The 57671-nt window shown below is 39.5% G+C and carries 59 protein-coding genes (2 of these 59 cut by a window edge); 27 read left to right on the top strand and 32 right to left on the bottom strand.

The window, feature by feature from the left end:
* Positions 1–368: the end of an aminotransferase-like domain-containing protein gene (locus tag AC0JIQ_RS00230; RefSeq protein WP_474202287.1), read on the top strand. It extends 1060 nt beyond the left edge of the window; 368 of the gene's 1428 nt are visible here — the last part of the coding sequence; its start codon lies off the left edge, out of view; it ends in the stop codon at positions 366–368.
* Here AC0JIQ_RS00230 and ahr read toward each other — a convergent pair.
* From ahr to AC0JIQ_RS00265, 7 genes are all read right to left on the bottom strand, one after another.
* Positions 365–1390 carry an NADPH-dependent aldehyde reductase Ahr gene (ahr, locus tag AC0JIQ_RS00235; protein WP_336938499.1) on the bottom strand — a complete coding sequence of 342 codons (1026 nt, stop codon included), beginning with the start codon at positions 1388–1390 and terminating at the stop codon, positions 365–367. The two genes, AC0JIQ_RS00230 and ahr, sit on opposite strands and share 4 nt — an antisense overlap.
* Before the next feature lie 34 nt (positions 1391–1424).
* Positions 1425–1979: a DNA-3-methyladenine glycosylase I gene (locus AC0JIQ_RS00240; RefSeq protein ID WP_046739870.1), complete on the bottom strand. Its 555-nt coding sequence runs from the start codon at positions 1977–1979 to the stop codon at positions 1425–1427.
* 36 nt (positions 1980–2015) lie between these two features.
* Positions 2016–2261: a hypothetical protein gene (locus AC0JIQ_RS00245; protein ID WP_005219140.1), complete on the bottom strand. Its 246-nt coding sequence runs from the start codon at positions 2259–2261 to the stop codon at positions 2016–2018.
* Between the two features lie 9 nt (positions 2262–2270).
* A complete protein-coding gene (locus AC0JIQ_RS00250) occupies positions 2271–2807 on the bottom strand; it encodes a M23 family metallopeptidase (RefSeq protein ID WP_474202288.1) in 537 nt (178 codons plus the stop codon).
* Positions 2808–2838: 31 nt separating this feature from the next.
* Entirely contained in the window at positions 2839–3885 is a 1047-nt protein-coding gene (mutY, locus tag AC0JIQ_RS00255; protein ID WP_474202289.1) for an A/G-specific adenine glycosylase, read from the bottom strand.
* A 151-nt stretch (positions 3886–4036) separates the two neighbouring features.
* Positions 4037–4774, bottom strand: a complete 738-nt coding sequence (locus tag AC0JIQ_RS00260) for a dienelactone hydrolase family protein (protein WP_474202290.1) — start codon at positions 4772–4774, stop codon at positions 4037–4039.
* A gap of 167 nt (positions 4775–4941) precedes the next feature.
* Positions 4942–5100 (bottom strand): DUF1328 domain-containing protein, encoded by a 159-nt coding sequence (locus tag AC0JIQ_RS00265; protein ID WP_004659733.1) that lies wholly within the window; start codon positions 5098–5100, stop codon positions 4942–4944.
* A 189-nt stretch (positions 5101–5289) separates the two neighbouring features.
* On the opposite strand from AC0JIQ_RS00265, the gene AC0JIQ_RS00270 reads away from it, so the two are divergent.
* The 6 genes from AC0JIQ_RS00270 to AC0JIQ_RS00295 all read left to right on the top strand — a co-directional run bounded on the left by AC0JIQ_RS00270 (position 5290) and on the right by AC0JIQ_RS00295 (position 12550).
* The gene (locus AC0JIQ_RS00270) at positions 5290–5742 is read left to right on the top strand and encodes a YcgN family cysteine cluster protein (RefSeq protein WP_241307874.1); all 453 of its coding nucleotides are present in this window, start codon (positions 5290–5292) and stop codon (positions 5740–5742) included.
* Between the two features lie 154 nt (positions 5743–5896).
* Positions 5897–7063, top strand: coding sequence for a class C beta-lactamase (gene ampC, locus AC0JIQ_RS00275; RefSeq protein ID WP_474202291.1), 1167 nt, complete (start codon positions 5897–5899; stop codon positions 7061–7063).
* 82 nt (positions 7064–7145) lie between these two features.
* On the top strand, positions 7146–8420 hold the full coding sequence (locus AC0JIQ_RS00280) for a replication-associated recombination protein A (RefSeq protein WP_287692642.1): 1275 nt from the start codon (positions 7146–7148) through the stop codon (positions 8418–8420).
* A 105-nt stretch (positions 8421–8525) separates the two neighbouring features.
* Entirely contained in the window at positions 8526–9416 is an 891-nt protein-coding gene (gene yddG / locus AC0JIQ_RS00285; protein ID WP_346510133.1) for an aromatic amino acid DMT transporter YddG, read from the top strand.
* A gap of 125 nt (positions 9417–9541) precedes the next feature.
* The gene (locus tag AC0JIQ_RS00290; protein WP_474202292.1) at positions 9542–10660 is read left to right on the top strand and encodes an acyltransferase family protein; all 1119 of its coding nucleotides are present in this window, start codon (positions 9542–9544) and stop codon (positions 10658–10660) included.
* A gap of 147 nt (positions 10661–10807) precedes the next feature.
* Positions 10808–12550, top strand: coding sequence for an amidohydrolase (locus AC0JIQ_RS00295; RefSeq protein ID WP_474202293.1), 1743 nt, complete (start codon positions 10808–10810; stop codon positions 12548–12550).
* Between the two features lie 62 nt (positions 12551–12612).
* Here AC0JIQ_RS00295 and purC read toward each other — a convergent pair whose 3' ends face one another.
* From purC to dapA, 3 genes are read right to left on the bottom strand one after another with little or no spacing between them, the layout of a single operon-like run.
* Positions 12613–13332, bottom strand: coding sequence for a phosphoribosylaminoimidazolesuccinocarboxamide synthase (gene purC / locus AC0JIQ_RS00300; RefSeq protein WP_004659747.1), 720 nt, complete (start codon positions 13330–13332; stop codon positions 12613–12615).
* Positions 13333–13368: 36 nt separating this feature from the next.
* Complete coding sequence (locus tag AC0JIQ_RS00305) at positions 13369–13971, bottom strand: hypothetical protein (protein WP_005219165.1); 603 nt, start codon at positions 13969–13971, stop codon at positions 13369–13371.
* Positions 13972–13986: 15 nt separating this feature from the next.
* The gene (gene dapA / locus AC0JIQ_RS00310) at positions 13987–14880 is read right to left on the bottom strand and encodes a 4-hydroxy-tetrahydrodipicolinate synthase (protein WP_474202294.1); all 894 of its coding nucleotides are present in this window, start codon (positions 14878–14880) and stop codon (positions 13987–13989) included.
* 290 nt (positions 14881–15170) lie between these two features.
* On the opposite strand from dapA, the gene pncA reads away from it, so the two are divergent.
* The 3 genes from pncA (at position 15171) to AC0JIQ_RS00325 (ending at position 17212) form a co-directional block, all read left to right on the top strand.
* Positions 15171–15803 (top strand): bifunctional nicotinamidase/pyrazinamidase, encoded by a 633-nt coding sequence (gene pncA / locus AC0JIQ_RS00315; RefSeq protein ID WP_474202295.1) that lies wholly within the window; start codon positions 15171–15173, stop codon positions 15801–15803.
* Between the two features lie 91 nt (positions 15804–15894).
* Complete coding sequence (locus tag AC0JIQ_RS00320) at positions 15895–16359, top strand: Lrp/AsnC family transcriptional regulator (RefSeq protein WP_346510143.1); 465 nt, start codon at positions 15895–15897, stop codon at positions 16357–16359.
* Positions 16360–16573: 214 nt separating this feature from the next.
* Entirely contained in the window at positions 16574–17212 is a 639-nt protein-coding gene (locus tag AC0JIQ_RS00325) for a YitT family protein (protein WP_005219171.1), read from the top strand.
* A gap of 57 nt (positions 17213–17269) precedes the next feature.
* On the opposite strand, the gene glmS is transcribed toward AC0JIQ_RS00325, so the two are convergent.
* The 8 genes from glmS to AC0JIQ_RS00365 all read right to left on the bottom strand — a co-directional run bounded on the left by glmS (position 17270) and on the right by AC0JIQ_RS00365 (position 25502).
* The gene (gene glmS, locus AC0JIQ_RS00330) at positions 17270–19108 is read right to left on the bottom strand and encodes a glutamine--fructose-6-phosphate transaminase (isomerizing) (RefSeq protein ID WP_474202296.1); all 1839 of its coding nucleotides are present in this window, start codon (positions 19106–19108) and stop codon (positions 17270–17272) included.
* 12 nt (positions 19109–19120) lie between these two features.
* Positions 19121–20485 carry a bifunctional UDP-N-acetylglucosamine diphosphorylase/glucosamine-1-phosphate N-acetyltransferase GlmU gene (gene glmU / locus AC0JIQ_RS00335; protein ID WP_241307867.1) on the bottom strand — a complete coding sequence of 455 codons (1365 nt, stop codon included), beginning with the start codon at positions 20483–20485 and terminating at the stop codon, positions 19121–19123.
* 22 nt (positions 20486–20507) lie between these two features.
* Positions 20508–21029 carry a phosphatidylglycerophosphatase A family protein gene (locus tag AC0JIQ_RS00340; protein ID WP_004659761.1) on the bottom strand — a complete coding sequence of 174 codons (522 nt, stop codon included), beginning with the start codon at positions 21027–21029 and terminating at the stop codon, positions 20508–20510.
* Positions 21007–21924: a thiamine-phosphate kinase gene (thiL, locus tag AC0JIQ_RS00345; protein WP_474202297.1), complete on the bottom strand. Its 918-nt coding sequence runs from the start codon at positions 21922–21924 to the stop codon at positions 21007–21009. Before thiL ends, AC0JIQ_RS00340 begins: the two co-directional genes overlap by 23 nt.
* A gap of 15 nt (positions 21925–21939) precedes the next feature.
* Entirely contained in the window at positions 21940–22389 is a 450-nt protein-coding gene (gene nusB / locus AC0JIQ_RS00350; RefSeq protein ID WP_004659763.1) for a transcription antitermination factor NusB, read from the bottom strand.
* Between the two features lie 3 nt (positions 22390–22392).
* Positions 22393–22863 (bottom strand): 6,7-dimethyl-8-ribityllumazine synthase, encoded by a 471-nt coding sequence (gene ribH / locus AC0JIQ_RS00355; protein ID WP_004659764.1) that lies wholly within the window; start codon positions 22861–22863, stop codon positions 22393–22395.
* An 11-nt stretch (positions 22864–22874) separates the two neighbouring features.
* On the bottom strand, positions 22875–23996 hold the full coding sequence (gene ribBA, locus AC0JIQ_RS00360) for a bifunctional 3,4-dihydroxy-2-butanone-4-phosphate synthase/GTP cyclohydrolase II (protein WP_474202298.1): 1122 nt from the start codon (positions 23994–23996) through the stop codon (positions 22875–22877).
* Positions 23997–24206: 210 nt separating this feature from the next.
* On the bottom strand, positions 24207–25502 hold the full coding sequence (locus tag AC0JIQ_RS00365) for a hypothetical protein (protein ID WP_474202299.1): 1296 nt from the start codon (positions 25500–25502) through the stop codon (positions 24207–24209).
* A gap of 68 nt (positions 25503–25570) precedes the next feature.
* On the opposite strand from AC0JIQ_RS00365, the gene serB reads away from it, so the two are divergent.
* The 3 genes from serB to AC0JIQ_RS00380 all read left to right on the top strand — a co-directional run bounded on the left by serB (position 25571) and on the right by AC0JIQ_RS00380 (position 28160).
* Complete coding sequence (serB, locus tag AC0JIQ_RS00370) at positions 25571–26791, top strand: phosphoserine phosphatase SerB (RefSeq protein WP_004659767.1); 1221 nt, start codon at positions 25571–25573, stop codon at positions 26789–26791.
* 405 nt (positions 26792–27196) lie between these two features.
* A complete protein-coding gene (aciT, locus tag AC0JIQ_RS00375; protein ID WP_004659768.1) occupies positions 27197–27532 on the top strand; it encodes a ciprofloxacin tolerance protein AciT in 336 nt (111 codons plus the stop codon).
* Positions 27533–27680: 148 nt separating this feature from the next.
* Entirely contained in the window at positions 27681–28160 is a 480-nt protein-coding gene (locus tag AC0JIQ_RS00380) for a hypothetical protein (protein ID WP_004659770.1), read from the top strand.
* A 47-nt stretch (positions 28161–28207) separates the two neighbouring features.
* On the opposite strand, the gene dtd is transcribed toward AC0JIQ_RS00380, so the two are convergent.
* On the bottom strand, positions 28208–28648 hold the full coding sequence (gene dtd / locus AC0JIQ_RS00385; RefSeq protein WP_005157019.1) for a D-aminoacyl-tRNA deacylase: 441 nt from the start codon (positions 28646–28648) through the stop codon (positions 28208–28210).
* 151 nt (positions 28649–28799) lie between these two features.
* Between dtd and pncB the strand changes: the two genes are divergently transcribed.
* From pncB to asd, 3 genes are all read left to right on the top strand, one after another.
* On the top strand, positions 28800–30005 hold the full coding sequence (pncB, locus tag AC0JIQ_RS00390) for a nicotinate phosphoribosyltransferase (RefSeq protein WP_474202300.1): 1206 nt from the start codon (positions 28800–28802) through the stop codon (positions 30003–30005).
* Between the two features lie 101 nt (positions 30006–30106).
* Positions 30107–30955, top strand: coding sequence for a sulfurtransferase (locus tag AC0JIQ_RS00395; protein WP_474202301.1), 849 nt, complete (start codon positions 30107–30109; stop codon positions 30953–30955).
* Positions 30952–31803, top strand: a complete 852-nt coding sequence (gene asd, locus AC0JIQ_RS00400; RefSeq protein WP_474202302.1) for an archaetidylserine decarboxylase — start codon at positions 30952–30954, stop codon at positions 31801–31803. Before AC0JIQ_RS00395 ends, asd begins: the two co-directional genes overlap by 4 nt.
* 109 nt (positions 31804–31912) lie before the next feature.
* Here asd and AC0JIQ_RS00405 read toward each other — a convergent pair whose 3' ends face one another.
* Positions 31913–33046, bottom strand: coding sequence for a GTPase (locus tag AC0JIQ_RS00405; RefSeq protein ID WP_474202303.1), 1134 nt, complete (start codon positions 33044–33046; stop codon positions 31913–31915).
* A 203-nt stretch (positions 33047–33249) separates the two neighbouring features.
* Here AC0JIQ_RS00405 and AC0JIQ_RS00410 point away from each other — a divergent pair, with 203 nt between their 5' ends.
* The gene (locus tag AC0JIQ_RS00410; protein WP_126132631.1) at positions 33250–33474 is read left to right on the top strand and encodes a hypothetical protein; all 225 of its coding nucleotides are present in this window, start codon (positions 33250–33252) and stop codon (positions 33472–33474) included.
* A gap of 440 nt (positions 33475–33914) precedes the next feature.
* On the opposite strand, the gene AC0JIQ_RS00415 is transcribed toward AC0JIQ_RS00410, so the two are convergent.
* Positions 33915–34823: a LysR family transcriptional regulator gene (locus tag AC0JIQ_RS00415; protein ID WP_474202304.1), complete on the bottom strand. Its 909-nt coding sequence runs from the start codon at positions 34821–34823 to the stop codon at positions 33915–33917.
* 489 nt (positions 34824–35312) lie between these two features.
* Entirely contained in the window at positions 35313–36206 is an 894-nt protein-coding gene (locus AC0JIQ_RS00420; protein WP_474202305.1) for a LysR family transcriptional regulator, read from the bottom strand.
* A gap of 94 nt (positions 36207–36300) precedes the next feature.
* Between AC0JIQ_RS00420 and AC0JIQ_RS00425 the strand changes: the two genes are divergently transcribed.
* Complete coding sequence (locus tag AC0JIQ_RS00425) at positions 36301–36741, top strand: PACE efflux transporter (protein WP_346510168.1); 441 nt, start codon at positions 36301–36303, stop codon at positions 36739–36741.
* A gap of 137 nt (positions 36742–36878) precedes the next feature.
* Here AC0JIQ_RS00425 and AC0JIQ_RS00430 read toward each other — a convergent pair whose 3' ends face one another.
* The 4 genes from AC0JIQ_RS00430 to AC0JIQ_RS00445 all read right to left on the bottom strand — a co-directional run bounded on the left by AC0JIQ_RS00430 (position 36879) and on the right by AC0JIQ_RS00445 (position 40471).
* Positions 36879–37343: a DUF2147 domain-containing protein gene (locus tag AC0JIQ_RS00430; protein ID WP_474202306.1), complete on the bottom strand. Its 465-nt coding sequence runs from the start codon at positions 37341–37343 to the stop codon at positions 36879–36881.
* Positions 37344–37465: 122 nt separating this feature from the next.
* Complete coding sequence (gene phoR / locus AC0JIQ_RS00435; RefSeq protein ID WP_004659791.1) at positions 37466–38824, bottom strand: phosphate regulon sensor histidine kinase PhoR; 1359 nt, start codon at positions 38822–38824, stop codon at positions 37466–37468.
* An 8-nt stretch (positions 38825–38832) separates the two neighbouring features.
* Positions 38833–39543: a phosphate regulon transcriptional regulator PhoB gene (phoB, locus tag AC0JIQ_RS00440; protein ID WP_004659793.1), complete on the bottom strand. Its 711-nt coding sequence runs from the start codon at positions 39541–39543 to the stop codon at positions 38833–38835.
* A gap of 250 nt (positions 39544–39793) precedes the next feature.
* On the bottom strand, positions 39794–40471 hold the full coding sequence (locus AC0JIQ_RS00445) for a TetR/AcrR family transcriptional regulator (protein WP_004659796.1): 678 nt from the start codon (positions 40469–40471) through the stop codon (positions 39794–39796).
* A gap of 305 nt (positions 40472–40776) precedes the next feature.
* Between AC0JIQ_RS00445 and AC0JIQ_RS00450 the strand changes: the two genes are divergently transcribed.
* On the top strand, positions 40777–41604 hold the full coding sequence (locus tag AC0JIQ_RS00450) for an SDR family NAD(P)-dependent oxidoreductase (protein ID WP_004659799.1): 828 nt from the start codon (positions 40777–40779) through the stop codon (positions 41602–41604).
* A 63-nt stretch (positions 41605–41667) separates the two neighbouring features.
* On the opposite strand, the gene AC0JIQ_RS00455 is transcribed toward AC0JIQ_RS00450, so the two are convergent.
* Entirely contained in the window at positions 41668–43035 is a 1368-nt protein-coding gene (locus tag AC0JIQ_RS00455) for an MATE family efflux transporter (RefSeq protein WP_474202307.1), read from the bottom strand.
* Positions 43036–43134: 99 nt separating this feature from the next.
* Positions 43135–44289: a methionine aminotransferase gene (locus AC0JIQ_RS00460; protein WP_474202308.1), complete on the bottom strand. Its 1155-nt coding sequence runs from the start codon at positions 44287–44289 to the stop codon at positions 43135–43137.
* 317 nt (positions 44290–44606) lie between these two features.
* Here AC0JIQ_RS00460 and AC0JIQ_RS00465 point away from each other — a divergent pair, with 317 nt between their 5' ends.
* Complete coding sequence (locus AC0JIQ_RS00465; RefSeq protein WP_241307856.1) at positions 44607–45044, top strand: hypothetical protein; 438 nt, start codon at positions 44607–44609, stop codon at positions 45042–45044.
* A 130-nt stretch (positions 45045–45174) separates the two neighbouring features.
* Here AC0JIQ_RS00465 and AC0JIQ_RS00470 read toward each other — a convergent pair whose 3' ends face one another.
* From AC0JIQ_RS00470 to AC0JIQ_RS00480, 3 genes are read right to left on the bottom strand one after another with little or no spacing between them, the layout of a single operon-like run.
* Positions 45175–46482, bottom strand: a complete 1308-nt coding sequence (locus AC0JIQ_RS00470; protein ID WP_474202309.1) for a DUF445 domain-containing protein — start codon at positions 46480–46482, stop codon at positions 45175–45177.
* Positions 46483–46500: 18 nt separating this feature from the next.
* Positions 46501–47058: a CC0125/CC1285 family lipoprotein gene (locus AC0JIQ_RS00475; protein WP_004659808.1), complete on the bottom strand. Its 558-nt coding sequence runs from the start codon at positions 47056–47058 to the stop codon at positions 46501–46503.
* A gap of 40 nt (positions 47059–47098) precedes the next feature.
* Positions 47099–47638, bottom strand: a complete 540-nt coding sequence (locus AC0JIQ_RS00480) for a DUF924 family protein (RefSeq protein WP_004659809.1) — start codon at positions 47636–47638, stop codon at positions 47099–47101.
* 193 nt (positions 47639–47831) lie between these two features.
* Here AC0JIQ_RS00480 and gshA point away from each other — a divergent pair, with 193 nt between their 5' ends.
* Positions 47832–49409 (top strand): glutamate--cysteine ligase, encoded by a 1578-nt coding sequence (gene gshA, locus AC0JIQ_RS00485; protein WP_474202310.1) that lies wholly within the window; start codon positions 47832–47834, stop codon positions 49407–49409.
* Between the two features lie 18 nt (positions 49410–49427).
* Positions 49428–49931, top strand: coding sequence for a disulfide bond formation protein B (locus tag AC0JIQ_RS00490; protein ID WP_004659814.1), 504 nt, complete (start codon positions 49428–49430; stop codon positions 49929–49931).
* A 51-nt stretch (positions 49932–49982) separates the two neighbouring features.
* Here the strand turns inward: AC0JIQ_RS00490 and AC0JIQ_RS00495 are convergent, their stop codons facing one another.
* Positions 49983–51329, bottom strand: a complete 1347-nt coding sequence (locus tag AC0JIQ_RS00495; protein WP_250750766.1) for a GPI inositol-deacylase — start codon at positions 51327–51329, stop codon at positions 49983–49985.
* Between the two features lie 261 nt (positions 51330–51590).
* Here AC0JIQ_RS00495 and AC0JIQ_RS00500 point away from each other — a divergent pair, with 261 nt between their 5' ends.
* The 5 genes from AC0JIQ_RS00500 to urtB all read left to right on the top strand — a co-directional run.
* Positions 51591–52178, top strand: a complete 588-nt coding sequence (locus AC0JIQ_RS00500; RefSeq protein WP_474203206.1) for a YqiA/YcfP family alpha/beta fold hydrolase — start codon at positions 51591–51593, stop codon at positions 52176–52178.
* A gap of 17 nt (positions 52179–52195) precedes the next feature.
* Entirely contained in the window at positions 52196–54079 is a 1884-nt protein-coding gene (gene parE / locus AC0JIQ_RS00505) for a DNA topoisomerase IV subunit B (RefSeq protein ID WP_004659820.1), read from the top strand.
* Positions 54079–54648: a DUF6714 family protein gene (locus AC0JIQ_RS00510; RefSeq protein WP_474202311.1), complete on the top strand. Its 570-nt coding sequence runs from the start codon at positions 54079–54081 to the stop codon at positions 54646–54648. Before parE ends, AC0JIQ_RS00510 begins: the two co-directional genes overlap by 1 nt.
* Before the next feature lie 199 nt (positions 54649–54847).
* Positions 54848–56128: an urea ABC transporter substrate-binding protein gene (urtA, locus tag AC0JIQ_RS00515; RefSeq protein ID WP_474202313.1), complete on the top strand. Its 1281-nt coding sequence runs from the start codon at positions 54848–54850 to the stop codon at positions 56126–56128.
* Positions 56129–56219: 91 nt separating this feature from the next.
* Positions 56220–57671, top strand: partial view of an urea ABC transporter permease subunit UrtB gene (gene urtB, locus AC0JIQ_RS00520; RefSeq protein WP_474202314.1) — the 5' portion only. The gene runs 171 nt beyond the window's last position; only the first 1452 of its 1623 coding nucleotides appear in the window; its start codon is at positions 56220–56222; its stop codon lies beyond the right edge, outside the window.

The following is a 57671-nucleotide window of genomic DNA, read 5'->3' on the forward strand; positions in this document are numbered from 1 at the left end:
ATTTCATTTATAGTCGTGGTTATCGTGAGCATTTGGATGAGTTAAGACCGAAGTTGATGCAACAAGTCGAACAGTATCGTGCTTATATTTTGGAAGTATTTGCTGGGATTCCAATCGCCTTGAGTCAATCAGAAGGGGGTTATGCTTTATGGTTGCAAATGCCAGAAAATATTACGGGCTTAGAGTTATATTATTTAGCGCAGAGCCAAGGGATTAATATCGTACCTGGGGAAGTGTTTGGTGAAGATCAGCGTTATCAGCACTTCATCCGCTTAAATGCAGGGCATGCGTTGACCACCGAAATCCGCCAAGCAATTCAACAGTTGGCGGATTGGGTGAGAGAGCGTATGTCGACGATTTTAAATTAATCAAAGTCTGCTTTAAGTACGATACGATAACGTGCTTGACCTGAATGGAGTCGTTCAATGGCTTCATTGAGTTGAGACATTGGAAATAGCTCAATTTGTGGCGCAATATTTTTACGTGCGGCAAATTGTAGTAGTTGGCGCAGTGCTAAAGGTGACCCAGTTGGTGAAGCTGTAACAGATTTAGCACCACTCATGATAGTACCTACAGAAACTGGAATAGGCTCTAAGGTAATACCCAAGAAATGCATACTACCATTCGGTGCCAAGGTATTGAGATAGGCTTGCCAATTCAGGGTTACATTGACGGTGCTAAGCAATAGATCAAACTTGCCACGTTGCGCTTTGATCGCTTGAGCATCACGACTATTCACCACATGGTCAGCGCCCATGGCTTTGAGCTCTTCAGTTTTGTCTGGGTTTGAACTAAATGCGGTAATCTCGCAACCCCAAGCCTTAAGTAGTTTGATGGCCATATGCCCTAAACCACCAATCCCAATCACACCGACGTGATGTGTTGCTTGGATCTGATGTTTAAGTAAAGGATCAAACACGGTAATGCCGCCACAAAGCAATGGTCCTGCACTCTCAGGCTCCAAACCCTCTGGTAGAGGAATTACCCATTGCCAACCTGCGCGAACTTTTTCTGCAAAGCCACCCGCATGACCAACGATAGTCGCAACGCTGCCACCCGTGCATAAAACTTGATGACCACCAATACATGGATCACATGCTTGGCAACTTTCAGCCGTCCAGCCAATGCCAACACGTTGACCGAGTTTCAATCCTTTGGCTTCTGAACCGAGTGCGATAATTGTGCCAATAATTTCATGTCCAGCGACAGCAGGATAAACGGATGAATGCCATTCATTATTGATCACAGATAAATCTGAGTGACATAAACCGCAGTATTCAACTTTAACTTCAACCTGATGTGGCTTTAATTCACCTGCATCAAATTGATAAGGAACCAATTGCTCGCCTGCTTTCATTGCAGCATAAGCACGAATTTGGTTATTGCTCATTCGATAACTCCTTGGAAAGGAAAATGAATTCGTATTATTTAAAATGGCAGTGATTTTCGTGATCGTTGACCATTCCTACCGCTTGCATAAACGCATAACAAGTTGTGGGACCAACAAATTTAAAACCACGTTTTTTCAGTGTTTTTGAAAGTTTTTGACTGATTTCGGTTTGTGCAGGTGCATCACGATAATGAATGACATCGTTATTTGGAGTCTGATGGTCAACAAAGGCCCATAGCCAATGAGATACATCACCAACTTCATTTTTGAGTTGCTGCCATGCAATTGCATTGTCTCGAATCGCTTTAAGTTTACCTAGATGACGAATTAATCCGGCATCACTTAGTTTGTCTTCGAGTTGATCATCAGTAAACTCTGCAATCTTAGTAATTGGATAGTGAAAGAAGTGTGAACGGTAATTCTCGCGCTTTTTTAGTACCGTGATCCATGATAATCCAGCTTGTTGACCTTCGAGACAAAGCATCTCAAATAATCGATTTTCATCTTGTTCTACTTTGCCCCATTCTTCATCGTGGTAGCTAATATAGAGTGGATCATTGGAGCACCAGCCACAGCGTTGAATCGTCATATTTGATGCTCCTTATTTGTTATTCATATAAAATCATTAAAGTGTGAATGTCACCCATTCATTTGGGCGAGTATCCCAATAATACAGTTCAGCTGTATTTAAATCAGTAAATTTAAGCCAAAAGTCTTTACCAGATTTATCTGCAAATCCTGTGCTAATCAGCAGAGCATCTTCGGTAATTTCCATAATCCAGCCTTGATAGCTTGTACCATTGATGATGATTTTTTGCTGATTTCCAGACTCTGCAAATTTAACCAGTCGTTCAATCAATGCTTCTGACATTCTATGTTCCTAACGTAAATATGAGTATGGATTGACTGCTCCACGCCCTTTGCCATTTAAATAAATACCATAATGTAAATGTGGGGCAGTCGCACGGGCATTGCCTGTATTGCCTACATAACCAATGAGATCGCCTTTATGAACATAGTCTCCCACATTAAGACCACGTTTATGACCATCTAAATGGGCATAGTAGTGCCAAGAACCAGATGGTCCTAGAATCCAAATGATTTTGCCACCTAAATTATTATTACGTAAATCAGCGACTAACCCTTCGGTAGCACTATACACTTTCGTCCCACGCTCCGCCATGATATCAATCCCTTCGTGGTTGCGTCCTTGGCTACGTGCAGCTCCCCAAGTATCTCGTAATTCACTTCGATTGACACCTTTGACTGGAACGGGCAAACGGCTGTCTAAACGCAGATTTTTAAGTTTATTGATTTGAGTGGCTGGTAGGGGCGTAGGCTTACTAGGCGTTGTCGTACATGCAGAAATTAGAATAGCCAATAGGCTAATAACAATAAAGGGAATCGAAAGACGCACACAAACTCCTTGTGATTTCGATTTACAGCAATTAAGTAGAGGAGGTCTTTTGTTTTGCTGTAATCAATTTTTTCATGGCGGTTGGAATGCCTTTGGCAATCGCAGCTTCTGGACTTAGCCATACTCCATTTAGTTCGATACTGAGCTGCTCTTTTTGATCATGTTCCACGTGGAACAGTTGCTCATGCAGTATCCATGTAAAGTGAGTAAAACTATGACTAATCTGTAGTGATGATACTTGAGCTTGGAGCTTAAATTGTTGTTCAATCTGTTGTAATTCGGTTGCCTGTTCAATGATAGGCAGACAATACAAACCTCCCCATAGACCGTGGGCTTCACGTTGTTGCCAAAGCCATTCATGACCTGCTTGAATTAGGAGCACATTCGCCGTTTTAACAGGGACAGGTTTTTTTGCTTTTTTAAATGGGAGTTCTTGTTCTAAACCTTGCTGATAGGCCTGACAGTGTTGTTGCATTGGGCAGTATAAACACAAAGGCTTTTTCGGTGTGCAGACTGTCGCACCCAAATCCATGATTGCTTGGGTGTAATCATGATTACGTTCTTTAGGGCACAGCTGTTCCGCAATTTGCCATAAAGCGCGCTCATGCTGTGGCTTAGATAGATCATCTTCAATCGCAAAAAAACGTGCTAAAACCCGTTTCACATTGCCATCCATAATGACGCCATATTGTCGTAAGCCAAGAGACATTAATGCACCAGCAGTTGAACGACCAATGCCTGGTAATTCAATCCACTGTTCTAATGTTTCAGGAAACCTTCCTTTCTGCTTTACGATTACAGCGGCTTTGTGCAGATTACGTGCACGGGCATAGTAGCCTAAACCAGCCCAATAAGGGGCAACGTCATCCCAACTGGCCTGACCAAGATCGTCTATGGTTGGAAACCTTTCGATAAAGCGATCAAAATATTGCAGAACAGTTTTAACTTGAGTCTGTTGAAGCATGATTTCTGACACCCACACTTTGTAGGGATCATTAGCGACTTGCCATGGTAAATCGTGGCGGCCATGTTGGTCGAACCACGTGAGTAGTGCATCAGAAAATGAGAAATCAGACATGAATCAGAACTATCAAAAGCAGAGGCTTAGTATAATGAAAATATGATCGTGGACTCATTTAAATGATAAAAACATTTGTTCGTGTGTAGGAGACATAAATGCCACCTACACAGAATGAAGTCTTTGCGAAAGTTTATGCCAATATTTTGAATCAGGTTAAATGTTTATCCAATACTTCATACATGGCTTCTATTCCTTGATGTTCAGCTTCGGCGTTATAGCCTAAGTCAACATTATTTGCTTTAGCTCGCTCATCAGCGAGGGGGTTACTAAAGCCATGTTTGGCATCTTCAAAAATAATCACTTCATGATCGACTTCTGCATCGTGCATTTCCTGACGGAAGCTTGCGACATCATCTAAAGAAACCATGGTGTCAATCTCACCATGTAATACAAGAATTTCAGCCTGAATTTTTCCTTTTTGTGCAGGTGCTTTCGGGCTTAAATTCGCATGGAAAGTCACCACAGCTTTCAAATCGGCACCAGATCGCGCTAAATCCAGAACAACTTTACCACCATAGCAAAAACCAATTGCTGCCAATTTTTCAGTATTGACCTCTGGTTGTGCTTTTAAAGCATCTAAGCCTGCTTGAGCACGATCAACCACGGTGTCTACATGATCAAATGTTTGCATCATCCATACAGATGCTTGAGGAACATCAGAGGTAACTTTTTTGTCTCCATACATATCAATTGCGAGAGCGGCAAAACCGTGTTCTGCAAGTTCACGCGCACGTTGCTCGGTATATTCGGTACGTCCCCACCATTCTGGAGCAACAATAACTCCTGCAACTGGTACATCTCGGATAGGTGTCGCAAAATAGCCAATAAGGCGCTGACCATCTGGTGCAGTGTATTCAATTTCACGCGTTGTAATTGGAAAGCTCATTTTCTAATCCTGATCTATATTTTCAATGCTTTGATTAAAGCATAAAAAAGCAAAAGTTAATGATGTTAGCGGAAGGACAAATTTTTATTCGGCTGAAATGATGACAATAAAAAAGAAGAATACGGCGATTCTTCTTTTTTCTTTCTGAATTTTTATTTCTCTTTAAACTAAGCTTTACCGCGTGATAAGAAACCCACTACAGCAAGAATAGCCGCGATCACTAATAAAATGACGGCAAAGTCTTTGGATAAACCAGCAACACCACCAAAACCTAATAAACTGGCGATTAATGCAATCACTGCAAAGATAATAGCCCAACGGAACATATTGCTTCCTCCTAAATTTATCGTTATGGGATTACTATAGCGTGTGTTTTTTCAACCAAATGTGGTGTTTCTGTGGTTGAAATGTTCAATAACTTAAGTATTGTTAATCGCTTAAGTCGCTTGGAAAACAGCTTGATTGAGAATAAATGCTATAATCAGGGCAAATTTTAAAAGCCTAATACATTTGCCATGTCTACCGAATTGCGCCCTAACTTTTGGAAACTATATCCACTTGATCAGTTGAATAATACTGAGTGGGAGGCGTTGTGTGATGGTTGCGGTTTATGTTGTTTGGTTAAGCTTGAAGATGAAGAAACGGCAGAAGTCGCATACACCAAAGTTGCATGTAAATTATTAGACTGTAAAACTGCACGTTGTTCTGATTATCCGAATCGTCAACAGCATGTTGCAGATTGTATTCAATTGACACCTGAACGATTGCAAACAATTACATGGTTACCTCCTAGTTGTGCTTATCGTCGTTTGAATGAAGGTAAAAATTTACCGTCATGGCATTATTTAAATACGGGCTCACGTCAAAGTGTGATTAAAGCAAAGAAATCAGCAGCCGGTCGCTGTATTTCGGAACAAGATATAAATGAAGAAGATATAGAGGATTATGTCGTACGTTGGGTACGTTAGATCTTGATATATATTTCTTATACCTGCGTTTTTTATTAATAAAAAACAATACTTTTACAGTATTTTATCTATGCATTCTCATATGATGAACACTGAGAGATCGATGTAGTTTGAGATCCTCTTTGTTTAAATGAAATGAGTTTGGGAAATATACATGATCGCATCAAGAATGCTTTTTTTACTTGCAGGGCTTTTATCCTGTAATTCTTCGATTTGGGCAAAACCGCTTAGTGAGCAACAAGTTAAGGAAATTGTAGATCAACAATTTAAACCACTATTAGATCAATATAAGATTCCTGGATTAGCGGTCGGTGTCACATTAAATGGTCAACATTATTTTATCAATTATGGCTTGGCATCGAAATCAAATGAACAACCCGTAAGTAACAATACTTTATTTGAACTTGGCTCTGTCAGTAAGACATTTAATGCAACTTTGGCGGGCTATGCACAGGCGCAAGGGCAGTTATTATTGTCGGATCATCCCGCCAAGTATTTCCCTGAATTAAAAAATACCGCAGTGAATAAAGCTACGATTTTAAATTTAGGTACATATACCGCAGGTGGCTTTCAGCTGCAATTTCCAGATGAAGTTGTTACTCAGCAGGATATGGTTCAATATTTTCAAAACTGGAAAACAAAAACCAAAATCGGGGAGGCTCGTCAATACTCAAATCCGAGTATTGGTTTAATGGGTTATGTCACAGCTTTGGCAATGAAAAAGCCATATACAGAATTGATAGAGAAAACTTTACTTCCTCAATTAGGAATGACGCAGAGTTATATTCATGTCCCTGAACAAAAGATGTCACAATATGCTTGGGGCTATAAGAATAACCAAGCAATTCGTGTATCAGTGGGGATGTTTGATGCTGAAGCCTATGGTGTCAAAAGCAGTAGTTCGGATATGCTGAAATTTTTAGATGCGCAGATCAATTCAGCTCAATTAAATCGGTCAATTCGTCAAGCCATTGAAAATACCCATATCGGTTATTTTAAAGTCGGTGCAATGACGCAGGGCTTGGGATGGGAGCAATATGCTTATCCCGTTAAGCTTGAAACACTTTTACAAGGCAACTCAAGTAAAATGGCTTTAGAAAGCCATGCAGTAACGCTGATCAAACAACCCAAAATTGCCTCACAATCCACTTATTTTAATAAAACAGGATCTACCAATGGCTTTGGAGCTTATGCCGCATTTGTCCCTCAGCAGAAAGTTGGGATTGTGATGCTCGCTAATACTAATTTTCCGAATGAAGCTCGAATTACTGCAAGCTACCATGTCATGCAGCAGTTACTTCAAAAGAATACTGCGCAATAGAATGTCGCGTGGTTGCAGATTCAAATTGTAGATTTGAATCAGACGCAATAGACTAGGATAAAACAGTATAAAGTCCGTGATGATGTCAGATACGCATATTCCTTTACCTGAACGCTTACGCCCTCGTGATTTGTCAGAAATCATCGGGCAAGATCATTTGCTCGGTGAGCATGCACCGTTACGCCAAATGATTGATCAGGGGCATTTGCCTTCGATTATCTTTTGGGGGCCGCCTGGGGTAGGTAAGACCACAATTGCTTTGTTATTGGCACAGGCAGTTGATCGCCCTTTTATTAGTTTATCTGCATTGAATACTGGCGTAAAAGAGCTGCGTGAAGTGATTGCTGAAAGCGGCGATTTGCTAACGCCAGTAGTGTTTATTGACGAGATCCACCGCTTTAATAAGTCGCAGCAAGATGCCTTACTGAATGCAGTTGAAAAAGGAAAAATCACTTTGATTGGTGCAACCACAGAGAATCCATCTTTTGAAGTGAATAGTGCACTGCTTTCTCGTTGTCAGGTTTATACCTTAAATAGTTTGGATGCTGATGCGATTCAAACCCTGATCAATAAAGCGATTCAAAGTGATAAGTTTTTGAAAGAGCGTTTTATTCAGATTGAAGAATATGATGCGCTTATTCAATTTGCTGCGGGTGATGCACGTAAAGCACTTAATTTGATTGATTTAATCGCCAGTACTTTTGAGCCTGATATTGAAAATATCGTGACCAATGCAATTGTGGTTAAAGTCGCACAGCAGAATATTGCACGTTATGACAAATCAGGTGAGCAGCATTATGATTTGGTTTCGGCATTTATCAAATCGATTCGTGGTAGCGACGCGGATGCGACCCTATATTGGATGGCACGCATGCTCAAAGGTGGTGAAGACCCTGTTTTTATTGCACGTCGAATGTTGATTGCAGCATCGGAAGATATTGGCAATTCTAATCCAAATGCCTTGTTGTTGGCGGGTGAGTGTTTCCGTTCAGTACAAGCGGTCGGTATGCCTGAAGCACGAATTATCTTAGGTCAATGTGCTGTATATCTCGCAACCAGCCCGAAAAGTAATAGTACCTATCTCGCCATTAACCGAGCTTTGGAGCTTGCCGAAAAAACTGCGAATTTACCTGTGCCGTTACATCTACGTAATGCGCCAACAAAATTGATGAAGCAACAAGGTTATGGCGTTGATTATCTCTATCCGCATAATTACCCTGAGCATTTTGTTTTACAGGAATATTTGCCGCCTGAGTTGCGGGGTACGAAGCTGTATGAGCGAGCCTTAAATAAACGTGAAGTTGAAGCCGAACGTTTGCAGCAACGCCGTTGGCAGCAGGAACAACAGCAACAATAAAGATCTGTTTAAATAGATGAGTTGTATTTTCACATTTCACCTAGTCAAGTTCCCAAAACTGTAAATGGGAATTTTGCTGCGGTTTTATATTCGATTTATTTCAACATGAACTCAAAGAAAGCCACATTCATTGGATTACTTGCGATCTTCCTTTGGAGCTTGATTGTTGCATTGATCAAGGATGTCAGTTCGCATTTTGGTGCAGTCGGTGGCGCAGCATTAATTTATACGCTTGCCTCTATTTTCCTATTTTTTTCAGTAGGTTGGAGCAAGCTTAAAAGTTTTCCAAAAGCCTATTTAATTTGGGGCAGTATTTTATTTGTTAGCTATGAAGTATGTTTATCACTATCTATTGGCTATAGCAGTAATAATCGAGAAGCGATTGAAGTTGGGATGGTGAACTATTTATGGCCAACATTCACGATGGTTGCGGCTATTTTATTTAATCAACAAAAAGCCAATGTTCTTATTATTCCCGGTTTTATGATCTCTCTCTTGGGCATTTGCTGGGTATTAGGCGGTGAGCAAGGTCTTGATTTACCTAGTATGTGGGCAAATATACAACATAACCCACTGAGTTATGCACTGGCTTTCATCGGAACGCTCCTCTGGTCGGCTTATTGTACCCTCACTGCTAAGATAGCTAAGGGTAGTAATGGGATTACCTTATTTTTTATGTTGGTTTCGATGGTGCTTTGGATTAAATATGCATTGATGGGCGGCGGCGCATTTGATTTTGATTGGTCATCTTCCACGTCCTTACTTTTTGCCGCTGTCGCTATGGGCTTTGGTTATGCTGCATGGAATGTTGGGATTTTGCATGGCAATGTCACCTTGTTGGCAGGTGCTTCGTATTTCATTCCTGTATTTTCAGCTTTTTTCTCGGCAATTTTACTCAGTACGCCACTGACGATTTCTTTTTGGTATGGTGCTTTTATGGTGTGTATTGGGTCGATCTTATGTTGGTTTTCGACTCGAGTGAAATCATCAACTTAGTTTAAGTGTGTAGCGGAATTATTATTTAAGTGCTTTATAGTCACTATATTTTTGTAAGAGGCTACTAGACACTTCACATAAAAGATCGCATTATCGCGGCATATCACGGATGATAAAGCTCTGCCATGATCACAAACAAAATCAATGCTGCGGAAAGTATCCGAGGCTTAGCCTGCCTTGCAGTTGTATTGTCACATCTATCGCTGACTTTCTTTCCCCAAATGCATCATTTTGATTTAAGTGTCGTACCTCAATATCCCTTTTTCGATCAACTTTATCATTCCCCATTTGCATTCTTCTATTCAGGTACAGGCGCGGTTTTTGTCTTTTTTGTTTTAAGCGGTTATGTCCTGAGTTTATCGAGTTTAAAAAAGAAAAGTTCAGCTGAAAAACTAAAAAAATCATTAATTAAGCGTTATCCACGTTTGGCTATTCCTGCGTTTATCTCTTGTATTATTGCCTACCTCGTGTGTTTCCTTCCTGTTGATGTTTCGCATGTTTCTGAATGGGGGGCAGCTTTGGCAAATCCTCATCCAAAATTAAGTATAGCTTTGTATGAGGGCAGTATCGGAGCATTTTTATTTGGGGACTCAAGCTATAACTGGGTGTTGTGGACGATGCAGATTGAGCTGCTCGGTTCATTGGTAATTTATCTCGCCAGTTATTTTTATAGCAAACGACCGATGCTTGCAGGTCTGTTCTTGCTGTTGAGTATTGCGACAGCTTATACGATTTCACAAACAGTATTACTCGGTATCCTGAGTTTTATTTTAGGTATGGGTTTATTTCTATATGCATCAGAATTAGCTACAGGGCTATCTGTGTTGCTATTCACGCTGGGGCTATATTTATGTGGTGCGCATAATGAAAGTTTGAGTTATCGGATTTTTGCTCAATTTTTAGGTGAGCAAACCTACGATTACCTGAATTTTATTGGCGGTTTTTGTATCGTGTATGCGGTATTAAAAGGCAAATGGTTAGCACAATTTTTTGATACGCCATTTTTAGTTTTCTTAGGCAAGATCTCATTTTCTATTTATTTAATTCATCTTGCTGTGATTTATGCTTTAGCAATTCCTTGTTTTAATCTATTGCATATTCAATTGGGTTTTTCGTATTGGGTAGCGGGTCTGTGGGCGAGTTTGTTTACAGTGATGATAAGTATTGTTTTAGCGACTCCTTATAGTCGCTATGTGGATGATATTGCAATTAAAGTCTCTAATAGGCTTACAAAGATATTTTAATTTCACAGTATTCATTTCGTCTTGTGAATGTTGTGTCGCACAATAAATATTATTTTCGTATTACAAAAAGAATCCTTTTAACCTTTTTCAACAGAAAAAGAATAAGGTTTAATAATAAAGGCATAATAAAAACATGGAATTAGCTCTATGCATTTAAAATATTTTTATCCTGTTTCTCTCATCACTTTGTTTGCCGTTGCTGTATCTGGTTGTATGAGCATCAAGTCAGCTCAACAGCAGTCAACGGAGAAATTATTTTATGGTGGCTCTATTCTGACGATGGAAGGAATGCAGCCTAAATATGCTGAGGCGCTATTAGTAAAGGATGGGAAAATTGTATTTGTTGGCTCGAAGCAGCAAGCAGAGCGGTTGGCAAATACCCAAGTTCAATATATTAATCTAAACAACAAAACCTTGTTACCGAGCTTTATTGATGCGCATAGCCATGTAAACATGGTTGGTTTTCATCAAATGGTAGCGAATCTTTATCCGACGCCTGATGGTTCAGTTTCAGATATCAACTCACTTGTAAAGGTAATGAATACGTGGAAGACACAAAATCCAGCAGTGATTAAAATGATGGGCGGTTGGATTTTGGGAAATGGATATGATGATGCACAATTATCTGAACAACGTCATCCTACGGCAAGTGATTTAGATCGGGTGTCCAAAGATCAACCCGTGATGATTTTACATCAGTCTGGGCATTTAGCTTCTGTGAATCATAAAGCATTAGAACTACTGAATTTCAATCAAAATACACCAAATCCAGAAGGGGGTGTTATTCGTCGTGAAGCCAATTCAAATATTCCAAATGGGGTCTTAGAAGAATCGGCTTTATTTACGGCGATTGGTTCAATTTTTAAAGATGTGCCACCACAAGTGATGTTCCAAATTGCGCAAAAAGGTATTGATGCCTACGTCAAAAATGGTTTTACCACAGTACAAGAAGGGCGTGCAGATCAGGGCACAACGGAGATGTGGCATGCATTAGCCAAACAAAATCAATTGCCAATTGATGTGGTCTCTTATCCAGATATTACCACCAGTCAGGCGTATATGCTTAAGCAAGGCAGTAGTCGTCAGTATGATCAGCATTTCCGTATTGGTGGCGTGAAAATCAGTTTAGATGGCTCACCACAAGGTAAAACAGCTTGGTTGACACAACCTTACTTAATTCCACCTGAAGGTAAAGATAAAAACTATAAGGGCTATCCTGCGATTAAAGATAACCAACAGGTCAATCAATATATTAATTTAGCGTTTAAACAGGGTTGGCAAGTACTTGCACATGCCAATGGTGATGCGGCAATTGATCAATTTATTGGAGCTGTAAAAGATGCCACATTAAAACAAGGCAAAGCAGATCGCAGAAGCGTATTGATTCACTCTCAAACGATTCGCGATGATCAACTGGATCAACTGAAAGCCTTGGATATTATTCCATCTTTCTTCTCATTGCATACGTTCTATTGGGGGGATTGGCATCGTCAACAAACCTTAGGTGGGGCGAGAGCAGCACGCATTTCACCGACGGCAAGTGCTTTGAAGAAACAGCTTATTTTTACAGAGCATCATGATGCACCTGTTGTGCCGCCGAATAGTTTGATGATGTTAGATGCAACCGTCAATCGAGTGACACGAAGTAATTATGTATTAGGTGCAGATGAGCGCGTGAGTCCCTATATGGCTTTAAAATCGATGACTGATTGGGCAGCTTATCAATATTTTGAAGATCAGCATAAGGGCACGATAACTCAAGGGAAACTGGCTGATTTAGTGATCTTGGATCAAAATCCGTTGACTGTGCCAAGTCGGGAGATCAAAAATATTCAGGTATTGGCAACCTATAAAGAAGGGAATCTGATTTATCAGAAACTGGGAAATTAGATAAACCAATAAAAAACCAGCCTTATCAGGCTGGTTTTTTATTAAGAACGGCAGCTTAAGGCTTAGATATTATCTAAGTTAATGCCTAAACGTGCAGCAACTTCTTCATAAGCTTCAACCACACCACCTAAACCTTGGCGGAAACGGTCTTTGTCTAATTTTTTCTTGGTGTCTTTATCCCATAAACGGCAGCCGTCTGGAGAGAATTCATCACCCAATACGATACGATCGTGGAATACACCGAATTCAAGTTTGAAATCAACAAGAATCATATTACCTGCATCGAATAATGCTTTCAGTACATCATTCACTTGGTAAGTCAGTTCTTTCATTTTTTCAAGTTGAGGTGCTGTTGCCCAACCTAAAGCAATTGCTTGAGATTCATTTACCATTGGGTCGCCAAGCGCATCATCTTTGAAGAACAATTCAAATGTTGGAGGCGTTAATTCTTTACCTTCTTCAACACCTAAACGGCGGCATAATGAACCTGCTGCGTAGTTACGAATAACACATTCCACAGGGATCATTTGTAATTTCTTCACAAGCACTTCTGTTGGAGAAAGTAACTTTTCAAAATGAGTTTCGATACCCGCTTCAGCCAACTTTTCCATGATGAAGGCATTAAAACGGTTGTTCACCTTGCCTTTACGATCTAGTTGCTCAATTTTTTCGCCATTGAATGCTGATGCATCATCACGAAAGACTAAAATCAGGTGATCAGCATTATCTGTTTCATATACAGATTTTGCTTTACCAGTATAGAGCAAGGTTTGTTTTAACATGGGGGAACCTTTTGAAAAAGTATGCCTAGTAAACGACTAGGCTGGCCAATTTTGGTAAATCTGGGTTAACACTTCAGCTGCAACAGCAGGGTCTGCAAATGTTGTATCAAGTTTAAATAGCGCAACTGTATTGCTTGAGCCTACAGCCGATAATTTCAGTAGGTAATTTTGATCACCCACTTTAATCGTTGCTTCATAGCCATTTTCTGCTTGTGAAATAACTTTGTAGTTGAGGCTACTCAAGGTTGCAAAAGTATATTGCCATGCACCTGCTGTCGGGCCATCAACTTTGAGTAATGGGTTTTTATTCCCATCAGTGACGAGCTGTGGGCGACCCACTGTTGAAGCGGTTGCTGAAGTATTATCGGCTGAATTTTGCATCGCTTTTGGACGAGGCAATGCATAGCGGTTGCCACTTTCATTTTCAAGCTTTGGTGCATGCTCAATTGCAAGTGGATCAACCGTAGGCGCTGGATACAATGGCGTAAATGGTCTTGCCGTTATGCCCTCAGGAAATTTGAGTGGTTCAAGTGCTTGTGCTTTTTTATAATCTAAAGAATGATTATTGAGGGCAAAACGACCACAACCAGCCAAACTTAAAGCTGAAATGACTAGGACAACACCAAGACGTAATTGCATCATAAATTGCTCGTATTAAATAATTCCCGCAGCTTTTAAATCTGTGCGGAGCGGTTCACGATATTGTTGTGCTAGAGCGGTTAATGGTAGGCGAATACCTGTACCAATTGAGCCCATCTCATGCAATGCCCATTTCACAGGAATTGGGTTTGATTCGCAAAACAAAATATTGTGTAGATTTGCAATTTGTTGATTCAAGCTTTGTGCTTTTGCTTTATCTCCAGCTAACGCAGCTTCACAAATTTCGCTCATTTGCTTTGGTGCAACATTGGCTGTTACAGAGATATTACCTTTTGCACCCAGTAAAATGAGTTCCCAAGCAGTTTCGTCATCACCTGAATAAACAGCGATTTTATTATTTAAACCTTCGATGAGGGCTTGACCACGTGTTACATCGCCTGTTGCATCTTTAATACCAACAATGTTTTTAACATCAGCAAGACGAATAACGGTTTCGTTTTGCATATCGACACCAGTACGACCTGGTACATTATAAAGAATTTGTGGAATATCAACAGCTTCAGCAATCGCTTTGTAGTGTTGATATAAGCCTTCTTGCGTTGGTTTATTATAATATGGCGTAACGAGTAAGGCCGCATCAGCACCTAATTCTTTTGCAGCTTTAGTCAATTCAATCGCTTCACGCGTTGAATTTGCACCTGTACCTGCGATAATTGGAATACGTTTGTTGGCTACACGAATCACTTCTTTGATGACTTGTGTGTGTTCTTCCATGCTTAATGTAGACGCTTCGCCCGTCGTGCCGACCGCAACAATACTATGTGTACCTTGTTGGATATGCCACTCAACGAGCTTCTCAAGACTCTTCCAATCTACGCTGCCATCTTCAAACATAGGGGTGACGATTGCGACAATTGAGCCTTGAATATTCTGTGCTAGCTGAGTCATTTTAAAAAACTATCCTATTTTCCCATCCGAGATTGAATTAGTTGAAACGAAATATTGGATGGTTGCAGTATTTTGATTGGTCATCCAACAATTCGATCGGGTTGAATGACAATTACGCAAATTATGACTGATCGGAGACATAAGAACAATATGCTTTAGTCAAACTGTGGAAAACTTTAATTCATCTTTATCTTGAATCGTTTTCATCTTTTGTAAAAGTTAAAACATGAGTAGCCAGAACATAATCAGCAGGGTATTGTAAAAATACAAGTTTTAAATTGGAGCATGGTATGCAGATACAATCTCATCATGTCGCATTAATTGTTGTTGATGTCCAAAACGGATTTACTCCTGGGGGGAATTTGGCCGTTGCAAAAGCAGATCAAATTATTCCGATTATTAATCAACTCGCAAAAAAGTTTGAGCATATCGTGCTGACACAGGACTGGCATCCTGAGCAACATATTTCTTTTGCAGATAATCACGACAATAAAGTGCCGTTTGAAACCATTGAATTGCCTTATGGAACCCAAGTGTTATGGCCGAAACATTGTGTTCAAGGCACTCACGATGCGGAATTTCATCCTGATCTGGATGTTCCAACTGCACAACTGATTATTCGTAAAGGCTTTCATGCCGATATTGATAGTTATTCTGCTTTTATGGAAGCAGATCGTAAAACACCAACGGGTTTGAAGGGTTATTTAACAGAACATCAAATTGATACAGTATATATCGTAGGGATTGCCACAGACTTTTGCGTGGCGTGGACCGCCTTAGATGCTGCACAGATGGGCTTTAAAACTTATGTCATTGAAGATGCCTGTAAAGCGATTGATTTGGATGGTTCACTACAAAGTTCATGGCAAAGGATGTTAGAGCAGGGTATTGAGCGTATTCAATCGACTACAATTTTGTCATAAGCCTGAGCCGCTTGATCTAAAGGTGATAAACTTCTAAAACTGATAAATCAATATCAGTTAAACTCTAACTTCAGACAGAATTGAGCGTTTTATGTCAGTTGAACTTGATGATTTTGATCAGAAAATTATTCATTATTTACAAATGAATGGAAGATTAGCTAATCAAGAATTAGCAGAATTGGTGGGATTATCAACTTCTCAATGTTCACGTCGTCGTATTCAGCTTGAACAAAACAAAATTATAACGGGTTACTATGCGCAAATCGCATTAAGCGCAGATCCGACACCGATCATGGGTATTATTGAAGTGAAATTGCAAAACTACAATGATGCGACACACGATCTCTTTGTTGAGTTTCTTTTAAATGAACCTGCGGTGAAAGATATTCATAAACTCACAGGAAGTTATGATTTTGCACTGAAGGTTGCAGTCAAAAATTTAGATGAAATGGTCAAGTTGATTGGGATTTTGTCATCTAGTAACTTTGGCGTCAGTAATTTAAATACATCGATTGTGTTGGAAAAATTAAAAGAAAATGGGATCGCGATTAAGTAAAAAATTTTTCTCTTGGATCAATATCATTCAAACTGAAGCATTGGACTTTATTGCATAAAGATTATTCAAAAAAGGATATTTTGAGTATAAATTGCATTTATGATGAAAATATAAGAATAAATTGCGAAATTTGAATAAAAATGATCAAATATGCCATATCTTTCTTTGAAAGATCTTTCTCCCTGCTGTTGTTCTCCTATTGAGTTGTATCCTTATGAATACCGATCAGAATATATCTTTGGTCAGTCCAGTCATGCCCGTGATTGACCAACACTCTAAGATTGAAGATGGATTGGCCATGTTAATTGGTACATTCATTCTATCGTTTGCCATGACTTTATTGCAGCAAGCAGGGATTATGACAGGTGGTACAGCGGGCTTATCGTTGTTGATCCACTATATTACCGACCTGAAGTTTGGCATCTTATTTTTCCTGATCAATATTCCATTTTATTATTTTGCTTATAAAAAAATGGGCATGGCATTGGTCGTCAAGACATTCATTGCCGTTGGATTATTAGCTGGTTTTACCGAAATTATTCCTCATTTTTTTCATTTATCTAGTGTAAATCCAATTTATGCTGCGATTTTTGCGAATGTGTTGATGGGGGTAAGCTTTCTGATTTTATTTCGCCATCGCTCAAGCTTAGGAGGAATCAACCTCTTAGTTCTATATTTACAAGAACGCTTTAACATTCCAGCAGGTAAAGTGCAGATGGGAATTGATGTTACCATCTTATTAGTTTCATTGTTTTTCGTAGATTGGAAATTGATTCTAATTTCAATTTTAGGGGCTGTTATTTTAAATTCAATTATTCTTTTGAATCATAAAAGCAGTCGTTATGTGGCTTAAAAATGACCATCAATGGCAATAAAAAAGGAGGGTTAACCCTCCTTTTTTATTTTGTAATTATTCGACTGTTACGCTCTTAGCAAGGTTACGTGGTTGGTCAACGTCGGTACCACGTAATACAGCAACATGATACGAGAGCAATTGCACAGGAATACTGTACACAATTGGCGCTAACCATTCATTGACAGCTGGAACATGAACGACATGTTGGCGATCTTTACCATGAATACCACTGTTTTCATCAGCAAAAACAAATAGTTCTCCACCACGAGCTTGAACTTCTTCCATATTCGATTTTAACTTATCGAGCATTTCATCTTGTGGAGCCAAGATCACGACAGGCATTTCATTGTCTACTAAAGCCAATGGACCATGCTTCAATTCACCAGCCGCATATCCTTCAGCATGAATGTATGAAATTTCTTTCAGTTTCAATGCGCCTTCTAGTGCGATCGGGAAGTGTGTGCCACGTCCTAAGAACAAGCAGTGGTTCTTTTCAACGAACAGTGCTGATAGACGCAGAATCTCAGTATTGCCTTGTAATGTATCTAAAATTACTTTCGGGCAATGCCATAGCGCTTCTGTAATTTCATTCAATTCAGCATCTGCAAGACGTTGTTTAACTTGACCAATTTTTAAGATCAACAACATCAATGCTGCAAGTTGAGTGGTAAAGGCTTTGGTTGATGCAACGCCGATTTCAGGACCTGCAAGCGTGAGTAAATGATGATCTGTTTCGCGAACCATTGATGAAGTGGCAACGTTACAAATGGTCATGGTACTAATGTCGATGTTCTGAGCTTGAGCACGTTTTTGTGTTTCGCGTAATGCAGCCAAGGTATCCGCAGTTTCTCCAGACTGAGAAATACAGATATACAGTGTATGAGCAACAATGACAGGTGTGCGATAACGGAATTCACTTGCAATCTCAACTTGGCAAGGTACACCAATCAATTGCTCGAACCAGTATTTTGCAATCATACCCGCATGGTAGCTGGTGCCGCAGGCAATGATTTGTACTTGCTGAATTTTGTCAAAATCCGCACTGGCATGTTGAAGAAAATCTTCACGCAAATTATTGCCATTCAATGCTTGTGAAATCGTTTGTTGAATCGCTTCTGGTTGCTCATAAATTTCTTTGAGCATGAAATGCTTATATTCGCCTTTTGATGCATTGCTGACGGTTGCATCCAATTCTTTGATTGGACGTTCAACACGGGTTCCATTGACAAAAACTTCAATACTAGTACGTGTTAAGCGCGCAATATCACCTTCTTCGAGATAGACGAAGCGATTAGTAACAGGTAATAAAGCCAATTGGTCTGAACTAATAAAGTTCTCGCCAATACCTACACCGATTACCAATGGTGAACCTTCACGCACAGTGATCAGTTCATCAGGGTGTGCGGTATGCACAATACCAAGCGCAAAAGCGCCTTTTAGGCGAGGAATAACTTTTTGTACAGCTTCAAGTAAGCTATCAGTTTGCTTTAAAGCATCGTTGACAAGATGAGCAACAACTTCAGTGTCTGTTTGTGAGGTAAAGATATAACCTAGCGCTTGTAATTCATCTTTAAGCTCTTGGTAGTTTTCAATAATACCGTTATGTACAACAGCGACATCACCTGAAACATGTGGATGAGCATTATTTTCAGTCGGTTTACCATGGGTTGCCCAACGGGTATGGGCAATACCTACATTACCAGTCAAATGCTGCTCAGATACTGCTTCAGCTAAATTTGCAACTTTACCTACACGACGTTCGCGTAAGATTTGTTGATTATTCAATAACGCTAAACCCGCAGAGTCATAACCGCGATATTCAAGACGTTTTAATCCTTCAATCAGAATATCAGTTACACATCGTTCAGCAACGCCACCAACAATACCACACATAATTTTATCCTCTTATTTTTTCAGCTTTTGGGGGCGCTGATAATTTGCTTTTTCAAACTGTTTTGATCGTTCGACAGCTAAACTATGCTCTGCCACATCTCGAGTTAAAGTTGAGCCTGCACCTGTGGTTGCACCTTGAGCAATTTTAATTGGTGCAACCAATGAGTTATTGGTACCAATAAATACATTGTCTTCAATAACAGTACGATGTTTATTTGCGCCATCATAATTACAAGTGATTGTCCCTGCACCAATATTACAATCAGCACCTATATCTGCATCACCTAGATAAGTAAAGTGATTGGCTTTAGAACCGAGTCCAATATTTGAATTTTTGACTTCGACGAAGTTGCCAATATGCACATCATTCGCAAGATTTGCTCCTGGGCGAAGACGGGCGAAAGGACCGATTTGAGTGTTTTCTCCAACGATCGCATTTTCAAAAATGCTATAGGCTTGAACTTTAGTACCTGCCGCAATACGAGTATTTTTTAAAATACAGCCTGCGCCAAGTTGAACGTTGTCACCTAATTCGCAATCACCTTCAATAATGACATTGACATCAATTTGTACATCTTGACCACATTTCACAGTTCCACGTAGGTCAAAACGATTTGGATCAATTAAATGTACGCCTTGTTGCATCAATTCTTTTGCTTGTTGTTGCTGAAATTGACGTTCCAGAGTTGCAAGTTGTAGGCGGTCATTCACACCTTCAACTTCAAATTCAAGCTCAGGTTGAATTGAAGCAATTTCTAAACCATCCGCAACAGCCATTGCCACGATATCCGTAAGGTAATATTCACCTTGAACATTGTTATTAGACAGTTTTGGCAACCATTGATGTAATTTGGCATTACTTACACAATAAATGCCAGTATTAATTTCTTGTATTAGACGCTGTTCGTCATTGGCATCTTTATGCTCAACAATCGCTTGAATCTTATCTGCTTGACGAACGATACGACCATACCCTGTTGGATTCTCAACATTAAGCGTAATCATACCAATACCAGATTGGCTAGAGGCTTCAAGTAGCTGTTCAAGGGTACTTTGACGAACGAGTGGAACATCTCCATATAAAATCAAAGAAATACCATCTTGAGGTAATACAGGGAGAGTCATTTGAACAGCATGACCTGTTCCTAACTGTTCTGCTTGTTCAACCCACTCTATTTGTTCAGCAGCAAAGCTTTGTTTAACAAGATCACCACCATGCCCATAGATCGTAATAATATTTTGAGCATGTAATTTTTTTGCAGTTTGAATCACATGTCCTAAAAGTGGACGACCTGCCAATGGCTGGAGAACTTTGGGTAGTTTCGAACGCATCCGCGTTCCTTTCCCTGCTGCAAGAATAATAACAGTTGTTGACATAACTAACCCTAATATCAATGGTTTAAGTCAAAAAATAAAAATGAATCATAAAAATACAAAGCGCAGCCCAAAGACCTGCAATGATGTCATCAAGCATAATCCCTAGACCACCAGTAACTTTTTGGTCTGCCCAACTAATCGGAAATGGTTTCCAGATGTCAAATATACGGAAAAAAATAAAACCGACAATGACCCATAACCAATTTAATTGCTGTAGATAGAGCAAGGGTAGGAGCGTAATAGATTGCCCTGCAAATTCATCCCATACAATTCGACCATCATCGTGTACATGAATGACTTTAGCTGTTTGCCCACAGATATATATGCCTACCAAAGACATTATAAAAATTGCTAAAACACTCAAATTAAAACCGAGATATAACCATAATGGCGTAAATAACAATGCAAATGCAGAACCAAATGTTCCCGGTGCTTTAGGACTGAGACCAGAACCAAATCCAACCCCGCAGAAAACGATGCAGCGATCGAACCAAGTCATCTGTTTGAAGTGAATGGGAGGCTTATGCAAAATGTTGGTATCCATGAATTTGTAGTGGGCAATTTTCACCCATATACTCAAATAACAATCCAGTTTGTTGGGTAATTTTGCCGATTATTGTAAGCGGAATATCTAATTGTTGTCGCGACAGTTTTTCAAAATTTTGCGGTGATATTGTAAAACATAATTCATAATCATCACCGCCTGCGAGGGCGTAATGCCAAGCTTGTCGCAAATCTATATTTTTTAGTGACTGATCTATCGGAAGTTGCTCAAGCTGTAATGTTGCACCTACTTTTGAGGCGTTCAGAATATGTCCTAAATCTTGTGCGAGTCCATCTGAAACATCAATCATACTTGATGCTAAACCTTTCAGCTGTTGCCCTAAATGACAACGAGGTGTTGGATAATCTAAGCGTTGTTGCAGAGGATGTCCTAAGTGTTGTAATCCAAACGCGGCATCACCAATCTGTCCACTAATACAGACATAGTCGCCGACTTGTGCGCCTGCACGCGTGATGGCTTGACCTTGTTCAATCCAGCCTAAAGCGGTGACACTTATAGTAAGTTGGGTACTTTGAGTGGTATCGCCACCGATTAAGCTAACACCAAATTGATCACAACAATCAAAAAGACCCTGACTAAATCCAGCCAACCAGTCATGATCAATGGTAGGGAGGCTCAGTGCGAGTAAAATACTATGTGGTTTTGCACCCATGGCGGCGAGATCAGATAAATTGACCGCGACACTTTTCCAGCCAATAGCATGGGCTGTCGTATCTAAGGGAAAATGTCGACCAGCAACTAATGTATCTGCACAGATCACGAGTTGTTGTGAAGAAGGAGGGGTGACGATGGCTGAGTCATCACCGATGCCTAAACTGACATCAGATTTTGATGCACGTTTAAAGTACCGCTCAATAATTGAAAACTCAGCCATGCAACATCAAGCCTATTATTTTGCTTGTTGTTTTTCAGCTTCACGAAGCTTTGATGAAAGACGGTCTAATACACCATTGATGTATTTATGGCTGTCTGCACCACCAAAGTGTTTTGCTAGCTCAATTGCTTCATCAAGTACAACGCGGTATGGAACTTCGAGATGATCTCGTAATTCATAAGCACCAAGTCGTAAGGTTGCAAGTTCTACACCATCTAGTGCAGTTAACTCACGATCAAGTACAGGGATGAGTAACTCATCTAAAGCTTCATGTTGAGCAACCACTTGAGTGAGCAATTCATGGTAATAGTTAAGGTCAACTTTGTGCATAGCATTTTCTACACGTGTACGTGCTTCAATTTCATGGACAGGGTTATGACTCATTTGCCATTCATAAATCCCTTGTACAGCAAAACGACGTGCTTTGCGTTTCGCTGCATAAGCGGCCTGAAGTGTTTGCGACATGCTTTAAATTGCCTTTAATAAGTTAACCATTTCGATTGCAGTCAATGCAGCTTCGCTACCTTTGTTTCCTGCTTTCGTACCTGAACGTTCGATTGCTTGTTCAATGCTGTCTGTCGTTAAGACACCATTGATCACAGGCATTGTGCTTTCAAGTGCAACCACACCTAAACCTTTCGCACATTCACCTGCAACAAAATCAAAATGTGGTGTGCTACCACGGATCACTGCACCGAGTGCAATGATGGCATCAAATTTGTTTGAAGCCGCTAATTTTTTTGCAACGATAGGAAGTTCCCATGCACCTGGTGCGTGAATAACAGTAATCGCATCTTCTGAAACGCCATGACGTTTTAAAGTGTCGATCGCGCCTTCAAGTAAATGTTCAACCACGAAGCTGTTGAAACGTCCTACTAAGATCGCATAACGACCTTCGCTTGCGAGATGTAATAAACCTTCAATTCGGCGAATTGCCATAGCAACCTCGATTATTTTGCTGTGATTTGATCGGCAGTGATATATTCCACTACCTCTAAATGGAAACCAGATAAAGCATTGAAACGAAGCGGAGAACTCAGAAGCTTCATTTTTTCAACACCTAAATCTCGTAAAATCTGCGCGCCAACACCAATCGTCTGGTATTGATGCGAAAGTGCTGCATTAGACTTAAGCGGTTTTGGTTGGTTTAACTGCTCTAAGGCATGTCCTAGATCTTCTAAATGATCTTGACCAATCCATACCAATACACCGCGATCGCTTGCAGCAATTGTTTTCATTGCTAGATCTAAATTCCACGCTGCCGAACCATCGGCCTTATTTAATTTTAATAAGTCGCGAACAGGATTAAAACCATGCACACGAACCGTGGTTACGCCTTGTTTCGGTTCGCCTTTTACTAAAGCTAAATGGATATCAGGATTACCAATTTCACGGTATTTATACAGTTCAAAAGTACCGTATTCTGTATCAATGCTTTCTTGAGACAAACGTTCAACAGTTTGTTCATTGGTCATGCGGTAATGGATCAGATCCGCAATCGTACCGATTTTTAAGCCATGTTTCTCTGCGAACACTTCTAAATCAGGGCGACGAGCCATAGTGCCGTCATCATTAATAATTTCACAGATAACAGAGGCAGGCTCTAGACCTGCTAAACGGGTGAGGTCGCATCCTGCTTCCGTATGACCTGCACGGTGCAGTACGCCGCCCGGTTGAGCCATCAATGGGAAAATATGACCAGGTTGAACGATATCACTTGGTTTAGCATGTGCTGCAACTGCGGTGCGAATCGTATGCGCGCGTTCAGCAGCGGAGATGCCGGTACTGATCCCTTCTGCTGCTTCAATCGACAGCGTAAAGTTAGTGGCATGTTGTGCACCGTTTTGATCTACCATTAACGGTAAATTAAGCTGTTTACAGCGATCACGACTCAAAGTTAGGCAAACTAGGCCGCGTGCATGCGTAATCATGAAGTTAATATCTTCAGGGCGAACATGCGTTGCAGCGATGACTAAGTCACCTTCATTTTCACGATCTTCATCATCCATTAGGATGACCATTTTGCCTGCACGAATATCTGCGACAAGCTCTTCAACACGACTCAGCGGCATTCGCTTTCACCTTTTATGCTGCCTTTTAGGGCACTAGTATTCGATAAATCTGGTGTAGTTTACCGTATTTTAATAAATTTCGCCTGTGCTTCTTTATCAATTAAAAAAGTGAATCAAGCAAATAATAAAGCAACGCTTTATCCTAATGGGCATTTATAGCCCTGTAAGGGAGCGTTGCATTTTGAATTCGAACCGATACATTCGATCGACCTAAGATTCAGTCGAAACTTTTACTTTTTTACCCATCAAAATTTCAGTGCGCAGATTTTGTGCTACGGTAGCACATTGCTCATTCATCCCATTAATCATAAAGGCATGACGAGTCATAATGCTACTCGGATTTGGCATCACAACTAATTCATAACTGTTTTGAACCGTTTTGAGTTGCTCATGATTGAGGTGTAAAGCTGCTTCTTTGGCATGTAAGTGTTGAGTTAAGCGCTTGGCTGCTTCAATGGCATCTAATTGCATCGCGTCTACAGCACTAGCAACCGCACCGCGTGTTTGTAGTGCAAAACGTTTATCTTCACGATAACGCTTATATAAAACATCTGCCAATAACTGGAAAACAGCACCAATCATCATCAGGCATTCTAATGCATGAGGATGTTCTGATGTCGTCGACAAGGTTGCGCCTTCGGCATTAAATTCTTGAACGATGTTCATTTGTGCAGCATCGAGTTGGTAATGTTTCGCACAGAGATCAATGCTTTTATCCAAGAACAATTGACAGAGTTTAAAATAAGGCACAGAAACCGATTGATTGACACTGCTCAACAGTTGTTTTGGATCATAAAACTGGATATTTAATGCGACAGTTTGATGATCTAAATTGACTTGTTGATCTGTTGAAGCTTTTTCAATACGTGATTTTGGTTGTGCTTTTGCCTGTTGCTGTGCTTGTGCAACTAACGTGACTGTATTTTGCTTCTCAAGTGCGAGAGCCTGAGTTAAACGTTGAATTTCATGTTTAAGATGATTTTCTTGGTTAATACGAGCTAAATATTCACTACGTGTTGGACGTGCAATGGCACGATACGCCAACCAGATTAACCCATGAATAAATAAAGATGCCAAAATCGCCAGCCACTGCGTGCGTAAAATTTCACCAATACTTGGTTGGATAAGCGTAATTTCAACCGTTCCAACTTTCTTTTCATTTTGTAGTGCATCTCGAACAAAAACTTCACCTTGACGCGTCTTTGCCATACCACTGGTTGCAAGGACTTGTTTATTGGCATCTAAGATACGAATTGAAGCAATACTGGGGTTGGTAGCATAGCGATTGGCAACCAATGCTAATGAGACGGTATTGGCAGGTTCCAACTCTGAAAGACTATCCGCCACTAACTGACTGGTCATCAGTTGTCCTTGGCTGGCGCGATTTTCATTGAGTTGATGTGTCGTTGCAATCACCAATAAAAAGGTATGCAATGCAAAACTTACAATTAGTAGGCTAGCAAATAGCCCTTGGCGAGGCGCATTCAAGTTAAACTTCCAAGGCAAATAGATTTAGGTTGGGTTATGTTATGATTCTTACATACAATAGTTGTCACTCAAACACGAGTCAATTCATGCGTGAAATCATTCTTATATCCTTTTTAGGACCAGATCAACCGAATCAGTTTACTCGATTAATGCAGGTACTTTCCGTGCATTCTTTGCAAATACTCGATGTGGGTCAGGCTGTTATCCATAATCAACTCACTTTAGGAATTGTTGTTGCTTCGGATAATGAGACTGCAACAGCATTAGCAATGAAAGAGATTTTGATTTTAGCACATGATATTGGCTTAACTGTGCGATTTAAACCAATCTCCAACGCAGAATATGATCAATGGGTGAGTGAAGGTGGGCGTACACGTTATATCGTGACGGCACTTGCACCAGAGCTTACCGCTGCGCATTTGCAGGCAGTCACTAAAATTGTATCGAGTCAGGGCTTTAATATTGAAACAGTAACACGCTTATCTGGTCGTTTAGATCTCGATGCAGAAAGCCAATTTCCACGTCGTGCCTGTGTTCAGTTTGGCTTAAGTGGGCAAATGTTGGATGCACAAGCGATGCGAGCTGCATGTTTGAGTTTGTCAGGTGAGCTGAATATTGATGTGGCGGTACAAGAAGATAATGCTTACCGTCGTAATCGTCGTTTGGTTTGTTTCGATATGGACTCAACCCTGATTGAACAAGAAGTGATTGATGAATTGGCGCTAGAAGCAGGTGTCGGTGAACAGGTCGCTGAAATTACTGAGCGTGCCATGCAAGGTGAACTCGATTTCCAACAAAGTTTTCGTGCACGTGTTGCATTATTGAAAGGTTTAGATGCCTCTGTATTACCTAAAATTGCAGAACGTTTAACCGTGACGGAAGGGGCGGAACGTTTAATCTCGACTCTGAAAGCATTGGGATATAAAACGGCAATCTTATCGGGTGGTTTCCAGTATTTCGCTGAATATTTACAAGCAAAGCTGGGTATTGATGAGGTGCATGCCAATATTTTAGATGTACAAGACGGGTTGGTGACAGGTGAAGTCAAAGGCGCAATCGTGGATGGCGCACGTAAGGCTGAATTATTGCGTCAATTGGCAGATAAAATGGGAATCTCATTAGAGCAGGCGATGGCTGTTGGTGATGGTGCTAATGATCTACCAATGCTATCAATCGCAGGTTTAGGCGTGGCGTTCCGCGCTAAACCGCTCGTTCGTCAAAATGCGAATCAAGCAATTTCGAGTGTAGGTTTAGATGGTGTTTTGTACTTATTGGGTATGCATGATAAAGATTTAAATCGTGCTTAATACACAAGTTCTTAGACGTAAATAAAGCCGCCTTTGAAGCGGTTTTATTTATTCTACAAGCGTCATTAATTCGTCATATTTATGTCTAAATGTATAGAAAAACAACGATAAAAAAATTCTGAAAAAAGTTTCTGAATGATTAAAAAGAGCTATATTTTTTTGTAATGACACGCCGCAATTGATGCTATATAGCACTTTGAGACTTTTGTAATTTAAAAAAATGTAATGACAAAAGCATATTGCGACACCTTGTGTCGTATGGTTAATTTCAAGCTCTTTTTTTCTATAAAAAACCCTCCATAATGCATAAAGACGTTAATGCAACACCGAATACTGTTTAGAGATTACAGAACAAATATGAGGTTTGGACACGATCCAAACCACCTTTTAAAGACGGAGGTTTCTATGGAAGCAGCGAATTTCACCATGTGGGTTGGATTTGGCTTAATCGCTGTCGCAGTTATTGCTGTTTTCTTTTCTCCTTATCGTCGTTGGTTAGGCTTTATGCTAGCGGGTATGTTGAGTTGGGGACTATTAGAAGTGGTGCGCTTTGGTATGCAAACCATGTTCGAAATGTCGGTCGCCTATAGTTATTTGACAGCCTTAAGCCTTGCGATGGTAACGGTTACATTTATACTTTTACGTGAAGACAAACAAACACAAAAGCAATTGGCGAAACGTCAGTATATTGAACATACGCCAGTCTACAAGGATGACCAACAACAATGTTCTAGCCGATAATTTATAATAATTTGAACTACATCAAAGGCATGCTCAGCATGCCTTTTTTGTGCTAACTTTCTGCAACAAAGCTTTTACAGACATATGGACAATTGTGCTAGGATACGGTTGTCTTAATTTTCATCATTATACTGTAGGCATAAATGTCATGAAGCTTTCTTCTTTACCTGTGATTCAGTTACCGATCGTTGATGTAAGCACTGACCCACTTGATCTATTAGTGGCAGGTTTGGCGTTACGTATGAAGCAATTGGCACGTACGAGCCCGAAGTTTATTGAGTTGGTTCATGACCGTGAATTTCGTATTCAAATTGGTACAGATTTAGGTTTGGCACGTCAGATTATTGTTAATCGTGGCAAAATTGATACGGTTGCGGGTAGTCCTGAAAAAGCTGATTTTATTTTGCAATTTGCTTCAAGTGAGCAAGGCGTAAAAACTTTGGTGAAGGGTGATCCAACTGCATTCATGACAGGTATGCAAGATGGCAGCATTAAAATGGAAGGTGACTTCAGCTTGTTAGTTTGGTTTAACCAAGCAGCTAAATTGATTCCACCGAAAGTGCCAAAACCAGTAAAAGAAAAAATTCGCCAAGCACGTGCATTTATTAAAGAAAAAACAGGTAAATAAACCAACCTGAAAAAAACTCCCTAAAAGGGAGTTTTTTTATGTCTCATTTATTCAATTTCTAAATTAAAAGTCACAGGCCCATCATTGATTAAATGAACTTTCATATCAGCAGCAAAAATACCTGTTTGGACATGAGCAAATTGTTGACGCGCATACTCAACCAATTGCTCATACAAAGCTTTCGCTTCGGCTGGCGGCATGGCAGGTCCAAAGTCAGGACGTAAGCCTTTTTGTGTTTGTGCCATCAAAGTAAATTGTGAAACCAATAAGAGTCCACCCTGAGCTTGGCTTAGATTCCACCCCATTTTGCCTTGTTCATCATCAAATATTCGATATTTTAGAATCTTATCAATAAGCTTTTGTCCTTGCTCTAAAGTATCGCTTTTACCTAGACCTAAGAATACGAGTAAGCCATGCTGAATTTCGCCAGTGGTTTGACCCTCAACCACGACTTTAGCTTCTAGAACTCGTTGAATTAATGCGCGCATAAGATTAAAAAATAGGTGAAATAGAGTGAGGCAGTGTAACAGACACCGCATATAAAAATGAGTTGTGCAGCAAAAGTCTACTATTCAATACGAGTCAATTGATTGTATAACAATAGCTATTATGCAAAAGAATCGGTTATAACCATCTGCTATGTCTGCCATTATTCGATCTTTACTCGACACTGACTTATATAAGTTCACCATGCTACAAGTGGTGCTGCATCAATTTCCACAGACGCATAGCGTGTATTTATTTCGCTGTCGAAACTTAGAAGATACGGTTTATCCTTTGGTTGAGATTCTAGAAGATCTGAATCATCAGCTTGATTTACTCTGTGAATTGCGTTTTGCTGAAGATGAGTTGCAATATCTTCGTTCTTTACGTTTCATTAAAAGTGATTTTGTTGATTACCTTGAATTATTTCAGCTAAAAAGACGTTTTATCCAAGCCAGTATTGATGAATCGGGTCGGTTGGATATTCGGATTGAAGGGCCGATGGTTCAGGCCATGATGTTTGAGATTTTTGTATTGGCGATCGTCAATGAATTGTATTTCCGCCGTATCCGTAGCGATGAAGTATTGGCAGAAGGTGAACGTCGCTTACAACAGAAATTACTTCAGTTAGAACAATATGCTAAAGAACAAAAAGAGAGTGATCCACCATTTTTAGTTTCGGATTTTGGCACACGCCGTCGTTATAGTTTTGAATGGCAAAAACATGTGGTACAAGCCTTTCATGCGGTTGCACCAAAAGTGTTTCGTGGAACCAGTAATGTTTTACTTGCTAAAGAGCTGGGTATTAGCCCAATCGGGACGATGGCACATGAGTTTTTACAAGCGTTTCAAGCTTTAGATGTCCGATTACGTAATTTTCAAAAAGCGGCTCTAGAAGCATGGGTACAAGAATATCGTGGTGATTTAGGCATTGCTTTGACCGATGTGGTTGGAATGGATGCTTTTCTACGTGATTTTGATTTGTACTTTGCCAAACTCTTTGATGGCTTACGTCATGACAGTGGTGATCCCTATGAATGGGGGGATAAAGCGTATGCGCACTACCGCAAATTGAAGATTGATACCAAGACCAAGATGTTGACCTTTAGTGATGGTTTGAATTTAGAAAAAGCATGGTTATTGCATCAGTATTTTAAAGACCGTTTCCAAGTGAGTTTCGGGATTGGCACCAATTTGACCAATGATATGGGGCAGAAGCCGTTGAATATTGTATTGAAGTTAGTTGAGTGTAATGGTCAATCGGTGGCCAAAATTTCCGATAGTTCGGGCAAAACCATGACTGACAATGAAACTTTCCTTGCATATTTAAGACAGGTGTTTGAGATCGAAGAGGTCAGCTAATCTATAGCTGATTTTCTGCTAATTGAAAGCAAAAAATCAGACAAAGATAAAAAGTCGGCTATGTTAAAATTGATTCAATGCGGATAGAAAATAGCATAAAAATGACTGATGTAGATTTTAAACTGGGTTTACTGATTGAGCCTGAAGAACTTGTACCTTATTTAGGACATGAGCTGATTCGTGTTGTTGATTTAAGCCGAGCATCGGTTTATGAACAATTGCATATTCCTCATGCCATTCATTTACAGCCTAAATTCTTGGTTGCACAGCATGAACAGGCGAATGGGGTATTACCTGATCTAGCAGGTTTACAAGCTCTCGTCGAAAAGTTAAATATTTCATCTCAACATCATATTGTCGTTTATGACGATGAAGGTGGTGCGTGGGCAGGGCGTTTAATTTGGAATTTACATTGTCTTGGTTTTAACCGCACCAGTTTGATTAATGGAGGGATTCATGCTTGGTTGGGGGCAGGCTTACCCACTACAGCAGATATAGATAAAGTTATCCCTGTGAATGAGCTTGTGCAAGTTAATTTGAATAGCTTGCAACTGTATCGAGTTGAATACAATGAATTGCTTCAGCAGGTTCAACAACAGAATATTCAGCTCTGGGATTGTCGCACTAATGAAGAATATACTGGACTACGTTTAGCTGCGCGACGCGGTGGTCACATCCCAAATGCATTGCATTTTGAATGGAGTACTGCCCTAAACCGTGAAAATCATCTAAAATTACACCCGCTTGAACGCACTCAACAACGTTTAGAACAATTAGGCTTTAATTTACAACAACCTGTGGTGGTGTATTGTCAGTCACATCATCGTTCGGGTTTGGCGTATATATTGGCAAGATTGCTCAATTGGCAAGTCAGAGCCTACGATGGTGCGTGGAGTGAATGGGGCAATCGCCTCGATAGTCCTATTATTTCAGGGGAGTCACCGTCTTGAGTTTTTCAGCAGATTTAAAAAAACAACTTTTTATCAAAGCACAAAATTTAGTACCGCAACATCAACTGAGTCGTGTTATTGGCAAAGTTGCCGCAAGTGAAAACGTTTTGGTGAAAACTGCTGTGATTCAAGCATTCAAAGCAAAATATGGCATTGATATGAGCATTGCTGAACAAACGAATCCGAATCAATATAAATCATTTAATGAATTTTTCACTCGTGCATTAAAACAAGGTGTACGTGGTGTAGATGAACAAGCGGATAGTATTGTTTGCCCTGCGGATGGTGCGATTTCACAGTTGGGTAAAATTGAAGCAGGTGATATTTTTCAGGCCAAAGGTCAAAGCTTTTCTGTTGAGAAATTAATTGGCGATCCGCAACTGGCAAAACCATTTATTGATGGTCAGTTTGCAACGGTTTATTTGTCACCGAAAGATTATCATCGTGTACATATGCCATTGGCTGGCACGTTGACTGAAACGTTATATATTCCAGGTGAGTTGTTCTCAGTCAACCAAACTACAGCTGAAAATGTACCAGGTTTGTTTGCGCGTAATGAGCGTATGGTATGTTTGTTTGACACTGAACTTGGTCGTATGGCGGTGGTCTTAGTCGGTGCAATGATTGTGGCAGGCATTGAAACTGTTGCAACGGGTAAAGTAAAACCTACAGGTCGTGTTGAATTACAACATCACCAAATGCAGTTAGAAAAAGGGGCTGAGTTAGGTCGTTTCTATTTAGGTTCTACTGCTGTGGTTTTATTTGAAAAAGATAAAATGGTGTGGGAAGCGCAGTTTAAAGCGAACTCGAGTGTGGTGATGGGTGAGCGTTTAGGTCATTCGATTTAATTTAGAGTTGAGTTTAAAAAGCCCTTTACAATTTTCAAGGGCTTTTTTATTGTTACGTATTTCGCATAAGGCGTGTTATGTTAATTTTAGAGGAATTTAAAAAATCATACTATTTTACGAATTTTTCAATTAATTTTTTAATAGCATCAATATCCCTATTTTTAATAATATTAAAAATTTCTTGAGGTCCAATGTCTTTTAGTACTTTATAGATACTATTAAACTTATCTTTTAGCTCAGTTTTATCATCAAGATTATAGCCATTCTCATAAACCCAATTTACTGTAGTTAACATAGCTAAAGTTACAACAGTTGCTATACCTGCTGCAGCTACGTCTAGAACACCTGTTGGAGGTAGAACGGATTTAGCCCAAAGGAAAATATTTGTTCCCGCACTTTGACTAGCAAATAATGGCAAGGCTGCAAGGGCAGACTTCTTATTTAAAACTTCACCGGTATAAATATAATGTATAGACATAATTGCAGTGGCTTGAGTCGCAGAAATATAAACAGCACTACCGGGAATAAATGCCTCACCAGCTACCGCAGCCAATGCTGTATAAATTACTCTTCTTGCTAATACAGATTTTCTTTCAATTTCTCTGGCTAAAATTAAATCTTTACCATATTCCCGAAGAAAATCCAGTATTGCATCCCTTAACTCATCAACTCCTCGGATATCTAATTCGTAATCGGTATCATAGTCAGGATCATATCCATCCACACAAGTTTGGAAAATTTGCTCATCTGGAGACAAACCTAAGGCGTCTCTCCATTGATCTACAACAGCCTTTAAAGCAGCTCTTTTCTTGTCATAAAGATCAATTTTATTTAATACGACAAATACTTGCTTACAATGCTGTTTAAGCTCGTCATAGTGTTTCTTCTGTGTGATATCCGCAGAATCTGAAACAACCAAAATACCAACATCGATATCTAACATAGCTTGTCGAGTTATTGCACTATTTTCATCAATAACATCACCAAGACCTGGGGAATCTAGGATTTCAACTTTTTCACCTAATTTAAAGCGTTTAACTTTTGTAGTAACCCCAGAAGTAGCGCCAACTTCAGCTAATTTATCGTCTTTATTTTTACGAAATAAGGCATTTAATAAGGAACTTTTTCCAGCACTTACTTTTCCGATAATAGCAACAGTAACTTTCTCATGAAAACTAGCCTCAACTTCATCTAGTTTTTGTTGTGCTACCTCTTCAAAATCTACATCTACAGAGCTATTCATAGCCAATCCTCAGTTGCTTTTTATTAAAAAATATTTGATGTTCAGATTAATTATATGGAATAAATAAATCAATAATTTACATTCTTATTGCGACAGAATATGTCGTTATTATAGAGACTTTTTACAAGCAAACTATCTAAAATATTAAGCAGAAATATTCAATAATTTTCATAACAGTCGTATCTTAACTTAGGTGATATTCTATGGCATTTATTCATAGTTCAAATGTAGTGCAATGTCCAACTTGTAAAAATACAAAGGTAACCGCATCTCATCGAGATATTATTAGCCCCTTAGATATTCCTACTTGTGCAAAGTGTAAAGAAAAAATGAATTTTCTAAAAAAAGCTGAACTAATAGATTGGTTAACGCACCCAAAAGACCTTTTAAATAACCCTAGAGATTTTTTAAAATATTTTCAGAAATAAAAATTTCACTACAAACGAATACCATTACTTTTTTCCCATTCATCGCTCCATTTAACATAATGGGTGTTATTCGAACTAAATCTTAATTATTTTAATTAAATAAATTGCTTATAAATTTAGCATAACCTAAAAAGCACCCAAAAGTCGATTCAGAAATAAGTCGGCTGCTTTTTAAGCATGTTTGATATTTCTTACCAAGCATAAAACTAACCCTGTAAGCCATTTCCTACACCGATTAACGTCAATGTCCCATTTTCAGCCTAAGTTAAATTCCCTAATATCAACTCATCAGGAACAGGAAGTTCCAAAACATAAAACAAAAATGATAAGTTTGAGCATCAGGACGTGAGGTAGGACAGGAGTTATACCTAAAGTGCGAAATACGAAAAAGCCCGACAGGATGTCGGGTTTTTTCATTTGATCTGAAACTCAGTACGTTTCTAAAAGTTCATCTGCTTAGCATTGTAATAAGCATGAATAGCATCTGCACAACTGTTAATGATTTGGTCTTCATCCTTTTTCCAGATTAATCTGACTTCACTCAATGCGTTTTCATCATGAATAGGAATCAGTCTGACATTATTTGGAAGAATCACTTTAAATTCCTCAGGTACCATACAAATGCCAAAACCATTCGCGACTAACTCCAGTTGAGACCTCTTTCTCGAATAGATTTTGGTTCTTTTGGGAGTAAAACCATTAACCAAACATAAATTAGCTGCCAGATAGCTTAACCCACCACGTCCTTTATGAGGCACAGAAACAAAATTAAGTTGTGCTAACTCTCGAATCGTCACACTTTCTTTTTCATAGAAAAAGGAGTCTGAGCTATGAGCAGCAACGTATAAAGGGGCAGTGTATAAACTGATCGAATTTACATCATTTAGATTGTGATAAATCGGCGGGCGAATAAAGCCCAAGTCAATGCTGCCATTTAATAAATACTCGAGCTGTAGTTCAGATGATAAAGTATTCATTTCAATATCAATCAAATGTGTATCACACAACTGCTCAAAGATTTCGAGCTTATTTTGATCAAGCACAATACTACTAGAATGTGCGATTTTAATAATTCGCCCTTCACCACGACTAATACTTTGAGCACTCACAATCGAGCTTTTTAAATGATCAAGGTTGGTCTTTAAACTTTTATATAGTGCTTCACCTGCAGGGGTGAGCCTTATTTTTTTCTCTGAGCGATCAAAAATTTCAAAGCCCAGTTCTTCTTCTAAATTTTTAATTTGCCTGCTGAGAGCTGATTGGGCAATAAAAAGCTTTTCTGACGCTGCAATAAAGCCACCAGTTTCAACAATCGTGATTAGATAATTGAATTGTTTTAATGTCCACATATCTCAAAATTAGATCATTGCTTGTTTTTTCTATATTAGATTAGATGGTAAAAATCTTATACCTTTTTCATAGATTCTTTATTTGAGTAACTGAAGATGACCATGACAAAGAAAATATTAATATTGATCGCTTTTGTTATCATTTGTCTACTCGCTCAAAGCTATGATGCTTATATGGGAATGACGAGTTCAATAGATCATATGAATTTATTGGGTGATTAACAGCATTCATTTAAGTTCAAGCTTAGATTTAATCTATTTGATAAATTGATCTAAGATTTAATCATGTACGCTTTTTCTTACATTGATTAAGGTGAATATCCCATTTGCAGCTTTAATTGAATTGTCTAATATCAATTCATCAGGAACAGGAAGTTCCAAAACATAAAACAAGAATGATAAGTTTGTGCATCAGGATGTGAGGTATGACAGGAGTTGTACCTAGTGAAAGGAATATGAAAAAAGCTCGACAGGATGTCGGGCTTTTTTTTATTCGATTTGAATTTGTTTTGCCCAAAACTCAATAAGAAATTGCAGAGATTGGCTGAGCGGTTTGTAGCTTGGCCAAATCGCATGAATTGGCATATCTAACCCATTGGTCGTATCACTAAATGCTAAACGAGCTAAACTTTGCTGGTTAAAATGCGCTTTCACAACAGAAAGGGGAAAATTTCCCCAACCTAATCCTTGCTCGACCATCTGAATTGCCATCGACAAATTATCAGTCGTCCAATAGGTTTCAGAAACTAGAATGCGTGGATCGGGTAAAGCATAATGTTTACTCGCCACAATAATTTGTCTTAATTCAGAGAGCGTGGTGAGTTCATTACGCTGCTGTTCTTTCAATTTCTGTGCATTGTAGGGTGAAATGGCTGCTACAAACTTTTCCATCGCTAATAATCGAAAACGTTGGTTTGTATCAATATTTGAAGAACTATAAGCAACATATAAGTCAATTTCATTTTTTTCTAGGCGCACTTTTAATTCTTGTTGAGGCGCTGAAACCATTTCAATATTGAGTAGTGGATAACGTTGAATCAGTTGTTCAATTCCCGCCAATAAAAACTTTTGGTTGACGTCTGCAGCAACCCCAATCGAAATATCAGTTTCGAGTCCCATCGAAAGCTCGCTTAAATGCATTTCAAGTTGGCGCATTTTGGTGACAATCAACCGTGCATGAGGTTCAATTGAAAGAGCGACTTCGGTAGGGGCGAGATGATTTTTACTGCGCTCAAATAATTTTAAATTCAATTCAGCTTCGAGATTCGCAATCGTCATGCTGACAGCCGAGGGCACTCGATTCAAGGCACGTGCTGCTGCGGAAAAATTACCACGATCAATGATTTCAAGAATCAACTCTAACTGATCACTGCTGAGTTTCATGACAATTTCCTTGTCAGTAAATCTGATGACGATTAACTTTTTTTATCAAATTTAAAGGGTAAAATCCACTCATTATTGATTTTAAGGTGTGGTCATGCAAGGAACCAAGAGAAGAGTCACCTACGTATTTTTCTATGAAGTTTTTAGCTTTTTCATCTGTGCGATGGTGCTGGCTGTACTTTCGGATACAAGCATAAGTCATACAGGACCTTTGTCGATCTTGATTGCTGTGATCGCAGTGACGATAAATTACTTTTATAACCATGTATTTGAGATGTGGGAAAAAAAGCAGATCTCCAAAAAACGCACAGTAATGAGACGGGTGGTACATGCCATCGGCTTTCAAATTGTTTTAGTGATGATTTTGATTCCACTCATTGCATGGTGGATGCAGATCAGTTTAATAAAAGCATTTTTGTTAGATTTCAGCCTGATGGTTCTAATACCTTGTTATACCTTTGTTTATAATTATCTTTTCGACCATATCTTTGGTTTACCCAGTCATTTGGTGGAGTCGAAACCTGTATCTGTTTAAGTCATTCCTTCATTTGAAATGTATTTTTATCTATTTGTTATTTATCTCAAAATCACAGAATTATTTGAAAAAGAGCGTATTTATATACGCTCTTTTTGATGGATTTTTAATCTAATTTTGAAAGGGAGATTTCTAATTTAGAGACGAATCCACGTCATATTTCTAAACGTATTATTATTCGGGTTTTTAGCTTTTATCGTGAGCATTTTACCTGTTTTGCTTAAACGCGCATTCAAACTATATTTATATCCATCATAAGGATTGATCCATACACCTTGTCCAAATTCTTCATTTAGATTCAGCATTTTAAGATTACTTAGTACTTCCATACCAATAATCGGCTGATTTTTTAAAGCACCAGTACAAGGGGTGCATAGTGTCGGAATCGCCTCTTTGCCTTGAGGGTACATTTTTACAATGACAGCACTGTATTGTTCAGTTTTAGAATTACGTCTGATCACAATATCAGATAGATAAGAACCACTCCGTTCATCTACCACTTTCCAAGTGCCGATCAATGGATCAGTGGGCATTGCGATCGCTGAAAATGAACTACTTAAGCCTAGGAGAAAGGCGAAACTACGAAAGAAATGAGAATTCATAAAATATATTACGTCTAAAGAGGAATGTGTGAGCAGTGAAATTAATCAAAATATTATTATATTATTATTGTAATTAAATTGTAATATCAAATATTTAGGGAGCAATTTTAGCTCCCTCTATTTTAACCTATACGATACAAACGTTCTTTGGGAAAGACAGCGGTAAAGGTTGAGCCTTCGTTTTCTTTGGAGCTAATTTCTAAATGGGCGCCATGTTGCATTAAAACATGTTTGACAATTGCTAAGCCTAAACCGGTTCCCCCTGTCTGACGGCTACGTGCGCTGTCAACACGATAAAAACGCTCAGTTAAACGGGGTAGATGTTTTGGATTAATGCCAATCCCATTGTCTTGTACGGTAAAGTAAGCGTGATCACCATCTTCATGCCAGCCAATCGTAATAATGCCGCCTTTCGGCGTGTATTTAATTGCATTGGTGATTAAATTACTAAACGCACTGGCAATTTCCATATCAGAGCCGATTAAATCACAATGACTGTCGATATCTAAATTTAAAGTATGACCATAATCGAGATTATAAGCACGCGCATCATCAAATAATTGATTCATCAAATTTGCCATGTCAATAATTTGATTTTTAGCAACTTTTTTATTGTTTTCTAAATTGGATAAAAGCAATAAATCATTCACCAATGCATTCATACGTTTGGTTTGTGATTGCATTTGAGTGAAAGCGCGTTTCCAGCGAGGAGTAATGTCATCTTGATCGATAAATGTTTCGATATAACCACTCAATACGGTGAGCGGTGTACGTAATTCATGAGAAATGTTGTCCACGAAGTCTTTACGCATTTGTTCAAGATTATGTACGCGAGTGGTGTCATACGCCACCAATAAGCGGCTTTCACCACCAAAACGAGTTAACTTCACTTGCACATATCGGTCTTCGTCCATTTGAGCCTGTAAACGGATACCATCAGGTGCTTGATCGATATGATTAAAATATTCAATAAAACTGGGTTGACGCAAAATAGCCAGTAAATTACGTCCGCGATCCAAAGGATTGATGCCCAATAACTTCTCGGCAGCAGGATTCCACCATTCAATCTGATGTTGGTCATCAATCAAAACGACAGCTTCAGCCAATGCAACCAGCGATGATTGAGCACGATCAATCAAACCTACCATTTCAGCTTGAACGATACGTTCTTGTCGCTGCGCTCGATAGACATTAAATAATAATGCACCCCAAATACCGCTTAGATTTGGGGGAACATCATAGGGGCGATTTGAGATCCACTCATTGACCAAATACAGTGAGCGGAGTTGGAGTATAAAAAAAACGACGAACGCGACAAAAATACAGCTCCAAAAGTATCCAACCCCGAATCCAATTAAGCTCGCAATCAATAAGAAAAAAAGTAGCAGTCTTAGATCTTGTTTTGCAAACGTCCATAAATTGCTGTGACGGAAACGTTGATGTTCACGTGCCAGTTCAGGGACGGGATAAGGTTCATACATAAAGGATTTTAACCTGCTGCCAAATCAGCTCGTGTAGAAAAACGATAGCCTGTGCCACGTACTGTTTGTACAAAACGATCTACGCCGAAAGGTTCTAAGACTTTGCGTAAACGTCGGATATGCACGTCAATGGTACGATCTTCGATATAAACATTACCGCCCCAAACTTGATCCAGTAATTGTGCACGTGTATACGCACGTTCAGGGTGTGTCATAAAGAAAGCCAATAAACGATATTCGGTTGGACCCATATCGAGAATACTGTTACCAAAGCTCACACGCTGGCTGACTGGATCGAGCATTAAGCCATTAGCATCAATGACTTTTTCGCCACTGAGCGCATTTGCACGACGTAATACCGCTTTGATACGAGAAACCAATTCACGCGTAGAGAATGGTTTGGTCATATAATCATCTGCACCCGCATCTAACCCTTGCACTTTATGGTCTTCTTCACCACGTGCTGTCAGCATGATGACAGGAATCTCAGCTAAGTTTTCATCACGTTTGAGACGACGGCATAGATCTACACCACTGACACCACCCGGTAGCATCCAATCCAGCAAAATAAGAGCAGGACGCTGATCGACGATAATCTGATGCGCTTGTTTGGCATCCTCAGCTTGTAAACATTGGAAGCCTGCCATATCCAAAGAGGTATGGATCATTTCGCGGATCGGTAGCTCATCATCGACAATTAAAATATAGTCATCTTTCACTGCGCAATACCCTTAAAATCTGTAACGGTGAACCGTTTTGTTGTTATGACAGGCTTATTACAAAGATTAATTATGACAATATCATTGCAAAAGAGTTAATAAAGTCGAATTTAGCAATAAATTGTGACAATTCTAGGGCAGAGTAGTGACCAAATGATGACAAGTTGTTTGCAAATAAAACAAATGAATTCATTTGGTTAATACCATTGAAACCTTTCTATTGTGTTCGTCACAAAACTGTAAAAGGATTTTAATTTTTTTGTGAGGTGGTTTCAATAAATGATAAAAACACAGCACAACAAGCAGATAACACATCTTCTAAGGGTTGTTTAAAACCTTCGGAAACCCAACGAATAATAATATGCGTGACGTAACCATTTAAACCTGTTGCCATTAATGAAACTTCTTCACCGCTTTGAGGTGCATTCGGCATGGTAATCATCACGAAAGCTTGGATAATTCGGTCGAATTGAGTCAAGGTTTCTTGAATCGTCGCCTGATTATGTAAATCTTGCACCAACATGGCATCGATATAAATAATTCGTGCCATACGAGGGTCATCTTTAATCGCACTCAATAATGCAGATAAACCTGCCGTAACCATATTCTTAGGTTCAGGTGCAGCCATGAGCACAGCTTGGGTCAAACAATTTTGCATTTTGCCAATCATTTTTAAGAATACCGTTTGGAAAAGCTCCTCACTTTTCTTAAATGATTCGTAAAAATAACGCTCAGTCAGCTTCGCCTCATTACAGACATCTTTGACAGTGACCGAAAAAAAACCCTGTGTACCATAGGTTGCAATGCCTGCTTCAATCAACTTTTCGCGGCGAGCTTCTTTGCGTTCAGTTAAAGAGAGACCTTTAAACTGACGCTCTTTCGCTTCGGTATTATTTTTCTTGCGTGTCGCTAGATCTTCAGTTGCCATGGAAAAACCGTTCCCTAAAAAGTCTTTAAATCGTATGTCTAAGATTTATTTGCATTTTAAACAGGTCTTGCGAATTTAGAATAACTAAATTTCGTAAAACTTATTTCATCGTGTCTAAACATCTTACGTCATGAAATGTAAATAGACCTAATATGACAAGCAATATGTTGGTTATTGCCATTTGTCTTAAAGCTGTAGTGTACTATATTGACAACCCGTATTGTCAAAATTATATTGGTTATAGCTTAAACTGCACATGATCAAGACAAATGTGTGCATATCATTCGCAATACAAAGGATAGGCAATGAAAAATTTTAAAAATAAAGTCGCAGCGATCACAGGTGCAGGTTCTGGGATTGGACAACAATTGGCAATTTTATTGGCTAAACAAGGTTGCCATTTGTCATTGAGTGATATCAATGAGAAAGGATTAGCGCAAACTGTTGAGTTGGTAAAACAAAACCCAATCACAGTAACGACCAAAGTTCTTGATGTTTCAAACCGTGAAGCGGTGAAGCAATGGGCGCAAGAAACTGTTCAAGATCATGGCTCAGTGAATATGATTTTCAATAACGCAGGTGTGGCACTTGGCTCAACTGTTGAAGGCGCAAGTTATGAAGATTTGGAGTGGATTGTAGGCATTAACTTCTGGGGTGTTGTTTACGGCACCAAAGAATTCTTACCATTCATTAAGCAAACCAAAGATGGTCATATCATCAATATCTCAAGTATTTTTGGTTTAACTTCGCAACCAACACAATCTGCATACAATGCAACAAAATTTGCGGTACGTGGTTTTACTGAATCATTACGTCAAGAACTTGATATTGAAAAGAGTGGCGTAAGTTCTCTTTGTGTACACCCAGGTGGTATCCGTACCAATATCGCAAAAGCTGCCAAAATGAATGACAGCTTAAAGAGCTTGGGCATGGATCCAAATAAATCGATCAAGCAGTTTGATAAATTCTTACGTACACCACCAGAAGAAGCTGCACGTCAGATTTTAAACGCCGTGTTGAAAGATAAACGCCGTTTGTTAATTGGAACAGATGCACGTATTGTGGATTCTTTCCAACGTCTATTCCCGACGGGTTATCAACGTATTGCTGCACTTGCAACGAAAATGATGTAAGTTGCAAGCATAAAAAAGCCATTCTTAGAGAATGGCTTTTTTATTTGAGGATCAAAGAAATTTTTAAATAAGGACTTTGATCTTGGTCTTCTTCCAAACAAACTGATAATAAGAGGCTTGTAATACACATAAGCACACAAAAGAAAGTGCATAAGCAGTCCAAATGCCCGTTAAGCCCCATAACGAACTAAACCAATAGGCACAAGGAACTTCAATTAGAATAATAGTGAGAATATTGATCATCATTGGAACATTGACGGTTCCACTAGCTCGCATGATTGAAGCAAAAATAGCGCTTGCGCCAAAGAATAAAATTGACCATAAAACAATAAATAAGAGCTGCTGCCCAAGTTCAATGACGCTATGATCGGTAATAAATAGAGCCATTAAATATTTGGAAAATAAGTAAGCCAAAGTGATCAAACTGCCAGTAAATATGACATTCATTCCTAAAGCCGTTCGTGTGACTTTGGCTAATAACTCGGGTTTGCCTGCACCAATCGCTTGAGCGGCAAAAATAGAAGCCGCAATTGAAATAGAGAGGGCTGGAAATTGAATATAGTTGAGTACTTGGTTCACTGCACCATATGCTGCGGTCGCATGTGCACCGTAATGATTAACCAAACCAATAATGACTAAGCCTGCCAATGAAGTTGTCACCATTTGGATGCCTGTTGGGATACCAAGTTTTAGGATCAGTTTACTTAATCTTGCATCATGGCGAATGCTTTGCAAAAGTCGCGCATCTATTTTGAGAGGATGATTCTTATAATTGAGGTAGAAGCTTAGAAAGATCAGTACAGCAGCATATCCCATGATCGTTGCAACAGCAGGGGCGACAATACCTAGAGCAGGGAATCCAAAATAGCCTTTGAGCAAAACAGGCGTTACTGCCAGACCAATCAGGCTGGTTAGGCTCAATGCAATTAGAGGGGTAACACTATCACCGACACCGCGTAAAATCGAAGTATAAATAATATAGACAAACAATAATGGACTACCCACTAGCATCCAGCGAACATAAGGTAAAGAAAGATGCATGACTTTAGGATCTGTACCTAATAATTGCAAAATATGCTCGGCAAAGCTCCAACCTAAAACAGCAATAATGCTGCCCCCAATTAAAGTCATAAATAGAGTCGAACCAATCACACTTCTGACTTTTTCAAGATTTTGCGCACCCCATGCCTGTCCAATCAGTACAGTCGTTCCTGCGGAGATTCCGATCACAAATGCCAATAAAAAGAAAAGAATTGGGAAGAATACAGAAACCGCAGCAATCGCATCAACTCCCATCATTTGACCTACAAAGATGGTATTAATCGTTCCCGACAAGTTCTGTAAAATGTTGGTAGCAATCAACGGAACAAGAAAAACAAAAAAAGTTTTCCATAGATTGGGTTGCATGACCAAAGGTTGGCGTGGTGTCATTCAGTTTCCTTCACGCTTCATCCTGAAACGGCTATATTTTTTCCAACATAACATTATCGTTACTGTTGGAGGCATGATTGTTCAGTTTATTTTTGTAGATCAACATTGTACGAGGATTTGACTCGCACGCTCTAAAGTCTGGTCTGTTTTGGCAAAACAAAAACGAATCAGGCGTAGTGATTCAGGTGCTTGTTGATAAAAAACGGAAATAGGAATCGCGACAATTTTGTGTTGTTCTGCGAGGAATTGGCACATTTCCACATCATTCAAATCAGGGCGAATCGCACTGTAATCTAAATTTTGGAAGTAGGTACCTTGTGATGGAATAAACTTGAAACGTGAACTTTGAATTTGAGTATTAAAAAGATCTCGTTTTGCTTGATAAAAGTTCGGGAGTTCCTGAATGTGCTCAGGATGTTGCTGCATATAGTTCGCTAATGCTATTTGGCAAGGTGTGGTTCCGCAAAAATTGGCAAATTGATAAATTTGACGAAACAAACGCATTAAATGTGGTGCTGCAATGCAATAACCCGTTTTCCAACCTGTAACATGATAACTTTTTCCAAAAGAACCGATTACATAACTGCGGTCACGTAATTCGGGGAATTGCAGTGCACTAAAATGTTTTTGTCCATCAAAAACAAGATGTTCATAGACCTCGTCAGAGAGCACAACGATATTTTTATCTTGAATGAGTTCAATAAGTTGATGCCAGTCTTGTTCTGACCAAATCGCACCAGTCGGATTATGCGGTGTATTGACGATAATCATGCGAGTTTTTGCATTGATACAATCTTTAACTTTTTGCCAATTCACCTGAAATGTTGGTGCTTCTAAATGAATATGAACGGATTTCCCCCCTGCCAGTTGTACTGCAGGGGCATAGCTGTCATAGCTCGGGTCAAAAATAATGACTTCATCATCTGCATGGATACAGGCTTGAATGGCACAAAAAATCGCAATGGTTGCGCCAGGGGTAATTGTAATTTCGGTGACAGGATCGAGTTGCAGTTGATCTCGCTGTAAAAACTGTTTGGCCAGTTGTTCTCTGAGTACTAAAACACCATCTCCCGCAGGGTATTGGTTATAACCTGAAAGCGTGGCTTGGCTCAGCGCTTCAAGCAATGCAGGTGGAGCAGGGAAATCGGGGAAGCCTTGAGACAGATTCAGTGCATTCAGTCGTTGTGCGAGTTCAGTCATCACGCTAAAAATAGTAACACCTTGGCTTGGGAGTTTTGACTGAAGCTGCAACATTGTTTTTAACCTGATTGATGTTTTATTTAGGACTGATTGTATCGAGAAAGAGCGGCCTTTTCCAAATTATCGATCTCTAAATAAAAAGAGATATGTCTCTTGTTGGTTTGAAACATGTGTTTCACATCAAGAGAAATATTGGAATTGTGTCTTAATAAAAACAATACTGACAGAATTGGTCAATTTTGATTTAAAATTGTAAATTTAATTGTTAATTTTCAAATATATATGTTGTTTAAATTTTATTTTTTAAGCGATATAATTTACAGATAGTGATTAAAATAAATACTATTTTTTGTCAAATAGGGCATTCAGTAATGGACAGTTTCGATCTAAAAATACGCTACCCACATCATATTGATTTAAAAGATGTAGAGCAGCTTGAGGCACTGAATACCATTGGGGTATTAACTCGTTTTGATAAAATGGGCTGGAAAAAACAATTAAGCCGTTGGCTGCAGCTGAATGGCGCTAGCCCAACGTTTACCATTACCGATGAAAAGACAGAACAAACGATCGAAATCGTATTAAATACCTATGGATCATTTCAAGAACTTAATTTTATTGTCAAGACAGATATTCCTGCTGTTGTTGCTAAAAAACAAATGTTTGGATTAGTTACACGACAGGCGAAAGAAAAAGTTCATTTTAAACAACTTTCATTGGTACAAGTAAAAGCCTATCTCACTGCATTTTTAAAACAAGATACAGATACTTTGATTCGTTATTATCAAGAAAGTAAATACATGGTTTGATCTACGAAAAGGAAGTGAAATAACACATCTCTAAATTTGATTATATTCACATTGGAGCTTATTTTATTTCAATGAAGAAATAAAAAAAGACGACAAAACAGCACTGTTTTACCGTCCTTAATCATATCATTTACAAAACATTTTCAACAATGGCGCGAATGATACCGAGTGCTAAACCAATAAAAGCACCGACAATCACACCGTTGACGCGGATCATATGCAGATCACCACCCACCTCACTCTCGATTTTGGCGATCATTTCGCGTGAATCCCATTCGTGAATACGCTCGCTGATATAGCGGATAATCTTATCGCTGTATTGTTCACTGAAATTAGTCGCTAAGCCGACCATTTTCTCATTTAACACTTGGCGTACTTTTTCATTCTGAATCAAGCTTTCACCAAGCTGTTGTATCGCAGCCTGTAAATTCGTTGCAATACCAGAATCTTCCTGCATTAAATCCGTTTTAATGGCATCACATAAAATTGCCACAGCACCACTAATAAAGTTCAGAACTTGAGGGCTATCAAGAAGGGCATCTTTACCACTATTCAAACATTGACTGGCTTCACTCTCCGTATCAGCGAGTTGTAACATGAGTGAATGTGTGGTTGTTTCAATGTCTTGTCGCCATGGATGTTCAGGGTTAGCCAACATCGATTCAACTTTTTCAATCAGTGAGTCAATTGTCCGTTGTTGCACATCAATCCCAATCCAGCTTGCACCTTTGGCAAGTTTCCAAACACCTAATTCTTGGAAAAGTTTACGTGATAGATCTCGTGCCTCTTCAGGATGAGAGACCATCCACTCATGCGCCAGATCAAGACCACGTTGTAATACGTCTTGATGGAAATCATTTTCTAAAACAGCACGTAACATTTCACTGGCTAATTTATTGATTTTAGTACTGCGGACCCATTGCACACTATTGTTTTGCACAAAGTGGGCAATTTGATCTTGGCTCACAAATTCAAAAATTTTCGGTACAGTATGTTGAATCATCTGTACGACTTGCTGGTTATTTTGAGGGTTTGCTAGCCATTGACCGACGGCCAAACTGAGGTCGGCATTTTTTAAACTACGTTCAACGATTTGAGGAGATAAAAAGTTTTCTTGTACAAAGCGGCCCATTGATTCTGCAATACGCGCTTTATTCCGTGGAATGATTTCGGTATGGTCACGCAATAGTTTGGGTAAAGGCATTTTTCCAAAAGGATTGCGGAAAAGTACAGTGACAGCGTACCAATCAGCCAGCCCACCAACTACACCTGCTTCCGCACCTAACATAAAAATATGAATAACCCATTTATATTCAGGTAAAAAATGCGCCGCGACCATTAAGCCAATCCATGCTACAACCGCAATGATCAATGCCATAGTGGCGAAGTACTTACTTCTTTGCAGGCTCGGTACGTGAATTTCTTCGACTGAATTCATTGAGTCATCCTTATCAATTTACTTTTTGTTTTGAGGTGGCGCAGGGGGCTGCAACACGTCTCCTGTTGGACTCAATCCGTATTTTTGCCCTAATGATTGCAAAATGAGTTGCGCATCAAAAGCATCAGGTGATTGCTGCTGAGTCTGAAAACACTCGATAGTATACGACACTTGGATTGGATCAAGATTGACCACTTGAGGCATATCATAGAATGGATCAGGCCAAAAGGCAGGATGGCGGCGGTAATAACCATATGGGTAATAAGAGGGTGTCGGATAAATCACAGCTTGGCGTTGCGTCTTGTGACGTGCATTACTTGGATCATCAACAACGGTAAAATAACGGAAACCGTTTTTGACTGTAGTTTGTGCAGCTTTGAGTAAAGTAATTTCTTCTGCCGTACCATAACTCAAATTATTATCTGCCTGAAAACCGACACGGAACGTTTTATTGTTTAGTGGATAGGCTGTGAATTGCCCGAGTTGATCGAAAGTTTTAGGTTTTGATGGAACAGTTGCACATCCTGCCAGTGTTAATGTAACAAGGAGAGGGGCACATATGAATAAAGATTTCATTTTGCAATTCCTATGTTCAATGTCTCAGGAGACGAGAGACTTAAAAGCTGCTATTCGGTTCTGTTAAAAAGGTCAGTTCTTCAGGTGTCGAGCTTCGACCTAAGATGGCATTACGATGTGGATAACGGCCAAAACGGTCAATAATCACTTTATGCTTTTTTTCAAAGCTCAAATTAATTTCGTTTCCTAAACGCTGGAACAGTTTTAAAGCAAACTCATGCATTAATTTAGATTCACTATGCATAAATGGCATATATAAAAATGAGCGTTGTTCGGGATTAAGTTGAGCATCGAGTTGTAAACTAATTGCTTCTTGAGCAAGCATCAATGCCATACTGTCATAGGCAAAAGCTTGCGCTTGATCACGATATAAGTTGCGAGAAAATTGATCCAACACAATAATTTCGGCTAAACGACCTTCTGGTGTGTGTCGCCAAGACCAAAGCTCTGCTTGGATCGCTTGATGGTGAATTATTTGAAATTGGTCGCGAATTTTTGCATCAAATTCATCACTTTTGGCAAACCAAAGTGAACGGTGTTCAGGATTAAACCAAAAATTAAGAATGTCCTGTGCTTGCATAGTTCAGTGCTCATGGGAAGATTTATTTTTTAATAAAATCACAATTTCAGCATGTCTTATATAACAAGATTGTGATAAAAATTGCCAAACTAAATCAGATGACTAGATCACAATTGTCGTTATAATTGGCAGAATAACCAAGTCGCGACCATTTATGTGGTTGGCTGATCTTAAATAAGCGAGCATATAAATTATGAATCAACCCAGCATACATTCTTCCTCTGTGATACCGACTTGGGTAGATGCTTCGCTATTAAAGGGGATGCTACGCGGCATTGAACGCGAAAGTTTACGTATGCAAAGCAATGGATTTTTATCACAAAAAAATCATCCAGAAGCTTTAGGTTCTGCACTGACACATCCGCATATCACGACAGATTATTCAGAAGCATTGATGGAGTTTATTACTACGCCGAAAACAACCATCGTGGCTGCATTAGATGAATTAAGAGATATTCATAGCGTGGTACATCAGCAGCTAGAAGAAGGCGAAAGATTATGGCCACTGTCCATGCCGTGTATGTTGGATGATAATGAAGAAAATATCCGATTAGCACAGTACGGCACTTCTAATATTGGCCGCTTTAAAACCTTATACCGTCATGGTTTAGGTGTACGTTATGGTCGCCGTATGCAAACCATTTCGGGCGTGCATTACAACTTATCTTTCCCGGATCAATTGTTTGCAGTATTGCAACAACATGAAACCAAGCAAGAATTAAAACAACTCAGTTTGCAGGATTATCGTAGCCATCGTTATTTTGGTTTGATTCGAAACTTTATTCGTTTGATCCCATTAGTGATGTATATGTTGGGTGCTAGCCCATCGGTTTGTCGTTGCTTTTTAACAGGGCGCGAGCATCATTTACAGCCTTTAGTTAAAGGGACTTTATACTTACCAGAAGCGACCGCTTTGCGTATGGGACGTTTGGGCTATCAAAACTCAGCGCAAAAAGAATTAGGTATTCATTACAACGATCTACACGATTATCTTGACGGATTACAAAAAGCGGTACATACCCCTTATCCTGAATTTACCGATTTAGGTTTAAATGATGAACAAGGTGAGCCGATTCAAATCAATGATCACGTGCTCCAAATCGAAAATGAATACTACAGTCTAGTTCGTCCGAAACAAGTACCACAAGCAGGTGAAACCCCATCACAAGCATTGAAGAATCGTGGTGTTGGATATGTAGAATTACGTGCCGTAGATGTGAACCCTTATAGTGCGATTGGAATTGATGAAATTTCAGCGGGTTTTCTTGAAAGTTTAGCGTTGTATTGTTTATTAAATGACAGTCCTGATTTGTTTGCAGAAGAGCAAGAGCAAATTGATCATAATCAAACTGAAGTGGTCAATCGTGGACGTGCAGTAGATGCTAAAATTATAGAAGGTGAAACAATAGTTTCACTGCATGATTGGGCACAACGTCATTTAAATGCGATTCAAGACTGCGCTACTTTGTTAGATCAAATGGATGGTTCACAGTTATATTCTGAGGCAATCCAAGTGATGCAGCAGCGTTTAAATCATGTTGACAATACGCTTTCCGCGCATGTGATTAAAGATACTTTGGATAATGGTGGGACATGGAGCTTTGGGAGTGTTATGGCTCAACAACATGTCAATCGTTATGAGCAACATCAGCTGAGTGCAGAAAGAGAACAATATTTTGCAGAATTAGCGCAAACATCGTTGCAAAAACAGGCGCAACTTGAACAAGATAACGACATCAGCTTCGAACAATATCTTGCACAATACCGTTAAAATTTTAGAGGACTTCCCATGCGATGGACTTATCGCTTAGTTAGTGCATTACTGGTACTAACGAGTATTATTGGTATCTCGTTTGCGTTGTATTTAGAACATGTGCAAGGTTTAGAGCCTTGTCCACTGTGTATTTTCCAACGTATTGGCTTAATTGGAATGGGATTGATTGCGTTAGTCGCATTTATTCATAATCCGATTTCAAATGGTTTTAAACGTTTTTATGCACTATTAGCAACTTTATCCATCGGTTGGTCTGTGGGCGTGGCATCTCGTCATGTTTGGCTACAACATTTACCACCTGATAAGGTGCCAAGTTGTGGTCCAGGCTTGGACTATTTAGTTGATGCATTGCCAATGAAAGCGGTATTTCAGGAAGTGCTTTCAGGTTCAGGCGAATGTGCAGCAATTGATTGGACTTTTTTAGGACAATCACTACCAGTGTGGTCGTTGCTATATTTTAGTTTGATCTTATTGGTATGTTTGTGGCAGTTGTTTAGACATTATAGTGCTGCTAAATAATAAAAAAGCCAACGATACGTTGGCTTTTTTATTGGATCAAGAAGACTGGTATCAGGTTTCTACGATGCCATCTAAATCATCAAAAGTATAATTATTCGGAACATTAATTAAATGTGTTTGGATACCTTCCTCAACGACTTCGTCAACATCAGGATATAACCAACGCGTAATCTGTTCAGCAACACTCGAATGGTACTGAATTTCAAAATGGTTTAAACCATAGAATACGGCTTTATGGGTTTCTGGTAATTTAAGTTGGAAGCGTGGATTTTGATGTTCACCTAGCGCACTTTTTACGCTGACCAAATAATCGCCAATGACAGAGAGTGCTTTATTACGCAATTTCTCAAATTCTAAAGTACCTGCAATTAAGAAGGTATTGATATGTGAGGGTAATGGAGCAGGTTTACGATTATCATCAGCAAAGCCAATACGTGCATCATTATGTTCCCAATCATCATCTCGAACACTGCCATGACGCAAATCTAAAATACCATTACTACGAATGTTGACCAGTTGACCAATTAAGCTAATAAAAGGGAACGCGCCCAATTTATCTTGCAAAATAAAACCAAAGCGTTCTAGCACTGCACCATGATGTGGCGAACCAATGCAAACTAAATTCTCAACCATATGCACCCATTGGTAGAGATTTTGTTTGCCATAAAATAGGGCACTCCGTGAAACCAAGCCACCCATACTATGTCCGATTAAATCAATGCTAGTGATTCTTGGATTTCGTTGCACTAAATCTTCAAGTACATTTGCAAAGCTTCGACCATTTGCAGAAATACGACGCCCTGTATTGTAGTTCAGATATAACATGGTGTTGTTGTCCCGTTGCGCAAGCAGACGTTCACCAATTCCACCATAACGGCTATTTGACCAGCTGAGATGATTCATACACAGACCATGTGTAAGAATGACAATACGACCAGTTAATTCACCTTGTTGTAATGATCCATAATGATCATAAAGCACCATAGGTAAAGCCATTGGGTTGTGTTGTTTTAAGAAAAAGTCTCCAAAAATCCCATTTAATGCACCCACCACGAAATGCAGTGTTGGTGTCAGGGGTTTATCATGCAGCACAGGGAATTTTTCAATAATATGACGTAAACTTGGTGCAAGAAAACTGCTACCGTACTTCTGTAATGTGTCATAAGAAAATTGATAAAATTTTTGCAACTGTGGAAGTTTCTGTAAATTTTTAGCTTTTTGTGCGCTTAAACCAAGTGTTGTCCGTAACACTTCTGTTTGCACTAATTGCACCAATTCGTGAACACCACTTAAGCTCGTGCTCACAACTTGCGCCAAACCTTCCAAAACATCTGCCTGACTAGGGGGTGTACTGTCCCATTTGCAGTAGGTTTCATGCAGAGGCGTTAAACTTGGCATATTGATTTCCCCATCCTTGATATATACCGAAGGTTTGAAGTAATTGACTTAATATTCTTTAGATAAACTACAACAAACGCTTACATCTTATGTGTTTCATAAGTAATTTTTTTAGAATACTGATGAACGGAGTGCACTATCGTTTTTTGTGTCAGACAATATCAAGCTTAAATGTAATTTATATTGTTATTTGTTTATCTATTAACCTAAATAATGTGATTTATTTGGCAATAAGTCAAGCTGTTGTCTATTATGGTGCGTATGCAAATTATTTATTTACATGGCTTTCAAAGCAGTCCCATGTCAAAAAAGGGGCAACAATTAGAACAATATTGCACAAATGTTGAGCATGCTGATGTGCATTTACCTGATTTGAATAAACCGCCTGAACACGTTTTAAGAGATGTTTCTAAGCTGATTGAAAGTTTACCACTCGATCAAGTTACATTGGTTGGAAGTAGCTTAGGGGGATTCTATGCGACATATTTTGTCGCAAAATATGGATGCCCTGCTGTACTGATTAATCCTGCTATGCAACCATGGCAGTTATTCGAAGATTTATTCGGGATTGAACAAATCCCGCTCAAAGTCACTGATTCATGGACACTCGATGCCGACCAATTGCAGCAATTACAATCAATTGCTGACACGAAGTTAAAGCATGCTGATAAAATTCTTGTACTGTTGCAACGAGGTGACGAAGTCTTGGATTATCGTCAAGCACAACGTTATTATAATGCAGCACAGCCATCTGCATTGATTTTAACCGACGCTGATGGTAATCATGCAATGGATGATTTTGAAGAAAAATTACCTTTCGTACTCCGATTTTTATCGACAGCCCTCTAATAAGGAAGTCAGACCCAGTGACACAATACACGGCACAATCCCTTGAAGTTCTTTCTGGTTTAGATCCTGTTCGTCGTCGTCCCGGTATGTATACCGATACCTCACGTCCAAACCATTTGGCACAAGAGGTGATTGATAATGCGGTGGACGAAGCACTTGCAGGACATGCCAATCAAATTTGTGTCACCGTATATGAAGATGGTTCATTGTCAGTCGAAGATAATGGACGAGGTATGCCAGTCGATATTCATCCTGAATATGGACAAAGTGGTATCGAAATTATTTTGACCAAATTACATGCAGGCGGAAAATTTAGTACCGATAATTACCAATTTTCTGGTGGTTTACATGGTGTTGGTATTTCTGTCGTGAATGCTTTATCAACACGCGTTGAGGTTGCGGTACAACGCCAAGGTAACTTGTATCAAATGGCATTTGAACAAGGTGAACCTGTTGCACCATTATCGGTGTTAGAAGGTAAAGTTGCAAAACGTGCGACAGGGACAACCGTCCGTTTCTGGCCAGAAGCAAAATATTTTGATAGTCCAAAATTTGCACTAAAAGCATTGAAGCATAATTTGAAAGCTAAAGCCGTTTTAGCGGCAGGTTTAAAAATTATTTATGACGATAAAATTAATAACGAAAAAATTGAATGGCAGTTTGAAAATGGTCTAGTCGACTATTTAATGGATGAACTTGAGGATCGAGAGATTCTACCTGATCCTGCATTTGTCAGTAGTGGACAAGCAGAGCGAGCAGCTTGTGAATTTGCGATCTGTTGGAATGTTGAGGGTGGTGAACAAATACAAGAAAGTTACGTCAATTTGATTCCAACCGCACAAGGGGGAACCCATGTCAATGGATTGCGTTCAGGGGTCACGGAGGCGTTACGAGAGTTCTGTGAGTTACGTAATTTATTACCACGTAATATGAAACTCTCTGCGGAAGATGTTTGGGATGGGGTCAATTTCATTCTATCGCTGAAATTCCAAGAACCTCAATTTTCAGGGCAAACCAAAGAACGTTTATCCAGTCGTGAAGCCTCTAATATTGTGTTGAATATTGCCAAAGATGCATTTGCTTTATGGTTAAACCAACATGCTGAGATTGCAACGCAGTTAGCTGAAATGGCAATTGCTAAAGCTGGACGTCGCTTAAAAGCAGCGAAAAAAGTGGAGCGTAAAAAGATCGTCTCTGGTCCTGCATTACCCGGAAAACTGGCTGATTGTGTGGGTTTAACGCGTGAAGACAGCGAATTATTTATTGTCGAAGGAGATTCTGCGGGTGGAAGTGCTAAACAAGCGCGTGACAAGAATTTCCAAGCGATTATGCCGATTCGTGGAAAAATTCTAAATACATGGGAAGTATCTTCGGATGAGGTGCTCGCTTCTCAAGAGGTACATGATATTGCGATTGCCATAGGAGTTGATCCGGGCAGCGATGACCTATCTGAATTACGTTATGGCAAAATCTGTATCCTTGCCGACGCAGACTCGGATGGTCTACATATCGCGACATTACTCTGTGCGTTGTTTGTGAAACATTTCCCGACTTTAGTTGAAGACGGTCATTTGTTTGTCGCAATGCCACCACTGTATCGTATTGATATTGGTAAAGATGTTTATTATGCGTTAGATGATAGTGAACTCGAAAGCATTTTGAAAAAAGTGAAAGGTAATAAAAATCCGCAAATCACTCGATTTAAAGGATTGGGTGAGATGAATGCGAGTCAATTGCGTGAAACTACGATGGATCCCAATACCCGCCGTTTAGTCCAACTCGATTTGGATGATGCGCATTTTACCGCAGGATTATTAGATAAATTGCTTGCAAAAAAACGTTCGAGTGATCGTAAGCATTGGTTAGAGCAGAAAGGTAATTTAGCGGATATTGTGGTCTGATGAAACAATATCCTTCACCTGATGATATTCAGGAAATGCGTCGCAGAGGCTATGATCCCCGTACAATTGCAGAAGCTGAAGAGTTATTACCGCGCTGGCAGCAGTTGGATCAGCTTAGACAAAAGATTGAGAGTGCTTTTGCTGGGGTCACTTTGCAAGAGGGTATTGGTTTATATGAAGCGCAAGGAATAGATGATTATGCAAGTCAGGCACAATGTCTGGCTTATCGTGCCAAAGATGAAAAATTAGACTGGCATAATATCTCAATCAATGACTTGAATCGTTGTAACAGCAGTCCAACTTTCTTTGATGCTCAGGGTATGCTGTTTCATTTACCCGCATTTTTATTGGCAAGTTTAAATGGTGATTATTTACATGGGCTCACTTTTACATTGATACATCTAGGTGATCATACAGAAAGAAAATTTTGCTTGTTTAATGCCGAACAGCGTGCAGTTGTTGCAGACTATTTACAATTTTTGTTAGATGAACCTGATTACATATACGATCATGAGGAAATTAAGAGTGCCCTAATTACAGGTTATTGGTCTAATACAAACGAATATTAATGTGTTAGCAAATCAATTAAAAAATCTGCATCATTTTAGTTCACCTCGTTCTTTTTGTATGCAATGTTGTATACAAGATTGAATTCTTATTTATTTGATCTGATAAATATTAAAATAAAACAATAACTTAAATTATTGGCATAGAAATTGAATAACTCCACTCAGTAAAAATCACAATATCAACCTGTGGAGAACAAAGATGCAAAATAAATTGATGTCGATGTCTGTACTTATGGCAGCGATGATGGGGGTAGGACTGGTCGGTTGTTCAAAACCAGCAGAAAAAACAGAACAAACAAAAACTGAAACTAAAGCGGCACCTGCAGCAAGTGGCGATACGATTAAGGTAGGGATTTTACATTCACTCTCAGGCACGATGGCAATTTCTGAGACATCTCTGAAAGATACTGCATTGATGACAATTAATGAAATCAATGCCAATGGCGGGGTGATGGGTAAAAAACTCGAACCTGTCATTGTTGACCCAGCATCAGATTGGCCGCTATTTGCTGAAAAAGCACGTCAGTTAATTACTCAGGACAAAGTTGCTGTTATTTTCGGTTGCTGGACGTCAGTATCACGTAAATCGGTGCTTCCTGTGGTGGAAGAGCTGAATGGTCTGTTGTTCTATCCAGTGCAGTATGAGGGTCAGGAACAGTCTAAAAATATTTTCTATACAGGTGCGGCACCGAACCAGCAAGCGATTCCTGCGGTGGAATATTTAATGGGCGATGAGGGCGGCAAGGCACAACGTTTTGTGTTGCTCGGCACGGATTATGTCTATCCACGTACCACCAATAAAATTCTGCGTGCATTCCTGAAATCTAAAGGCGTTGCTGATGCAGACATTATGGAAGAATACACACCATTTGGTCATAGCAACTATCAAACCATCGTTTCCAATATTAAAAAATTCTCTGCGGGTAAAAAGACTGCGGTGATCTCCACCATCAACGGTGATTCAAACGTGCCGTTCTACCGTGAATTGGGTAACCAGGGTATTAAAGCCTCTGATATTCCAGTGATGGCTTTCTCAGTTGGGGAAGAAGAATTACGTGGAATTGATACCAAACCATTGGTGGGTCATTTAGCTTCATGGAACTATTTCATGTCAGTTAAAAATCCGAAAAATACCGAATTTGTGAATAAATTCAAACAGTACGCAGTGGAGTACAAGCTTCCAAATGCCGACAAAGTTGTGACCAACGATCCGATGGAAGCGACCTATGTGGGTATCAATATGTGGAAACAAGCGGTTGAAAAAGCAGGTACAACGGACGTTGATAAAGTTCGTGATGCGATGGCGGGTCAAACTTTTGCAGCACCATCGGGTTATACCCTCAAAATGGATGAAACCAATCACCATTTACATAAACCTGTGATGATCGGACAAATTCGTGGTGATGGTCAATTTGATGTGGTTTATAAAACACCACAGACCATCAAAGCTGAGCCTTGGAGCCCATATATTCCTAAATAATTTTCTCATGCAACCTGCTGCTTAGGCAGCGGGTTTTTCTTGGTTTTATTTCTGATTGATTGGTTTAAATAGAAAATATAAGGGGAGTCTTATGGCGAAACACTATGTTTTGGCACTGCTCTGCATCATGGCACAGATCATTTTTAATCCTGCATGGGCAGAAGTTACCTCACCAACAACAGTGACGTCTACAACTTCTCAGGATGCCATCCAAACTTTTGTTAAATCCGACTTTACCGCTCGTCGTGCCATGTTGAATCAATGGCCAGCGAGTATTGAGCAACTGGATCAATTGGTCGCGTATATTGATCAAAATGAGTTATATACCGATAGTTCAGGTCATACTTACATTTTAAAAAACGATGAAAAATTGTTGAGTTACCCACAACAACAACTCATCGAAACTTGGCCCTCAGATTTATCTCAAGTGACGCTAGTCAATACTTTACGTAAGGCACTGAACTTTGGACAAGCCAAAGCTAAACTCAATTCAGACGATGCTTCACAACGTTTGGCTGCGGTGGACATTTTAGAAAATAATTTAGATGAGCTCGATGTTGCCACAGTTAAGCAACTCTATCTCAATGAAAAAAGTGAAGCGGTTAAAGCACGTTTAGCACAGTTGAAAGCTCGTTTAGATTTTAATAGCCAAGATGAATTTACTAAAATCGAAGCGGTAAAAGTTTTGGCAGATTCGAACCGTCCCGATGTATTCGCATTGATCAACCAAAGCTTAGAACAGCCACAAAGTAATCCTGCATTAAAAGCGGCTTTGCTTGAAGCACAAAATAAAATTAAAACGCGTATTCAAATCAGTGAATGGTCAGGGCATGTATTTTCGGGTCTCAGTACCGCTAGTATTTTACTTTTAGCGGCGCTTGGTCTTGCGATCACATATGGTTTGCTTGGTGTCATCAATATGGCACATGGTGAACTCATCATGATCGGTGCTTATACCACTTACGTGATTCAAAGTTTTTTTAAAACGCACTTTGCAGGCTTAGTCGATTGGTATTTATTGGCTGCGATTCCTGCTGCATTTCTGGTGAGTGCGCTGATTGGCATGTTGATTGAACGCACGGTGATTCGCCCCCTGTATGGTCGCCAACTGGAAACATTATTAGCCACCTTTGGTGTCAGCTTAATCTTGATGCAATCGGTTCGGATGATCTTTGGTGCACAGAACGTTGAAGTGTCGAATGTCGCATGGCTTAGTGGTGGTATTGCCCTGACACCAAGCCTGATGTTGCCATATAACCGTATTGCGATTATTGGTTTTACTGTGGCGGTCTTACTGCTTCTAGTTTTCTTATTAAATAAAACCCGTTTTGGATTATTTGTCCGTGCTGTGACACAAAATCGTCAAATGGCGCGTGCCGTGGGAATTCGATCTGCACGTATCGATATGCTGGCATTTGGTTTAGGTTCAGGCTTAGCTGGATTGGCAGGTTGTGCGCTAGCACAAGTCGGCAATGTCGGGCCTGACCTCGGACAAAACTACATCATCGATGCTTTCCTTGTTGTTGTAGTTGGTGGTGTCGGT

The organism is Acinetobacter sp. FB (genome assembly GCF_056033405.1).

Bases quoted from the DNA above. Each gene is read 5' to 3' on its own strand.
- ahr (WP_336938499.1), bottom strand. From the start codon at position 1,390: ATGAGCAATAACCAAATTCGTGCTTATGCTGCAATGAAAGCAGGCGAG.
- AC0JIQ_RS00240 (WP_046739870.1), bottom strand. From the start codon at position 1,979: ATGACGATTCAACGCTGTGGCTGGTGCTCCAATGATCCACTCTATATT.
- AC0JIQ_RS00245 (WP_005219140.1), bottom strand. From the start codon at position 2,261: ATGTCAGAAGCATTGATTGAACGACTGGTTAAATTTGCAGAGTCTGGA.
- mutY (WP_474202289.1), bottom strand. From the start codon at position 3,885: ATGTCTGATTTCTCATTTTCTGATGCACTACTCACGTGGTTCGACCAA.
- AC0JIQ_RS00260 (WP_474202290.1), bottom strand. From the start codon at position 4,774: ATGAGCTTTCCAATTACAACGCGTGAAATTGAATACACTGCACCAGAT.
- AC0JIQ_RS00265 (WP_004659733.1), bottom strand. From the start codon at position 5,100: ATGTTCCGTTGGGCTATTATCTTTGCAGTGATTGCATTAATCGCCAGT.
- AC0JIQ_RS00270 (WP_241307874.1), top strand. From the start codon at position 5,290: ATGTCTACCGAATTGCGCCCTAACTTTTGGAAACTATATCCACTTGAT.
- ampC (WP_474202291.1), top strand. From the start codon at position 5,897: ATGATCGCATCAAGAATGCTTTTTTTACTTGCAGGGCTTTTATCCTGT.
- AC0JIQ_RS00280 (WP_287692642.1), top strand. From the start codon at position 7,146: ATGTCAGATACGCATATTCCTTTACCTGAACGCTTACGCCCTCGTGAT.
- yddG (WP_346510133.1), top strand. From the start codon at position 8,526: ATGAACTCAAAGAAAGCCACATTCATTGGATTACTTGCGATCTTCCTT.
- AC0JIQ_RS00290 (WP_474202292.1), top strand. From the start codon at position 9,542: ATGATCACAAACAAAATCAATGCTGCGGAAAGTATCCGAGGCTTAGCC.
- AC0JIQ_RS00295 (WP_474202293.1), top strand. From the start codon at position 10,808: ATGCATTTAAAATATTTTTATCCTGTTTCTCTCATCACTTTGTTTGCC.
- purC (WP_004659747.1), bottom strand. From the start codon at position 13,332: ATGTTAAAACAAACCTTGCTCTATACTGGTAAAGCAAAATCTGTATAT.
- AC0JIQ_RS00305 (WP_005219165.1), bottom strand. From the start codon at position 13,971: ATGCAATTACGTCTTGGTGTTGTCCTAGTCATTTCAGCTTTAAGTTTG.
- dapA (WP_474202294.1), bottom strand. From the start codon at position 14,880: ATGACTCAGCTAGCACAGAATATTCAAGGCTCAATTGTCGCAATCGTC.
- pncA (WP_474202295.1), top strand. From the start codon at position 15,171: ATGCAGATACAATCTCATCATGTCGCATTAATTGTTGTTGATGTCCAA.
- AC0JIQ_RS00320 (WP_346510143.1), top strand. From the start codon at position 15,895: ATGTCAGTTGAACTTGATGATTTTGATCAGAAAATTATTCATTATTTA.
- AC0JIQ_RS00325 (WP_005219171.1), top strand. From the start codon at position 16,574: ATGAATACCGATCAGAATATATCTTTGGTCAGTCCAGTCATGCCCGTG.
- glmS (WP_474202296.1), bottom strand. From the start codon at position 19,108: ATGTGTGGTATTGTTGGTGGCGTTGCTGAACGATGTGTAACTGATATT.
- glmU (WP_241307867.1), bottom strand. From the start codon at position 20,485: ATGTCAACAACTGTTATTATTCTTGCAGCAGGGAAAGGAACGCGGATG.
- AC0JIQ_RS00340 (WP_004659761.1), bottom strand. From the start codon at position 21,029: ATGGATACCAACATTTTGCATAAGCCTCCCATTCACTTCAAACAGATG.
- thiL (WP_474202297.1), bottom strand. From the start codon at position 21,924: ATGGCTGAGTTTTCAATTATTGAGCGGTACTTTAAACGTGCATCAAAA.
- nusB (WP_004659763.1), bottom strand. From the start codon at position 22,389: ATGTCGCAAACACTTCAGGCCGCTTATGCAGCGAAACGCAAAGCACGT.
- ribH (WP_004659764.1), bottom strand. From the start codon at position 22,863: ATGGCAATTCGCCGAATTGAAGGTTTATTACATCTCGCAAGCGAAGGT.
- ribBA (WP_474202298.1), bottom strand. From the start codon at position 23,996: ATGCCGCTGAGTCGTGTTGAAGAGCTTGTCGCAGATATTCGTGCAGGC.
- serB (WP_004659767.1), top strand. From the start codon at position 25,571: ATGCGTGAAATCATTCTTATATCCTTTTTAGGACCAGATCAACCGAAT.
- aciT (WP_004659768.1), top strand. From the start codon at position 27,197: ATGGAAGCAGCGAATTTCACCATGTGGGTTGGATTTGGCTTAATCGCT.
- AC0JIQ_RS00380 (WP_004659770.1), top strand. From the start codon at position 27,681: ATGAAGCTTTCTTCTTTACCTGTGATTCAGTTACCGATCGTTGATGTA.
- dtd (WP_005157019.1), bottom strand. From the start codon at position 28,648: ATGCGCGCATTAATTCAACGAGTTCTAGAAGCTAAAGTCGTGGTTGAG.
- pncB (WP_474202300.1), top strand. From the start codon at position 28,800: ATGTCTGCCATTATTCGATCTTTACTCGACACTGACTTATATAAGTTC.
- AC0JIQ_RS00395 (WP_474202301.1), top strand. From the start codon at position 30,107: ATGACTGATGTAGATTTTAAACTGGGTTTACTGATTGAGCCTGAAGAA.
- AC0JIQ_RS00405 (WP_474202303.1), bottom strand. From the start codon at position 33,046: ATGAATAGCTCTGTAGATGTAGATTTTGAAGAGGTAGCACAACAAAAA.
- AC0JIQ_RS00410 (WP_126132631.1), top strand. From the start codon at position 33,250: ATGGCATTTATTCATAGTTCAAATGTAGTGCAATGTCCAACTTGTAAA.
- AC0JIQ_RS00415 (WP_474202304.1), bottom strand. From the start codon at position 34,823: ATGTGGACATTAAAACAATTCAATTATCTAATCACGATTGTTGAAACT.
- AC0JIQ_RS00420 (WP_474202305.1), bottom strand. From the start codon at position 36,206: ATGAAACTCAGCAGTGATCAGTTAGAGTTGATTCTTGAAATCATTGAT.
- AC0JIQ_RS00425 (WP_346510168.1), top strand. From the start codon at position 36,301: ATGCAAGGAACCAAGAGAAGAGTCACCTACGTATTTTTCTATGAAGTT.
- AC0JIQ_RS00430 (WP_474202306.1), bottom strand. From the start codon at position 37,343: ATGAATTCTCATTTCTTTCGTAGTTTCGCCTTTCTCCTAGGCTTAAGT.
- phoR (WP_004659791.1), bottom strand. From the start codon at position 38,824: ATGTATGAACCTTATCCCGTCCCTGAACTGGCACGTGAACATCAACGT.
- AC0JIQ_RS00445 (WP_004659796.1), bottom strand. From the start codon at position 40,471: ATGGCAACTGAAGATCTAGCGACACGCAAGAAAAATAATACCGAAGCG.
- AC0JIQ_RS00450 (WP_004659799.1), top strand. From the start codon at position 40,777: ATGAAAAATTTTAAAAATAAAGTCGCAGCGATCACAGGTGCAGGTTCT.
- AC0JIQ_RS00455 (WP_474202307.1), bottom strand. From the start codon at position 43,035: ATGACACCACGCCAACCTTTGGTCATGCAACCCAATCTATGGAAAACT.
- AC0JIQ_RS00460 (WP_474202308.1), bottom strand. From the start codon at position 44,289: ATGTTGCAGCTTCAGTCAAAACTCCCAAGCCAAGGTGTTACTATTTTT.
- AC0JIQ_RS00465 (WP_241307856.1), top strand. From the start codon at position 44,607: ATGGACAGTTTCGATCTAAAAATACGCTACCCACATCATATTGATTTA.
- AC0JIQ_RS00470 (WP_474202309.1), bottom strand. From the start codon at position 46,482: ATGAATTCAGTCGAAGAAATTCACGTACCGAGCCTGCAAAGAAGTAAG.
- AC0JIQ_RS00475 (WP_004659808.1), bottom strand. From the start codon at position 47,058: ATGAAATCTTTATTCATATGTGCCCCTCTCCTTGTTACATTAACACTG.
- AC0JIQ_RS00480 (WP_004659809.1), bottom strand. From the start codon at position 47,638: ATGCAAGCACAGGACATTCTTAATTTTTGGTTTAATCCTGAACACCGT.
- gshA (WP_474202310.1), top strand. From the start codon at position 47,832: ATGAATCAACCCAGCATACATTCTTCCTCTGTGATACCGACTTGGGTA.
- AC0JIQ_RS00490 (WP_004659814.1), top strand. From the start codon at position 49,428: ATGCGATGGACTTATCGCTTAGTTAGTGCATTACTGGTACTAACGAGT.
- AC0JIQ_RS00495 (WP_250750766.1), bottom strand. From the start codon at position 51,329: ATGCCAAGTTTAACGCCTCTGCATGAAACCTACTGCAAATGGGACAGT.
- AC0JIQ_RS00500 (WP_474203206.1), top strand. From the start codon at position 51,591: ATGCAAATTATTTATTTACATGGCTTTCAAAGCAGTCCCATGTCAAAA.
- AC0JIQ_RS00510 (WP_474202311.1), top strand. From the start codon at position 54,079: ATGAAACAATATCCTTCACCTGATGATATTCAGGAAATGCGTCGCAGA.
- urtA (WP_474202313.1), top strand. From the start codon at position 54,848: ATGCAAAATAAATTGATGTCGATGTCTGTACTTATGGCAGCGATGATG.